The sequence below is a fragment of the Clostridium sp. YIM B02551 genome (assembly GCF_022324735.1).
GTDB lineage: Bacteria > Bacillota > Clostridia > Clostridiales > Clostridiaceae > Clostridium_T > Clostridium_T paridis.
The window spans coordinates 115,344-173,014 of the sequence record NZ_JAKGTF010000010.1; the positions used below are offsets into that span (position 1 = coordinate 115,344).

57 protein-coding genes (2 of these 57 cut by a window edge) are annotated in these 57,671 nt (G+C 30.2%); 22 read left to right on the forward strand and 35 right to left on the reverse strand.

Annotated features, from left to right (window positions below):
• The 3 genes from L1S47_RS13270 to L1S47_RS13280 all read right to left on the reverse strand — a co-directional run.
• On the reverse strand, positions 1 to 494 hold the 5' portion of the coding sequence (locus L1S47_RS13270) for a flavodoxin family protein (RefSeq protein WP_238884016.1). Its footprint begins 133 nt before the window's first position; 494 of the gene's 627 nt are visible here — the first part of the coding sequence; it begins with the start codon at positions 492 to 494; its stop codon lies off the left edge, out of view.
• Positions 495 to 613: 119 nt separating this feature from the next.
• Positions 614 to 2,062: an MDR family MFS transporter gene (locus L1S47_RS13275; protein ID WP_238884017.1), complete on the reverse strand. Its 1,449-nt coding sequence runs from the start codon at positions 2,060 to 2,062 to the stop codon at positions 614 to 616.
• A gap of 157 nt (positions 2,063 to 2,219) precedes the next feature.
• Positions 2,220 to 2,642 (reverse strand): pyridoxamine 5'-phosphate oxidase family protein, encoded by a 423-nt coding sequence (locus tag L1S47_RS13280; RefSeq protein WP_238884018.1) that lies wholly within the window; start codon positions 2,640 to 2,642, stop codon positions 2,220 to 2,222.
• Positions 2,643 to 2,762: 120 nt separating this feature from the next.
• Between L1S47_RS13280 and L1S47_RS13285 the strand changes: the two genes are divergently transcribed.
• Positions 2,763 to 3,698, forward strand: a complete 936-nt coding sequence (locus L1S47_RS13285) for a YafY family protein (RefSeq protein WP_238884019.1) — start codon at positions 2,763 to 2,765, stop codon at positions 3,696 to 3,698.
• Positions 3,699 to 3,791: 93 nt separating this feature from the next.
• Here the strand turns inward: L1S47_RS13285 and L1S47_RS13290 are convergent, their stop codons facing one another.
• The 6 genes from L1S47_RS13290 to L1S47_RS13315 form a co-directional block, all read right to left on the reverse strand.
• Positions 3,792 to 4,637, reverse strand: a complete 846-nt coding sequence (locus tag L1S47_RS13290; protein WP_238884020.1) for a (Fe-S)-binding protein — start codon at positions 4,635 to 4,637, stop codon at positions 3,792 to 3,794.
• A gap of 99 nt (positions 4,638 to 4,736) precedes the next feature.
• Positions 4,737 to 5,174 (reverse strand): MarR family winged helix-turn-helix transcriptional regulator, encoded by a 438-nt coding sequence (locus L1S47_RS13295; protein ID WP_238884021.1) that lies wholly within the window; start codon positions 5,172 to 5,174, stop codon positions 4,737 to 4,739.
• A 118-nt stretch (positions 5,175 to 5,292) separates the two neighbouring features.
• Positions 5,293 to 6,378 (reverse strand): hypothetical protein, encoded by a 1,086-nt coding sequence (locus tag L1S47_RS13300; protein WP_238884022.1) that lies wholly within the window; start codon positions 6,376 to 6,378, stop codon positions 5,293 to 5,295.
• 11 nt (positions 6,379 to 6,389) lie between these two features.
• Positions 6,390 to 7,532, reverse strand: a complete 1,143-nt coding sequence (locus L1S47_RS13305) for an SPFH domain-containing protein (protein WP_238884023.1) — start codon at positions 7,530 to 7,532, stop codon at positions 6,390 to 6,392.
• Between the two features lie 204 nt (positions 7,533 to 7,736).
• On the reverse strand, positions 7,737 to 10,685 hold the full coding sequence (locus L1S47_RS13310) for a DEAD/DEAH box helicase (RefSeq protein WP_238884024.1): 2,949 nt from the start codon (positions 10,683 to 10,685) through the stop codon (positions 7,737 to 7,739).
• Positions 10,686 to 10,732: 47 nt separating this feature from the next.
• On the reverse strand, positions 10,733 to 11,314 hold the full coding sequence (locus L1S47_RS13315) for a LysE family transporter (RefSeq protein ID WP_202768958.1): 582 nt from the start codon (positions 11,312 to 11,314) through the stop codon (positions 10,733 to 10,735).
• Between the two features lie 172 nt (positions 11,315 to 11,486).
• Between L1S47_RS13315 and L1S47_RS13320 the strand changes: the two genes are divergently transcribed.
• Entirely contained in the window at positions 11,487 to 12,371 is an 885-nt protein-coding gene (locus tag L1S47_RS13320; RefSeq protein WP_238884025.1) for a LysR family transcriptional regulator, read from the forward strand.
• Between the two features lie 58 nt (positions 12,372 to 12,429).
• Here the strand turns inward: L1S47_RS13320 and L1S47_RS13325 are convergent, their stop codons facing one another.
• The 5 genes from L1S47_RS13325 to L1S47_RS13345 all read right to left on the reverse strand — a co-directional run bounded on the left by L1S47_RS13325 (position 12,430) and on the right by L1S47_RS13345 (position 17,972).
• Positions 12,430 to 13,197 carry a class I SAM-dependent methyltransferase gene (locus L1S47_RS13325; protein WP_238884026.1) on the reverse strand — a complete coding sequence of 256 codons (768 nt, stop codon included), beginning with the start codon at positions 13,195 to 13,197 and terminating at the stop codon, positions 12,430 to 12,432.
• Between the two features lie 16 nt (positions 13,198 to 13,213).
• Positions 13,214 to 14,608, reverse strand: coding sequence for a L,D-transpeptidase family protein (locus L1S47_RS13330; RefSeq protein WP_238884027.1), 1,395 nt, complete (start codon positions 14,606 to 14,608; stop codon positions 13,214 to 13,216).
• A gap of 97 nt (positions 14,609 to 14,705) precedes the next feature.
• Positions 14,706 to 16,133 carry a HAMP domain-containing sensor histidine kinase gene (locus L1S47_RS13335; RefSeq protein WP_238884028.1) on the reverse strand — a complete coding sequence of 476 codons (1,428 nt, stop codon included), beginning with the start codon at positions 16,131 to 16,133 and terminating at the stop codon, positions 14,706 to 14,708.
• Between the two features lie 5 nt (positions 16,134 to 16,138).
• Positions 16,139 to 16,825 carry a response regulator transcription factor gene (locus tag L1S47_RS13340; protein WP_238884029.1) on the reverse strand — a complete coding sequence of 229 codons (687 nt, stop codon included), beginning with the start codon at positions 16,823 to 16,825 and terminating at the stop codon, positions 16,139 to 16,141.
• Positions 16,826 to 16,958: 133 nt separating this feature from the next.
• A complete protein-coding gene (locus tag L1S47_RS13345; protein ID WP_238884030.1) occupies positions 16,959 to 17,972 on the reverse strand; it encodes a tetratricopeptide repeat protein in 1,014 nt (337 codons plus the stop codon).
• 301 nt (positions 17,973 to 18,273) lie between these two features.
• On the opposite strand from L1S47_RS13345, the gene L1S47_RS13350 reads away from it, so the two are divergent.
• From L1S47_RS13350 to L1S47_RS13370, 5 genes are all read left to right on the forward strand, one after another.
• Positions 18,274 to 18,735, forward strand: a complete 462-nt coding sequence (locus L1S47_RS13350; RefSeq protein WP_238884031.1) for a MarR family winged helix-turn-helix transcriptional regulator — start codon at positions 18,274 to 18,276, stop codon at positions 18,733 to 18,735.
• Positions 18,736 to 18,756: 21 nt separating this feature from the next.
• Entirely contained in the window at positions 18,757 to 19,176 is a 420-nt protein-coding gene (locus L1S47_RS13355) for a pyridoxamine 5'-phosphate oxidase family protein (protein ID WP_238884032.1), read from the forward strand.
• Positions 19,177 to 19,255: 79 nt separating this feature from the next.
• On the forward strand, positions 19,256 to 19,945 hold the full coding sequence (locus tag L1S47_RS13360) for a TetR/AcrR family transcriptional regulator (protein WP_238884033.1): 690 nt from the start codon (positions 19,256 to 19,258) through the stop codon (positions 19,943 to 19,945).
• Between the two features lie 93 nt (positions 19,946 to 20,038).
• The gene (locus tag L1S47_RS13365) at positions 20,039 to 21,598 is read left to right on the forward strand and encodes a DHA2 family efflux MFS transporter permease subunit (RefSeq protein WP_238884034.1); all 1,560 of its coding nucleotides are present in this window, start codon (positions 20,039 to 20,041) and stop codon (positions 21,596 to 21,598) included.
• 23 nt (positions 21,599 to 21,621) lie between these two features.
• Complete coding sequence (locus L1S47_RS13370) at positions 21,622 to 22,854, forward strand: HlyD family secretion protein (RefSeq protein WP_202768947.1); 1,233 nt, start codon at positions 21,622 to 21,624, stop codon at positions 22,852 to 22,854.
• 75 nt (positions 22,855 to 22,929) lie between these two features.
• On the opposite strand, the gene L1S47_RS13375 is transcribed toward L1S47_RS13370, so the two are convergent.
• On the reverse strand, positions 22,930 to 23,538 hold the full coding sequence (locus L1S47_RS13375) for a cupin domain-containing protein (protein ID WP_238884035.1): 609 nt from the start codon (positions 23,536 to 23,538) through the stop codon (positions 22,930 to 22,932).
• Positions 23,539 to 23,655: 117 nt separating this feature from the next.
• On the reverse strand, positions 23,656 to 24,231 hold the full coding sequence (locus L1S47_RS13380; protein ID WP_238884036.1) for a TetR/AcrR family transcriptional regulator: 576 nt from the start codon (positions 24,229 to 24,231) through the stop codon (positions 23,656 to 23,658).
• A 177-nt stretch (positions 24,232 to 24,408) separates the two neighbouring features.
• Between L1S47_RS13380 and L1S47_RS13385 the strand changes: the two genes are divergently transcribed.
• Positions 24,409 to 25,593 (forward strand): MFS transporter, encoded by a 1,185-nt coding sequence (locus L1S47_RS13385; protein ID WP_238884037.1) that lies wholly within the window; start codon positions 24,409 to 24,411, stop codon positions 25,591 to 25,593.
• Positions 25,594 to 25,676: 83 nt separating this feature from the next.
• Here L1S47_RS13385 and L1S47_RS13390 read toward each other — a convergent pair whose 3' ends face one another.
• The 3 genes from L1S47_RS13390 to L1S47_RS13400 form a co-directional block, all read right to left on the reverse strand.
• A complete protein-coding gene (locus L1S47_RS13390) occupies positions 25,677 to 26,231 on the reverse strand; it encodes a GNAT family N-acetyltransferase (protein ID WP_238884038.1) in 555 nt (184 codons plus the stop codon).
• On the reverse strand, positions 26,232 to 27,683 hold the full coding sequence (locus L1S47_RS13395) for an MFS transporter (protein WP_373689082.1): 1,452 nt from the start codon (positions 27,681 to 27,683) through the stop codon (positions 26,232 to 26,234).
• A 99-nt stretch (positions 27,684 to 27,782) separates the two neighbouring features.
• Entirely contained in the window at positions 27,783 to 28,634 is an 852-nt protein-coding gene (locus tag L1S47_RS13400; RefSeq protein ID WP_238884039.1) for a LysR family transcriptional regulator, read from the reverse strand.
• A 154-nt stretch (positions 28,635 to 28,788) separates the two neighbouring features.
• On the opposite strand from L1S47_RS13400, the gene L1S47_RS13405 reads away from it, so the two are divergent.
• Complete coding sequence (locus tag L1S47_RS13405; RefSeq protein WP_238884040.1) at positions 28,789 to 29,328, forward strand: DUF4865 family protein; 540 nt, start codon at positions 28,789 to 28,791, stop codon at positions 29,326 to 29,328.
• A 217-nt stretch (positions 29,329 to 29,545) separates the two neighbouring features.
• On the opposite strand, the gene L1S47_RS13410 is transcribed toward L1S47_RS13405, so the two are convergent.
• Complete coding sequence (locus L1S47_RS13410) at positions 29,546 to 30,037, reverse strand: GNAT family N-acetyltransferase (protein ID WP_238884041.1); 492 nt, start codon at positions 30,035 to 30,037, stop codon at positions 29,546 to 29,548.
• A gap of 410 nt (positions 30,038 to 30,447) precedes the next feature.
• Here L1S47_RS13410 and L1S47_RS13415 point away from each other — a divergent pair, with 410 nt between their 5' ends.
• From L1S47_RS13415 to L1S47_RS13435, 5 genes are all read left to right on the forward strand, one after another.
• On the forward strand, positions 30,448 to 31,398 hold the full coding sequence (locus L1S47_RS13415; RefSeq protein WP_238884042.1) for a MoxR family ATPase: 951 nt from the start codon (positions 30,448 to 30,450) through the stop codon (positions 31,396 to 31,398).
• Positions 31,399 to 31,407: 9 nt separating this feature from the next.
• Positions 31,408 to 32,523, forward strand: coding sequence for a DUF58 domain-containing protein (locus L1S47_RS13420; RefSeq protein ID WP_238884043.1), 1,116 nt, complete (start codon positions 31,408 to 31,410; stop codon positions 32,521 to 32,523).
• The gene (locus L1S47_RS13425; protein ID WP_238884044.1) at positions 32,510 to 33,679 is read left to right on the forward strand and encodes a hypothetical protein; all 1,170 of its coding nucleotides are present in this window, start codon (positions 32,510 to 32,512) and stop codon (positions 33,677 to 33,679) included. The genes L1S47_RS13420 and L1S47_RS13425 overlap by 14 nt, the downstream gene beginning before the upstream one ends.
• A 447-nt stretch (positions 33,680 to 34,126) precedes the next feature.
• Positions 34,127 to 35,125 (forward strand): RICIN domain-containing protein, encoded by a 999-nt coding sequence (locus L1S47_RS13430; RefSeq protein WP_238884045.1) that lies wholly within the window; start codon positions 34,127 to 34,129, stop codon positions 35,123 to 35,125.
• 280 nt (positions 35,126 to 35,405) lie between these two features.
• Positions 35,406 to 35,600: an alpha/beta-type small acid-soluble spore protein gene (locus L1S47_RS13435; RefSeq protein ID WP_202768933.1), complete on the forward strand. Its 195-nt coding sequence runs from the start codon at positions 35,406 to 35,408 to the stop codon at positions 35,598 to 35,600.
• Positions 35,601 to 35,669: 69 nt separating this feature from the next.
• Here L1S47_RS13435 and L1S47_RS13440 read toward each other — a convergent pair whose 3' ends face one another.
• From L1S47_RS13440 to L1S47_RS13460, 5 genes are all read right to left on the reverse strand, one after another.
• Positions 35,670 to 36,392 carry a DUF2812 domain-containing protein gene (locus tag L1S47_RS13440; RefSeq protein WP_238884046.1) on the reverse strand — a complete coding sequence of 241 codons (723 nt, stop codon included), beginning with the start codon at positions 36,390 to 36,392 and terminating at the stop codon, positions 35,670 to 35,672.
• Positions 36,382 to 36,726, reverse strand: coding sequence for a PadR family transcriptional regulator (locus tag L1S47_RS13445; RefSeq protein ID WP_238884047.1), 345 nt, complete (start codon positions 36,724 to 36,726; stop codon positions 36,382 to 36,384). The genes L1S47_RS13440 and L1S47_RS13445 overlap by 11 nt, the downstream gene beginning before the upstream one ends.
• 188 nt (positions 36,727 to 36,914) lie before the next feature.
• Positions 36,915 to 37,898: a phosphotransferase family protein gene (locus tag L1S47_RS13450; RefSeq protein WP_238884048.1), complete on the reverse strand. Its 984-nt coding sequence runs from the start codon at positions 37,896 to 37,898 to the stop codon at positions 36,915 to 36,917.
• Between the two features lie 43 nt (positions 37,899 to 37,941).
• Positions 37,942 to 40,188: an RNA polymerase recycling motor HelD gene (gene helD, locus L1S47_RS13455; protein WP_238884049.1), complete on the reverse strand. Its 2,247-nt coding sequence runs from the start codon at positions 40,186 to 40,188 to the stop codon at positions 37,942 to 37,944.
• 265 nt (positions 40,189 to 40,453) lie between these two features.
• Positions 40,454 to 41,914, reverse strand: a complete 1,461-nt coding sequence (locus L1S47_RS13460; RefSeq protein WP_238884050.1) for an MDR family MFS transporter — start codon at positions 41,912 to 41,914, stop codon at positions 40,454 to 40,456.
• A gap of 111 nt (positions 41,915 to 42,025) precedes the next feature.
• On the opposite strand from L1S47_RS13460, the gene L1S47_RS13465 reads away from it, so the two are divergent.
• On the forward strand, positions 42,026 to 42,595 hold the full coding sequence (locus tag L1S47_RS13465) for a PadR family transcriptional regulator (RefSeq protein ID WP_238884051.1): 570 nt from the start codon (positions 42,026 to 42,028) through the stop codon (positions 42,593 to 42,595).
• Positions 42,596 to 42,659: 64 nt separating this feature from the next.
• On the opposite strand, the gene L1S47_RS13470 is transcribed toward L1S47_RS13465, so the two are convergent.
• Positions 42,660 to 43,274 (reverse strand): hypothetical protein, encoded by a 615-nt coding sequence (locus L1S47_RS13470; protein ID WP_238884052.1) that lies wholly within the window; start codon positions 43,272 to 43,274, stop codon positions 42,660 to 42,662.
• A gap of 200 nt (positions 43,275 to 43,474) precedes the next feature.
• On the opposite strand from L1S47_RS13470, the gene L1S47_RS13475 reads away from it, so the two are divergent.
• Positions 43,475 to 43,690, forward strand: coding sequence for a hypothetical protein (locus L1S47_RS13475; protein ID WP_238884053.1), 216 nt, complete (start codon positions 43,475 to 43,477; stop codon positions 43,688 to 43,690).
• Between the two features lie 51 nt (positions 43,691 to 43,741).
• On the opposite strand, the gene L1S47_RS13480 is transcribed toward L1S47_RS13475, so the two are convergent.
• From L1S47_RS13480 to L1S47_RS13510, 7 genes are all read right to left on the reverse strand, one after another.
• A complete protein-coding gene (locus L1S47_RS13480) occupies positions 43,742 to 44,092 on the reverse strand; it encodes a PqqD family protein (protein WP_238884054.1) in 351 nt (116 codons plus the stop codon).
• Complete coding sequence (locus L1S47_RS13485; RefSeq protein ID WP_238884055.1) at positions 44,082 to 46,001, reverse strand: OPT family oligopeptide transporter; 1,920 nt, start codon at positions 45,999 to 46,001, stop codon at positions 44,082 to 44,084. Before L1S47_RS13485 ends, L1S47_RS13480 begins: the two co-directional genes overlap by 11 nt.
• A gap of 194 nt (positions 46,002 to 46,195) precedes the next feature.
• Positions 46,196 to 47,419: an MFS transporter gene (locus L1S47_RS13490; protein ID WP_238884056.1), complete on the reverse strand. Its 1,224-nt coding sequence runs from the start codon at positions 47,417 to 47,419 to the stop codon at positions 46,196 to 46,198.
• Complete coding sequence (locus L1S47_RS13495) at positions 47,409 to 48,209, reverse strand: ABC transporter ATP-binding protein (RefSeq protein WP_238884057.1); 801 nt, start codon at positions 48,207 to 48,209, stop codon at positions 47,409 to 47,411. Before L1S47_RS13495 ends, L1S47_RS13490 begins: the two co-directional genes overlap by 11 nt.
• A complete protein-coding gene (locus tag L1S47_RS13500; protein WP_238884058.1) occupies positions 48,210 to 49,217 on the reverse strand; it encodes an iron ABC transporter permease in 1,008 nt (335 codons plus the stop codon).
• 1 nt (position 49,218) lies between these two features.
• Complete coding sequence (locus L1S47_RS13505; RefSeq protein ID WP_238884059.1) at positions 49,219 to 50,211, reverse strand: iron ABC transporter permease; 993 nt, start codon at positions 50,209 to 50,211, stop codon at positions 49,219 to 49,221.
• Complete coding sequence (locus L1S47_RS13510; RefSeq protein WP_238884060.1) at positions 50,201 to 51,148, reverse strand: iron-hydroxamate ABC transporter substrate-binding protein; 948 nt, start codon at positions 51,146 to 51,148, stop codon at positions 50,201 to 50,203. Before L1S47_RS13510 ends, L1S47_RS13505 begins: the two co-directional genes overlap by 11 nt.
• Before the next feature lie 183 nt (positions 51,149 to 51,331).
• Here L1S47_RS13510 and L1S47_RS13515 point away from each other — a divergent pair, with 183 nt between their 5' ends.
• On the forward strand, positions 51,332 to 52,333 hold the full coding sequence (locus L1S47_RS13515) for an AraC family transcriptional regulator (RefSeq protein ID WP_238884061.1): 1,002 nt from the start codon (positions 51,332 to 51,334) through the stop codon (positions 52,331 to 52,333).
• 39 nt (positions 52,334 to 52,372) lie between these two features.
• Here L1S47_RS13515 and L1S47_RS13520 read toward each other — a convergent pair whose 3' ends face one another.
• Complete coding sequence (locus L1S47_RS13520) at positions 52,373 to 53,158, reverse strand: HAD family hydrolase (RefSeq protein WP_238884062.1); 786 nt, start codon at positions 53,156 to 53,158, stop codon at positions 52,373 to 52,375.
• Positions 53,159 to 53,318: 160 nt separating this feature from the next.
• Here L1S47_RS13520 and L1S47_RS13525 point away from each other — a divergent pair, with 160 nt between their 5' ends.
• On the forward strand, positions 53,319 to 54,083 hold the full coding sequence (locus L1S47_RS13525) for a DeoR/GlpR family DNA-binding transcription regulator (protein ID WP_238884063.1): 765 nt from the start codon (positions 53,319 to 53,321) through the stop codon (positions 54,081 to 54,083).
• A gap of 65 nt (positions 54,084 to 54,148) precedes the next feature.
• Here L1S47_RS13525 and L1S47_RS13530 read toward each other — a convergent pair whose 3' ends face one another.
• On the reverse strand, positions 54,149 to 54,658 hold the full coding sequence (locus L1S47_RS13530; RefSeq protein WP_238884064.1) for a GNAT family N-acetyltransferase: 510 nt from the start codon (positions 54,656 to 54,658) through the stop codon (positions 54,149 to 54,151).
• A 204-nt stretch (positions 54,659 to 54,862) separates the two neighbouring features.
• Here L1S47_RS13530 and L1S47_RS13535 point away from each other — a divergent pair, with 204 nt between their 5' ends.
• The 4 genes from L1S47_RS13535 to L1S47_RS13550 all read left to right on the forward strand — a co-directional run.
• Positions 54,863 to 55,738: a PHP domain-containing protein gene (locus tag L1S47_RS13535; RefSeq protein ID WP_238884065.1), complete on the forward strand. Its 876-nt coding sequence runs from the start codon at positions 54,863 to 54,865 to the stop codon at positions 55,736 to 55,738.
• Positions 55,739 to 55,855: 117 nt separating this feature from the next.
• A complete protein-coding gene (locus tag L1S47_RS13540; protein ID WP_238884066.1) occupies positions 55,856 to 56,170 on the forward strand; it encodes a hypothetical protein in 315 nt (104 codons plus the stop codon).
• Positions 56,171 to 56,509: 339 nt separating this feature from the next.
• Positions 56,510 to 56,788 carry a CD3324 family protein gene (locus L1S47_RS13545; RefSeq protein WP_238884067.1) on the forward strand — a complete coding sequence of 93 codons (279 nt, stop codon included), beginning with the start codon at positions 56,510 to 56,512 and terminating at the stop codon, positions 56,786 to 56,788.
• A 287-nt stretch (positions 56,789 to 57,075) separates the two neighbouring features.
• Positions 57,076 to 57,671, forward strand: the 5' portion of a protein-coding gene (locus tag L1S47_RS13550; protein WP_238884068.1) for an FBP domain-containing protein. Its footprint extends 64 nt past the window's final position; the window shows 596 of its 660 coding nt (coding positions 1-596); its start codon is at positions 57,076 to 57,078; its stop codon lies off the right edge, out of view.

A 57,671-nucleotide genomic window follows, 5' to 3' on the forward strand; every position in this document is an offset into this window, starting at 1 on the left:
AAATCTTGAACCACTTCCTCTGGTGTATTTCCATGAACCATATTCCAATATTGAGAAGATACCACTGGCATATTAGATATAGTAAAATATTTATTTAATTGATCAAAAGCTGCAGTTGATCCTCCACGACGGCAACTTACAATCGCAGCTCCTGGCTTGTTTTCAAAGCAGTTTCCTGCATAAAACACTCTATCTAAGAATGATGTAATTAATCCTGATGGAGCTGCATAATGAACAGGTGATCCAAATATAAGTCCATCAGCTTCCTTAATCTTCTCTAACGCGATATTTACAGTGTCATCATTAAACACACATTTTCCATCACCATTTCTACGACATCCACCACATGCCATACAACCACGTATAGGTTGACTTCCTACATGGAAAATTTCTGTTTCTATATTTTCTTTTTCTAGTTCCTTTGCCACTTCACTTAACGCAGTATAAGTACAGCCTTTAGCTTTTGGACTTCCATTAATAAGTAATACCTTCATTTTATTCACCTCATATAATATAAATACACTCTATCCTTATTATAAATATGATTACTAGCTTAAAGAAAGTATGCACTTTTTTGTAACATAGTAACTAAATAGAAAGTAATAAAATATTCTTATACCTCTTTGACATCTTTAGGTATTATAGCTGTTAAAACTAATGATAATACACTTATTGCTATAAATATAACAAATAAAACATGTAGTGAACTACTCAAAGAAAGCTTTACTTGCTCCATAGTTACTGCACCATTAGTAGAAACTAGTTTATATAAGTTACTTGGATCTACTCCACTAATTCCACGATTAGTAAAGTACTTGACTATGTACAAGTTAAATATACTTCCAAATACACTTACACCTATTGTTTGTCCTATTGTTCTAAGCAATGAATTTGCAGCAGTCGCCGCACCTCTTTTATTATATTCCACTGATTCTTGTATAACTATAGTAAGTATAGTAAATGCTCCACCGAAACCAAAACCCATTATAGTTGCATATATCATTACCAATAATAGTGATGAATTAATACTTAGAGTAGGTAGTAATATTGTGCTAATTAATAATATTACATTAGATATAAATATTACTGCTTTTGCCCCATATTTTATTATTAATTTTCCTAGTACTACTGAAGCTATAAGCCAAGATACTGACATTGGTGCAAGTGATAAGCCTGATATTTTAGCATCAAATCCTAATATATTTTGAATATATATAGGCATATATACATTTGCTCCTATAAGTACTGCTGACGCTAGAAAGCTTATTAAATTCACTAATGTAGTTGTTTTTGTAAATATATCAAAAGGAATGATCGGTTCTTTTGCTTTTCTCTCAACCATATAAAATATCACTAAAAGTACAACCGTCAATATCATAGATATAATAATAAATATATTGTAATTAATGCTTACTTTTTCACCTGATAAGAAGATATTTAAAAATATAACCATTGCTAACGATAATGTAATGATTCCTGCAAAATCTATATTATGCTTTTTCTTTTCAAAGTTTTCTTTTAAATTCCTTTGAAGAAGTATTATTGATAATATACCAAAGGGTAGGTTTATAAAGAATATCCAATGCCAAGATAGAGTATCTATTAATACCCCTCCTAGGAAAGGGCCTAATAGACTCGCAATTCCCCATACAGTTCCAATACTTCCTTGAACCTTTGGCCTTTCTTCTAATGTAAATACATCTCCAACTATTGTATATGTTACTGTAAATATTGCTCCTGCTCCTAACCCCTGAATCGCACGAAATGCTATTAGCATATACATACTCTGAGATAATCCACACAATGAACTTCCAACTAAAAATATTATTATTCCAATTGTAAGCATATTTTTTCTTCCATATAAATCCGATAACTTACCGTATATCGGTGTAGAAATTGCAGATGTTAATAAATATACTGAAAAAACTAAACTAATAATTTCAAATCCTTGTAAGTCTTTTACTATAGTTGGAATAGCTGTGGTTACAACTGTTCCTTCTACTGCGCCTAAAAACATTGCTACCATTAATGCTATTACTATACTTCTCTTTTTCGAATTCATTTCTTAAATTCCTTCCTTATTATAATCCTTAGCTTTAAGTATAAATTATACCCTATAATTTAATACATAACAATTAACTCAACCTTCCCCTGAGTAAATCAATATGGGAAAGCTGAGTTTCTTATTAATTGAACTTAAAACCCTTATTATTAAAATACTATAATGTTACTTTACCAGTTTTATTTGGTCCTAATATGACATTTGCCTCATTAAATTTAATTTCATAAAAATCTAAAATATGTCCTGAATTTGAAATTAGCCCTTCTTGCTCTGGGAATTTTTTTATAATTATAGACTTTATTTTATCTATATCACCCTCACATTTACTTACTGCAGCATCTGCTACCCTTATTACCTCGCTTGTCCCATCTGGAATTGTAGTAAATGATACCTTGTTATTTTTCTCTAATTCAATAGTTTTTTGAGTTCCTTTGAAAGTTAGAAAATAAATGACTCCTTGATTTTGAGCATCATAACTATAAGATAAAATTCTAACATTAGGTAAATTGTCTTTTGAAGTTGCTAGAGCAATATTTTTACTTTCTTCCATCAGTCTATTAAATTCCTTTAAAAAATCCATTTTCATTCTCCTTTTGTATATAAATTTTCTACTCACTTATACTAACACATGAAACCATGACAACTATATGTCATGGTTATGTGCTATAATTAAAAAAAAATTATTTTTAAGGTGATGTAATTGAAAATAGACAGATTAATATCCATTGTTATGATTCTACTTGAACGCAAAAAAATTAGTGCCACAAAGCTAGCAGAAATGTTTGAAGTTACTCCAAGAACAATATATAGAGATATTGAAACCATAAATATGGCAGGTATCCCAATTGTCACTTATCCTGGAGTTAATGGTGGTATAGGGATTATGGAACAATATAAAATAGAGAAAAAGCTCTTTACCCTATCAGATATTCAAGCATTATTAATTGGACTTGGAAATATTCATTCATCTATTCAAAGTGAAGAAATCCTTAATACAATCGCAAAAGTAAAAGGATTAATTCCAGAAGAACAAATTGGTGATATTGAATTAAAATCAAATCAAATTAGTATTGATCATTCCCCTTGGTTTGGAAACAAAAAAGTTTCCTTAAATGTAGAAGAAATAAAAACAGCTCTAAGTGAGAATAAGTATGTATCCTTTGATTACTCAGATCAAGAAGGGAATAAGAGTCAAAGGAAAGTTGAACCTTATAGGCTGATTTTAAAAAATTCAAACTGGTACTTACAATGTTACTGCATCACTAGAGAAGATTTTCGTATATTTAGACTATCTCGTGTTTCATCACTACAAGTTCTTAATGAAACTTTTATACCAAGGGAATTTGATTATACACCTTTAGAGGTATCAAAAGATGTAGAGAAAATGTACATAACTATAAAGCTTCTTATTGATAAATCACTACGACACCTAATGATAGACTTTGCTGGTGAAGAAAACATAAAACCCTATAAGGATAATAAGTTCATAGTTTACTTGAAATTTATCGAAGACGATTATTGGTATAACATGCTGCTTAGAATGGGGGATAAATGTGAATGTTTAGAGCCTGAGCACGTACGTTTAGAGGTTATTAGAAGAATAAAAAATATGCTGAAAATTTATGAAACAAGTTGATACACCGATTTCTTAAGCACATAAAAACCTTGGGACATATGTAGTACTCCAAGGTTTTTAATTATATATTCATAATAACTGTACAATAATATTTTATTTAACTTTCATTGGATTTCTTCCTTCGCAAGGAACTCCAGTTTGACACAAGCCGCATCCAGACCCAAACTTTGGATCTCCACCATAAGATTCTGATAGCTTACTTGATTCTTCTCCATATACATGCATATAGCATTTTATCTTATCATGTCCATCTTTAGTAATTGCACCAACAGGACATCTTTTAATACATGCTCCACATATACCTTTACTGCATAAGAGGCAATTTTCAGTATGGCTCTTAGCTACTCTAACATCCGAAGTTAGTTTTAATTCTGTCACAACTGAAATTAACTTCACGGCTATTCCTTTTTCTGTGATAAATGCATCATTTATAGAAAATGTACCTAATCCAGCAACATATGCAATATGCCTTTCAGACCAATTTGAGGTTGGTCCTGAGCTATCCCTCTGTATTTTAAACCACTCTGACTTGTGTGGCGATATAGTCCTATACCCCATTTCGCCCAAATAATTTTCTAAATACTTAGCAAACCCATTAATAAACACTTCATCTCCAAATGTACGCGTTAATGCCCACTCCTTTGAACCAAATTCCTTTTGTGCTCTATTACTTTTCCTAATTTTCTCATTTATAGGAAGTACAATACTTATAACAGTTCCGCCCTTATAACTACCTTCTCCAAATGCTAATTCGAAGGCTTCCTTTGGCGTAAAGTGATGCTTTCCTATTATTTTTTTGTACTCATTAAATAATGGGTCATCGGCATTGGCAAATTTTATAATTGGTTCCTCATAATAAGTATCATTAATTTCTTCAAACCAATTTTCTTTACTTTCCCTAATGTATCTTTTAATTTCATTTTTAATTAGATTCTCCATATTAAATCCTCCATTATTTAATTACTTTTAAATATTCAATAACTACCTAATAACTAATACTTATCTTTTAGTGTATATACACTATACGCATTAAAAAAATTAAGGCACTAATGCCTCAATTTTAGAAAGCAATGTTGTAAAAGTATCTAAATTATCTTTTCCTAAATATTCTTCTAAGAAATTCTGCGCTTTTTTCCAATGCTCTTCAGCACTTTTATAAGTCTCAATTCCTTTTAAGGTTAGCTTAAGCTGCCTATTTCTAGACCCCTTTTTAGATATATCTTCAATAAGTCCACTTTGCTCTAAAGGTTTTAAATTTCTAACAAGCGTAGTCCGATCTAATCTAATTAATAATGCTAAATCACTAACACTTATTGGTCCTGATTGATTTATATGTTTAAGTAATGAATATTGCCCTATTTTTAAATTACTTGGAGCAAGAAATTCATCATAAACTTCAGTAACTGCTTGTGAAGCTCTTCTAATATTTAAGCAATTACAAGACGCTGAGGTTTTTTCATAAATATTTCTATCCATATTATCACCTTTTCTTTTCGTGTATTTACACTATTAAAATGATACCTCCATTCAGTCCTTTTGTCAATATATAAGAACAGGCTAATAAATAACCTGTTCTTATATTAAATGAATTATTCTACTTATAATGTCTTAAAATGAAATATCCGATTGCTATAAGGAAAGCCATTCCCAAAAGAAGCTTTATCAAGCTTGTAGGAGCATCTCCTTGTACTTCTCCAGTCTGTCCATTTATAATATACCTATACACCTTATTTTTATATGTATAGGAAGAAATCCAAACTGGAACTAGAATATGCTTAAACTTTATATCATTATAGCTTGTTGATATATTAATATCTCCTATCTTTTCGCCTTTATTATTCTCTTTTATGTATGACATTATATCTTCATCAACACCTTTTTTTGCATTTTCCCATCCTTCTTTTAGTCCAATACTATACTTCTCAGCTGCAAAACCAGAAAGAAATTTAGGGTCATATGCAACAAGCTCCTTTAAGTGGAAAGGTTCTAGTTCCTTCATGAGCTTCTCATCTATTTGTTTAGATGCGTTTATTAGGATATCATCATAATACTTAGAATATTTACCATTCTTAGTTTTCCATATCATCTTTTTTACTGTTCTTTTTTTAGTATTGCCATCAACCACATAATTCTCAGTAATATGCTGATTATTGCCTACTTCAATGGAGTAATCTGAAATAGTATCAACGTCATATGTCCAAAAAGGAATATATATCCCCGTCATCTTATCATTCTTATAGCTGGTTCTTAATGCTTCAGGAGCGTATGGTCTTTTCTTTATCCAATCAGAAAACATTTCATTTGCCTTTTTTTCTGAAATCTTAAAAGGAATTAGTGACTCAGGTGCTATTCCTATAGTTGCTTCATTTTTAACCGTATATGCTGAACCACAAAAAGAACATTTAGTTGCAACTTCTAGATTATTAAATACAACTTCACTGCCACAGCTTGTACATTGAACTACTTTGGTTTCAATTCCCCAATCTTTTGATGCCATATCTTCTGCTGTTTTAAAATCATATTCTTTAATATGCTTATCTTGGGGTAATACCTCTTGACTATTATTACAATATTCACATTTTAATGTTTGCGATTCTGGATCAAATTTCATGTTTGCTCCGCATCCCTGACAAACATAATTTTGAACTTCACTAATATTTTGACGTGAGTTATTTTCCATATCGTTTCCTCCTAATTAATCTTCTCTCCACATTCGGAACAAAATTTAACTCCTAAAGGTACCTTTTTGCCGCACTTACCACACACTGTTTCTCTCTTCTGCTGAGTGCCGCATATTGGGCAGAACTTCATACTTTCTTCTATTTCTGCGTTACATTTTAAACATTTAGCTTTGGGAGGCATTATAGATTTTCCACATTCTGTACAGAACCTTGAATCTATTGGAATCTTATGACCACAAGAGGGACATTGCATTACATTAACATTTGATTGCGTAGAATTTATTGCTTCGGGTTCTCTTTTTAATGATTCAGTCATAATTGCACCAAAGGCTGCCCCAGCACCTAATCCCATCCCCATATTTATGCCTCCTTGACCTGGATTCTGAGCAGCATCTTTAATTGCCTCAGCTGTCTGAAATTTAGTATATTTATTTAAGTCACCATAAATTCCCATGGTTGACTTCTTATCTATTGCCTTTTCCACCTCTTCTGGAACTGATATATTTTCAACATAAAAAGAACTCAGCTGAAGTCCCATAGCATTGAATGTAGTCTGCAACTTTTCAAGCGTCATTTTTCCTAACTCGTCATAGCTAGATGAAATATCTAAGATTGATATTTTAGATTCCCCTAAAATATCTGAAAAACCTGAAACAATAGAACGCCTCAGTTGTCCTACTATACTATCCGTTTCAAAAACTCCATTTGTCCCGAATATTTCCTTAAGAAAGGTCAATGCATCATTAACTCTAAATGTAAATGCCCCAAACGCTCTTATTCTAACAACCCCGAATTCAGAATCTCTAACAATTACAGGATTCGTTGTCCCCCACTTTTGATCAATAAATTGCTTTGTATTAATAAAATAAACTTCTGCCTTAAAAGGTGAATCAAATCCATATTTCCAAGACTTTAACAAAGTAAGCACAGGCAAATTTTGAGTCGTAAGTGTGTACCTTCCTGGTGCAAATACATCTGCTACTTTACCTTCATTTACAAAAATAGCTACTTGAGATTCTCTTACCGTAAGCTGTGCCCCCATCTTTATTTCATTGTTGGCAACTGGAAAACGATAAACCATCATATCACTACTATCATCAGTCCACTCAATGACTTCAATAAATTGATTCGTAAAAAGATCAAGTAATCCCATAAAACATTCTCCTTTAGTAGTATTTATATAATCCTATTGGTAATCTTATTTTATTTTACCAAAAATTTCTGATGAAATATATGGTTTTAGTTATATACTATTGTAATTATCTAAATTCTATTTTAAGTACAACTTATATTTGATTCTAAGTAATATATTAATCAAAAAAACCCTTGATATTCAATCAAGGGTTTATACTAAATATTAAAGATAATCTCTATCAAACAAATTTATTAAATCTTCTCTAGATAATGTTTCAATCAAACTACTATTTTTAAGCTCTCCTGTAAGAATACTATTAATAAGTTCTTTTTTATCTTCCTGAAGATGAATTATTTTTTCTTCTATAGTTCCTCTTGCAACCAGTTTAATTACCTCTACTGTATGAGTTTGACCTATTCTATGAGCTCTATCTGTAGCTTGATCTTGAACAGCTGGATTCCACCATGGGTCAAGGTGAATAACTAAGTTTGCAGCAGTCAAATTCAAACCAGTTCCTCCAGCCTTCAATGAGATTAAAAATACATTTTTATCTTCATTTTTGTTAAAATCTTGCACCATTTTTATTCTATCCTTTGGCTTTGTTTTCCCATCTAGGCGAAAATATTCTATTTTTTCTTTGCTTAGCTTCTCTTGAATTTTATCTAATGCAGAGGTAAATTGAGAAAATAGAAGAACTTTCCCACCTAATGCACTATGCTCTTTAACTAGTTTCATTGCAATATCTAACTTTCCACTTCCCCCACAGTAATCCTCTGATACAAGCGATGGATCTAAGCATATTTGTCTTAGTTTAGTTAAGTATGAAAGTATATGAAACCTATCATCACTACCATTTTTTATTTTTGATTTTATTGTTTTTATATAATTTCCATATATAGATTTTTGAGGAGCTGTCATTTCAACTAAGAACTTCTTTTCTATCTTATCTGGTAGCTCACTAACCACCTCTTTTTTAGTCCTTCTTAAGATAAATGGTTTAATTAACAACTTAAGCCACTCTAGATTTTCATCTCCACTTTGAACAAATCTTTTTTCAAACGTTTCTTTAGCATACAGATAACCTGGTAATATAAAATCAAATATAGACCAAAGCTCAGTTAAATTATTTTCAATAGGTGTTCCTGTTAATGCAAACTTTGTTTTAGCATTTATTTTTTTTATAGCCACAGTATTTTGAGTTAAAGAATTCTTTATGTTTTGTCCTTCATCTATGACGCAATAATCAAAAGTAATATCTTTATAATAACCTATGTCTCTTTTTAAAACTCCATAAGTTGTTAATATTACATCATATTCATTTATGCCTTCTATTCTTTCAAGTCTTTCTGCTCCATGTAATATTAGCACCTTTAAACTTGGAGCAAACTTATCAAGCTCGTCTTTCCAATTATAAAGTAATGATGTTGGGCATATAATTAAGGTACTTTTTCCTCTTTCAGATAACATGAACGCTATAGTTTGAACTGTTTTACCAAGTCCCATTTCATCTGCAAGTATTCCCCCAAACCCTATCTCGCTCAACATTTTAAGCCATTTAAAACCCTTAACTTGATATTCTCTAAGGCTTCCAATAAAACTATCAGGCACCTTTATATCTAACTTATTAAAATTAGTTAACTTATTTCCTATTTTATTTAACTCTATGGATTCTTTAATGTTTCCTAATACATTGCTTTTTATATTTTCATATAAATATAATGCTTTGCTTTTCTCTATCTTTACATTTCCATCTCCAATATTCTCACTTATATCTAATATTCCAAAAAGATTAAAAAAGTGCTTTATTCCCTCATCTTCAAAATCTAAAAATTCATTGCTCTTTGTTTTATAAAATTTAAGATTTCCTTTGTATGCCTCAAATACATCGTATAATTCATCTTTTCCAATATCCCCTATTCTATATGAAAAATCATAATATCCATCAGTTTCATATAAATCTGAAATAATAGAAGTTGAATTATAGAGTTTCATCTTCTTAAGACCCTCTCCTAAAATTACCTTTCCTAAGGAATGTAGGCTATTTTCTTTTCTTTTTAATATATTAAATAGTTCTTCATCTCCTCCAATAAACATAAATCTATTAGAATGTTTTATAAAACTATTTTTCTCGATTTTCATTAAGAGTTTATCTTCTTTGTTATAATCTCTTATAAACGCATCCTCATTCTTGCTTTCATTTAGAATATTTATTTTTTTGTTACCATAAATTAAAAACACATCGCAATATATTTTATTGTTTTCCAGATAAACGTTAAATTCTGGAATAGCTACATTCGTTGCAAAATTTCTTAAGCCTTCTGATATATTCATTTCTTTTGTAATTCTACTTAGTATGGAAATTAGCTTATTATAGTTATTTATATCTTTCTTATAAGTAACCTTTCCATATAGCTTAAGTTTTTCATGAATAATTGGATAATTCTCGATTTGATTTTTAGATGGCAAGTAAATCTCATTTTTAAAATAATAGACATCATTATTTGAGTTTAGAGAAATAGGAAGTTGCTTGTGCGTTGTTAGTATAATATGATTATTATCCTCTTTTAAGTTAAAGGTTATCGGTAAATCTTTATGGAAAATTGGAACTAAAAATTCTATATAATCATACTTAAATTTAATTTTTTTATTTTCTATCCCCTCTAAGAATGCTCTTAGTTCATTCGGCTTAAGTTTAATTCTCTCACTGCTTGATGATTTTTGTCCTTGATAATATATAGAATCTTTTTCTACTATTCTAGTGAGTCTTGCCGTGCTTACTTTTTCTGACTTTTTAACTTCCTTTACTTCTATCTCTTTTTTATTTTGACTTTCTACCTTCTTATCCTTTAATATTAGGCTTAAAAATTTATAACTTGTGGCGGTTAAATGACTACACATAAATGTATATCCACTTGAAGCAAATTCTTTGAACTCATCACAAGAGCATACAACTCCATCTAATCTTTTCTTCTGTAGATTGATTTTAATATGGGTATCATATTCTTTTGGTTTATTTTCATCTCTAACTTTGCCATAGATATGATATATATTATCTATATTCTTGCTTTTGAAATAAGTAATCATTCCCTTGCTTAAGGCATTTTCCCCTTCTATTTTCATAGCATTCGAAGCAGACTTCAATAATATAGACTTCAATTCAACTAACTTCAAGTTATCACTCCCTTCCACTCATAGATTGTATTATAGCATAGGAATTTCTATATAACTAAAGTAATTGCACTATATACTAAAAGTAATGCCATTATAGTATTAATAATTCCATTATATCTTTCAAAAAACTTCTGGAATACAGCCCCAAACATAGCCCAGGTAAAAACCCCTGTGCATCCAAAGATTGTAATTAAAATAGTAAATACTCCTATTGAAAGAAATGAATTATAATAAGGTGTAACAAAAGTAGAAATTGCTGTTATTCCATATAATATAATTTTTACATTCACAAATTGTAGAATAAAGCCTGTGATAAAATTATCTACTTTTTCTTTACCTTCAACCTTTTCTTGAGGTTTGCTTTTTATTACGTGCCATGCAAGCCATAAAATATAAGCCACTCCTATATATGTCATTATAGGTTTTATTTTTGGAATAATATTAACAAGTACGACGCTAAAAAAGCTACATAATATCATGACTGAAAAGAATCCTGCAAATATCCCTCGAATCAAGCCCTGACTTTTTTTCAAACCATGCTTACCGGCATTAGACATAGCTAAAATATTATTAGGCCCTGGTGTAAATGCTGTTAAAAGTGTAAATGATAAAAATGCTATATAGTTCATAATAATCCCCCTAAATATACTTAAATAGAAAGTGTCTATAGTGACTTACTCATTCACTATACTTTCCGTAAATCAATACTATCAAAGGGCCATATATTTGTAAAATTGATATTTCCGAATTGACAATTCATTTTTACAAATATATTATAAATATATCTTAAGGGGGAGTTAAATGGATATTAGACATTTTAAAACATTTAAAAGCATTGTTGAAGAAGGCAGTTTCTCAAAGGCTGCAGAAAAAATAGGATACACTCAGTCTACTGTTACTTCACAAATTCAGCAACTTGAACAAGCACTTTCAATTAAAATCTTTGAAAAAATCGGGCGTAATATGGTATTGACTCCTCTAGGAAGAGAGTTGATTCCCTACACAAATGAGTTACTTGATACTATAAAGAAAATTGAAAGCATTGGAAAGCATAATGATATTAAAGGCGAATTACGAATAGGAATTGCTGAATCATTAATATCATATAAATTACAAAATGTACTTAAATTATTTAAAGAGCACGCTCCAAGCGTAAATCTGTTTATTATTTCTGAAAACTGTTTTGTTATAAATGATATGCTATTAAAAGGTGAGATCGATATTGGCTTATTATATAATGTTGGAAATCCACAAGATAGCTTGACTTCAGTAGATTTAGCTGATTATACTTTAGCTTTAGTTTGTTCTCCTTTATTTGAAAAGGACGCGGTTGATTTTTGCAAATCGAATCAAAAAATAAGTACAAGCCTTGTTATAAATGAAACTAATTGTATTTACAGAAGAATGCTCGAGAGGTATTTTCGTGAGAATAATATATTCCTAGATAATACTATAGAATTATGGAGCATTGAAACAATAAAAAAATCTGTTGCTAGCAATTTAGGAATATCTTATTTGCCTCGTTTCGTAGTTGAAGAAGAACTTGAAAATAATAAATTAAATGAGCTTAAAATAGGATGCTCTGATGCCAAAATCACTGCTATATATTCCTATCATAAAAACAAATGGATTAGTCCTGCTATGTCTTTATTTATGCAGCTAGTACGAGAGGATTTTAAAATATAATAAGTATAAATGGTCAGGAAACTCTTAAATTCTCCTGACCATTTATATTCTTATATATTTATTTTCTTGCCATATATAACTCTATAGTATCATGAATATGAAAAATATCTCCATAGCCAATAATAGCTTGTTCAATCTCACTTTCAAATAATTGCTTTGTATGTTCTGGCATAGCCCTATGATCTGAATAGGTATTTAGTAAAGAAATGTACTCACTGGCAGAAAATTTTCGATTCCCATTATATAACTTCATTTCTAAATCTTTAAATCCATAGGATTTTATAGTTTCTGATATCCTTTTATAACGCTCACTAGATGGTTCTACTATTCTCATATTTGATGGCCTGTATTTTTGATATATACCTTGAATCTTTTGGTGCAGCAAATCATCCTCTTTAGCTGCAAAAGGTTTATTCCAGAAAAGAGCTATTACTCCATTATCCTTTAATAATCTATGAACCTTTGGATAACCTATATCCTCTGGAATCCAATGAAAGGCTGTGGCGGAATAAATTATATCAATGCTATTATCTTCACATTCAAAATCCTCAAAAGAAACATTACATACTTTAAAATTTTTATATTCCGTAAACTTTTCTCTAGAATATTCTGCTAGGTTTTCTCCTAATTCAACTGCAGTTACAATGCATCCAGTTTCAAGAAAAGGAGTTGTTGCTTGTCCTGTTCCTATTCCAACCTCTATTGCCTTTTTATCTTTTTTAAGCTCAGAATATTGAATAATATCATTGAATAGTTCTCTACAGTATGTTGGTCTCATCTTATCATAATTCTCTGCATCTTCATTAAACGCAAAACGTAAATCCATATTATACCTTCTTCCTCTACTCTTCATAACAAATAACAGGCGTTCCCTCTTCGATATTTTCGAAAATTGTTTTGGCTAAATATAATGGAGCATTTACACATCCATGAGTTCCATTACTCTTATATATCTCTCCTCCAAAAGAATACCTCCAACTTGCATCATGTATTCCTATATTTCCGTTAAAAGGCATCCAATAGGTCACATCTGCTTCATAATTTTCACCTCTTAACGTTGATCCTTTTTGTTTATAATTAAGCATATATGTCCCAAGCTTAGTAGAATTTCCTCTATTCGGGTTTCCTGTTACTACATCCCCTTGGGTTATAAGCTTTCCATCTTTATAAAACCATAAATGTTGTCTTGTTATATCAATTTCTACATAAGTTCTTCCTATATCATCATCATCCCTATATAAAGCCCTTTGAGTATATATAGGCTCCTTTTCTGATACTTCACCAATCTTTATATTTTCCAATAATGCCTTTGCTTCTTCTGTACTATTAAGCTTCCATCCATAAAAACCACCTTTAACCTCTACCATTTTACCTATAGATGATTTAAACTTTCTCGTTATACCCACTGTATCATATTTACTTCCTAACCCTTGTAAATATTCTTTAACTGCATTTTCGCTTATTACTACTTCCAAATTCTCATCGATACTTAACCACTTACTTATTGTCTCTCCATCTAATACTTCACTTTTACTCCCAAATTTATAAGTAACTTTTGTTGTTACATATTTATCGAGTAAATTTTTAGTTTCAGTAGTCTTGGCAGATTTTAAAGTGTACTTTGGATTTTCATAGCATTGATTGTTATTTAAGTCTAATTTAGTGTCTCCTTGTAGTATACTATTTTCTATGGCTTTATTTAAGTTTTCTTTAAGCACCTTATTACCATATACCTCTTCAATCACTTCATATGAACCCTTTGAATATTTAAAACTTACATTTTTAGGTTCAATAATATCTTTCTTTAAGCAACCTAATTCATTTATCTTATTCCCCAAATTAGCTTTATTGTAGGAATATAAATCATTTACATAATACTTTTGCTTTTTTAATATTGCTATTATCCATTTAACTGACTTTTGCTTTTCATAAACTTCAGAGATACTAGTATGTTCATTATATTTCATATCTATATCTTGTCCTATTATTTCTTCTGTTACTCCATTTCTTTCACTTAACTGTAACTTATAACCCTTAACGTGACTTTCAAATATACCATCTACATCTTTATGTGACTTTAAGGAAACATCTACTCCATTTATTACTGTATTAAAAAAGAAATGCTTTGTAAAATATAATGAAACACTCAAATATATTAGTACAATTGAAGCTACTACGATAATAATATTTCCTATAGTTTTATTCCATAAAACCTCTTTAATATTGCTGTTTTTCATATAGATCAATAACCCTTCATAAAAAATACTGACATATTATTCTTCCTAATAATATGTCAGTATTTTTATTTTTAGTATATAAATCTATTGCATATCTTTATTTAAGTTTCAAAGAAATTTTCACTTTGATTAAATCACTATTTTCTATAATTATTTCACCTTCATGCTCTTTAATTATTTCATTACATAAATATAATCCTAATCCTCTACTATCTACAGTAGTCTTAGTAGTAGATTTTACAAAAGGTTCAAATATATTATTAAATATTTCATCTGGAATAGGCTTGCTGCTATTTATAACTTCAATAAAATATCTATCTTCCACAATATATGACTTAACGTATATTTCATCTCCACCATATGAGTACTTTATAGCATTATCAATTATATTAATTATTACTTGCCTAATTTTATCCTCTTGTGCTTTAACAATTCCGCATCCTATATTTTGAATTATCCTTAAGGAGTATTTTTCTGCTTTTATGCTCATATCATTACAACTTTGAGTAATAAGCTTTCCCATATCTACTTCCTTAAAATCTTCTTTTATAACATATAATCCTTTAGATACTTCTATAAGTTCTAAAACTAATTTATGAAGCCTTTCGCTTTCTGAATAGATCCGCTCAATAGCTCTTTTGTCAAATTCTTTATCCTCAACCATGCCTGTTAGTAATAATTCAGCATATCCTGATACGGCTGTTAATGGTGTCTTTAACTCATGTGTCACACTATTAAAAAAATCTCTTCTACCCCTTTCAAGTCTATAAACTTTTTCTTCTTCTGATTTAATAGTTTCTATTTGCTCTCTTATTCTATCTCTCATCTTTATAAATTCTCTTGCGAGTATTGCAACTTCATCTTTTCCATGCTCATCAATTGAAATACTATATTCCCCATCACCTAACTTTATTATTGCATCTGTTAATTTACTAATTGGTTTAGTTATCTTATTAGTCATAAGAAATAAAAACATAAAAATACATATAAATATTCCAACTTCTATAATATTTATAATATTTATTGTATTTCTATAGGTTGCATATTCTGCATCATAATCCTTTACTATACTTGTAAAGCCTAAATAATTATTCTCAATATATATAGGATATGTTAAAACTGCAGTTACTCCAGTATTTCTATATTTAAGATCTACTACTGCCTTACCTTGCAAAACCATATCACTACTTTTCTTCACTATATCTCTAAATTCTTCTTCTATATCTCCTTCAACTATCTTATTATTTACATCAGTTATATCGCACTGACATTGATAATTAAGAGAAATATATTTTACTATATAATTTCCTTCTTCAACTAACGCTTCTTTTTTATCCTTCGAATTATTGGCTACAAGCTTATATTTAATATATTCACTTGTACTATTCATTACTTGCTTTAGAGAATTGTTTATCCCCTTCTCCATATTAGAATTTAAAACATTTGTTATGGCAACATTCATCACAATTAACGAAATTATTAGTATAAATACTAATCCAGCTATAAATTTATATCTTATCTTCATATAAGTTACCTCATGACGTACCCTACACCGAAAACTGTGTCTATTATAGATGTTGCCCCATTTTCATTATCTAACTTACTTCTTAATCTTCTTACATGAACATCAACTGTTCTAAGTTCTCCGTCATAGTCAAAACCCCATACCTTATCTAAGATATCTTCTCTTGAAAAAACCTTTTTTCTATTCTTAATAAAAAACTCAAGCAATTCATATTCCTTAGGTTTAAGCTTAACTTCCTCATTGTTTTTATATACAATCCTGCCCTCTAGATTCACTTTAACATTTTTATTTAATTCAATATAAGTTTCAGCGGTCTTCTCCTTATATTTACTTACTCTTCTCATTGCAACCTTTACTCTAGTTAATACCTCTTTTATATGAAACGGTTTAGTAATATAATCATCTGCACCTAATTCTAGCCCCAAAACCTTGTCCACAATATCATTTCGTGCAGTTAACATAATTATAGGAATAGAGTATTTACTATTTATCTGCCTGCATAATTCAAAACCACTTTCATCAGGTAAGTTTATATCTAGTAGCACCAAGTCTGGCTTGAAAAAACTCAAGGTGTCTTTTGCATCTTTTGATAAGTATACTCCTCTAACTATATAACCATCTGCCCTCAATGCAGATACTAAAATATCATTTATAGATACTTCATCTTCAACTACTAATACCTTAAATTCCATTAAAAAGTCTCCTTACTATTTATATTTGAAATATTATTGAATCTCCATTAGGCCATTACTAGTTCTCCCACTTCTAGTAATAACCTAACAATAATCATTAGTAAGTGTGTTTAATTTTGATTTTTAATAACTGTTACGGAAGATATTGTTCTTCTATCTTTACTACTACATTATTTTCTAGATATACGTAGCATAAAGTTCCGGGAATTACAACTGCTACTGAATCATGTTCTACGATAGATTTTAATTTTTCATAACTTGCTTTGTACTGTTTCATAGAATTGTTATTATCACCAACTCTGTGTCCACAAACAGTTATCTCTGCATTTGGAGATATTTCATAAGTCTTTATACTCTTATTTTTATTTCTAATATAAACACCATCAAGAAGCCTTCCATCTGGAGGCAGCTCAACCCCATCTTCCTTTGCTGCATTTTCTGCTGTATAATCTTTACCATCCTTATCTAAGAAAAACTGTACTTCATCATAATCTAAATATCTTTTACCATTTTTCTCATATACTTTACTAATCCAACCAATGATTTTTACTTTTTGAATCTTCATTACATTTAGTGTTAACTCAATAGTTCTGTCGTATTGCTCTACTTTTCCAATATACTTTTGGCTACCTATCTTACTTGTATCAACATTATTACTAGTCCAAGTAACGTCCACTTCTTTTTCTTCATTATTTATCTTTACTTTAACTTTACTTGGCAAGGTATATTTATTATTTTCATAAACATTTGCAGATAATTTTGTAACTTCAAATTTTGATTTTATATCATTTAATATTTGAGTCATATTTTCAATATCCACATCATTATTTATAGCAAGCTTTACAATATAATAAGCATCATCTAATCTTTGTTTTTCCATATACTTATTTTTTATTTCTATATAGGCTCCTTTATTAGCCTTATCCATTGAAAGTGCTTTCTCAAAACTAGTTTTAGCATCATCATATTTGCCGGCATTTAAATAATCTGTTCCATCAGAAATACATTTCTTTATTTCTTCTTCTTGCATAACCGCTTCTTGCTTAACATCATCTGAAAGTATATTTGTTTTTTCTTTATTTCCGCAACCTGAAATAGTAAATAGTAATACTAGTGATAATAAAAATAATACTCCTTTTTTTCTCATGATTTCTCACTCCTATATTTAATATACCTAAATACTAACACCCCACTTTTACCAAAATTAACAGACTTGTTTCCAGGTTGTTTCCACACAAAAAATTTTTTAAACTTATTTTCAATCTTTAAATATTTGTCTTATAACTATACTTATATTTTAAGCAATCATTAACCCAAATATATACTATTATGTATTTAACTATAAATATAGTATATTTTTTTCACAAAATTGTTTACATTAATTGTATATACAACTATAATATGATTACAAATAGTTGTATATACAATTAATTTTCAAGGAGAATATTATGATAACCAAAAAGCAAGGTGGGTTTTTAATCTCTAAAATACATCAATTATCTGGGCGTATTTTTACCAAGAAACTTAAGAACTATGATTTTTATGATATAAACTCAGCTCAAGGAAGAATTATATTTGTGTTATGGCAAAATGATGGGATATCAATTCAAGAATTAGCAAAAAAAACTGCACTAGAAAAATCGACTCTTACAAGAATGCTCGAAAGGCTTGAGGGTTCAGGATATATTAATCGTATTCCTTCAAAAGATGACCGTCGCAAGATTATAGTGACGCTTACCAATAAAAATGAAAAGCTTAAAGATTATTATGAACAAGTTTCTAATGAAATGTTGAACCTATTTTATAAAGGCTTCACAGAGCAAGACATAGATATCTTTGAAGCTTATCTTACTAAAATCTATTCCAATCTTTTAAACTTTGAAGAAAGTTTAAGCAAAATAAAAAAATAAATATATAAGGGGGAACTCAAATTGAGTAATGAAGAGATTATAAAAAAATCAATTGAACTAATGGATAGCTGTAATATAGCTATGGTTGGATCAAATGGTGATGATGGATTCCCAAACATCAAGGCCATGATAAAAATAGAAACTGAAGGACTCAGCAAAATCTGGTTTAGTACAAACACCTCTAATAAAAGAGTTGCACAATTTAGAAAAGATCCGAAAGCATGCGTTTATTTTACCGATCTTGAAAAATGGACAGGCTTAATGCTAGTAGGAAACATTGAAGTACTTGAAGACCCCAAGATAAAGGAAAGATTCTGGTCTGATGGCTGTGAAGTATATTACCCTCTCGGAGTAACAGATCCTGATTATTGCATTTTATGTTTTACTGCTAAATGGGGAAACTATTATAAATCTTTAATCAACACTACATTCGAATTATAACTTACTAAAAGCTTGCTAAGTGTATAGCAAGCTTTTTATTTTTGTTTGTTTTAGAAACACTTTGTTCATATGCACCGAATTGAATTTATTTTTTATGTATGATATACTAACTGGACAGTTAGTATTATTGATGAGAGGCCGTGTTAATTTGGATAAAAACAAAGTTCAGGATACAAAACAAAAGCTAATAGATGCAGCTATTGAAGTTTTTTCTGAAAAAGGTTTTGACGGCGCCAGAGTAGACGAAATTGCAGCTAGAGCTAATATAAATAAGGCTATGCTTTATTATTATTTTAATAGCAAAGAAAAACTTTTTGAAGAACTAATTAAGCAATATAAAGAGGATGTAAAAAATTTAAAAAATAGCTTACTTAAAGACATTGACCTAGATAATGACAAAGATATAGATAAGCTATTTGCGGGAATGTATGATTTTATGTATGAAAAGAAGGATATCCTAAGAATTATTATGATAGAATCTCTTAAATCTACTTCTCAAGATGTTACAATATTTAGTTCTCTTCTCCCTTCCGTAGATCTTAAGTTGTCAAACTTAAAAGACAAAGGAGTAGAGGTTGAAGATACAACAAGTGTTATGATTAATTCTTTTTTCTATATGCTTTTACCTGCAGCTGGATTTATTATTTTAGGCGATAGATGGATGGATTTTTATGGCTTTGATAAAAAGGAAGCTAAAAAGAAATTCTTAGAAAGCTATAAGGAAATAAGAAAAAACTTTATTCACAAAAAAGTTAATAAGGAAAAATAGCAGATATATTTTTATATTTGCTATAATTTTTAATTTTTTGTTAACTAAATAGTTAGTTAACACATTTTATATTTTTTAGAAAGGAAGTGTAATATGGATAAACATGATGAACGCTACATGTGGCTATGTCTTTCAGTTATAGTTGTAGGAACCTTTATGGCAATTCTTGATTCAAGTATAGTAAATGTTGCTATTCCAAAGATGATGACTATTTTTGGTGCAGCTGAAAATCAAATTGAATGGGTACTAACAGGCTATATGTTAACTATGAGTATAGTAATACCTCTTACGGGTTATTTAACTGATAGATTTGGTGGAAAGAATATTTATATTTTTGCGTTAATTATCTTTACAATAGGTTCTGCACTTTGTGGATTGGCTACTAGTACAAATACTATGGTAGCTTCTAGAGTTGTGCAAGCGATTGGGGGCGGCATGATTATGCCTGTAGGTATGACTATGCTACTTCAAACTGTACCCCTTGAAAAGCGTGGATTAGCCTTAGGGGTCTGGGGAATTGCTGCTATGGCTGCTCCCGCAATTGGACCTACACTAAGTGGATACATAGTTCAATATATGAATTGGAGATTGATATTTACAATTAACATCCCTGTAGGAATCATCGGTGTCACTTTAGCAGTTTTTCTTCTAAGGAACTCTCCAAAAAATTATGATAAAAGATTTGATTTTGGCGGAGCTATTACATCTGCGACCTGTTTATATACGTTGCTACTAGGTCTAGCAAAAGTTTCTGATAAAGGTTGGACATCTGCTTATACAATTGTGTTATTTACCATATCTTTCGTGTCCTTAATCGCCTTTATTTTTATAGAATTAAATCATTCTGAACCGTTATTAGACCTTAGGGTAACTAAAAATTTCCCATTCACCCTAAGTTTAATAATAAGTACCGTAACTACTATAGCTATGTTTGGGGCAATATTCTTAATGCCTATTTATATGCAGAACTTAAGAGGGTATTCTGCAATGCAAAGTGGAATGATGATGCTTCCTCAAGCCATAGTTACGGGAATAATGATGCCAATAAGCGGAAAACTCTTTGACCGTTATGGAGCAAAGTGGCTTACTATTATTGGACTTATCATAGTATCAGGTTGTACTTATATGCTAAGCAAATTAACCTTAGATACTCCCTATAGTACTGTTACATTAATAATGGCTGTAAGAGGCTTTGGTAACGGGCTTGCTATGATGCCAATGCAGACTGAAGGTATGAACTCAGTTCCTCAGGAACTAACTGCAAGAGCTACTGCATTGAATACAACTATTAGACAAGTTGCTGGATCTCTTGGTATAGCTATATTAACCACAATTCTTCAAAGCAGACAAGCTTTCCATACAGTAATATTTGGGCAATCAATAAATACTAATTCTCCTACACTTGCAAAAGCTCAAGCCTTACTACAAGGAGCTGCTACTGTAAAGGGAATGAATCCCTCAGAGGGAAAAAGCTTATTGTTTTTACAAGTATACGGGCAGGTTGCAAAATCTGCAACAGTAGTAGCAATGAATGATACCTTTATTGTTGCGACCGGAATATGCGTCGCAGGTGTAATAATATCATTTTTTATAAAGAAAAAATCATCGAATCAAAATAGTAATGAAATTGAATCAGTAAATATGGAATCATAATTACAATATTAAGGAGGATATATATGGATAAATCATTAAAGACAACTACTTCAAAAAAAAGTAAAGGGAAATTAATAATTGCAATAGTTGCAGTATTAGTAATTGCTTTAGGTGGTTTTGGTATTAAGTATTATATAGAGCAAAAAAGTTATGTAAGTACAGATGATGCTAAAATAACTGGAGATATTTTAAATGCCAGCTCAAAAATACCTGGCAAAGTTGTAAAAATTAATGTTCATGAAGGTGACACCGTAAAAAAAGGTCAAGTATTATTCACTCTAGAAACTGAACAACTTCAATATCAATTAAACCAAGCTCAAGCAGCTTTAGATGTAGCTAAAGCTCAACTATCAAAAGTTGAAGGTGGTGCTAGAGCTGAAGAAGTTGCTGGTGCTCAAGCCCTTGTAGATCAAGCTAGTGCTTCCCTAGGAGGAGCTGATACAACAAAGTCAAACCTTCAAAATACCTTAAATGACGTCCAATCTCAATACAACAGTTTAATAGCCCAAATGAGTAGTTTCAAGAACCCTGATACAGGAGATTTTGATGCTAATTATGCTATAAAACAATTAGATACTGCAAGAGCAAAAGGCTTGCTTACAGAAGCAGAGTATACTGTAAAAGCCCAAGCTGTTGAACAATTATTCCAAGGTAAACTACAATATGAAAATCAAATAAATCAATTAAAAGGACAAATTAAAACTGTTGATTCTCAAATTGATACTGCAAAAGCTGGCTTAGATGGAGCAAAAAGTAAGTTAAACTTAACAAATGCCGGAGCTTCTGATAAGGATGTTGCAATAGTTGAAGCTCAAGTTAGTGCTGCACAAGCTTCTTATGATCTTGCTAAATTAAACTTCAGCAATTCAGAAATAAAAGCTCCTGCTGATGGAACTGTTGTTCAATTAAATATACATGAAGGTGATATGATAGCTGCTGGTCAAGCCGCTGTTTCTGTAGTAGATTTAAGTAAACTTCAAGTAACAGCTAATATCTTAGAAGGTGACTTAGAACACATAAGCCCAAGCGAAAAGGTTACTATGACTATTGATTCTTTCCCTGGTGCTACTTTTACTGGTACAGTTAAGGAAAGTGCTTTAGCAACCTCTTCAGTTTTCAGCTTATTTAGCACTGAAAATGCATCAGGTAACTTTACTAAGGTAAGTCAAAGAGTGCCTGTTAAAATAACTTTAGATTCAACTGACAAGACATTAATTCCTGGAATGTCTGTAGAAGTTAAAGTAAAGATTAAATAGTAATAAACAATGCCTGATTAAATGGAGATTCCCACTTAGTCAGGCATTATTTGTTTTAATTTATTTTATACTGTTCTATTCAGCTGCTTGTGCATCTGCTTTAGTCTGATGAACTGTACCATGTGGATGTTGAGGTGGTGCATAGATAGAATATACCTTTAATGGCCTATTTCCAGTATTGATAACATTATGCCATGTACCTGCAGGTATCATAATTGCAAATTCATCATAAACTTTCGCTTGAAAATCCAATCTATCCTTATCCTTTCCCATTTTAACGAGTCCTTCACCATCTTCAAGACGAATAAACTGATCAACCTCTGGATGAATTTCTAAACCTATATCATCTCCAACGTCTATACTCATTAAGGTAACTTGTAGATGTTCTCCTGTCCATAATGCTGTACGAAAAGTATTGTTTTGTTTTGTAACATCATTAATGTTAACAACAAAGGGTTGTGGACCATAATCCTTAAGTTGAATTGGATTACTTTCCATTACTGGTTCTGGGAAGAAGAATCTTGAATCATACTCTGCTGCATCGACATAAAGATCTTTTGGATAATTCATATCATATGCTGGTGGATTAAAAAAATAAGGATTTGGATAGTTGCTATAGTATGGGCTATACATTGGTGGAGCTATGAAATAAGGGTTTGGATATCCCCTATAAGTACTATACATCTTATTTCTCCCTTATAAAGTCTTGCTGAATTATAATATGTTCTATATTTAGGAATTGTGATTATATATCATATCCATGATATTTCCTAAGATATTTTGATTTTATTATATTAAACCTTATAATTTAATTCCTTCAAATGCATAACCTATAAGCCTTTTTATAAAGGTCTCATCAATTTCTGCTCCTGTTATTAATAATCTATAAAATATTGGGCCCCAAATTAAGTCTATAATTGACTCTAAGTCCAAGTCTTTTTTTATTTCTCCTCTCAAAATACCACGTTCTAAAATCTGTCTTGAAATATTTCGTCTTGGAATAAAATATGCTTCCCGATAAATATCAGCTAATTTAGGATCGTATTGTCCTTCTGCTATTATTTCTGTAATTACATTTCCTTTTCTAGTAGTTAAAAACTTTACAAAATTATCTACTTGAATGAGCATATCCTCAAGGGTTGACCCCGTATTAGGTATTGGAAGCTCAACATTGGTAGCATTTAAAAAACCATCCATAACAACTGCTGCCTTATTGGGCCACCATTTATAAATAGTAGCTTTACTCACTTTAGCTCTTTCTGCGATTTTTTCCACAGTTACTGTTCCAAATCCAGTCTCAATTAATAAATCATATGCTGCATTAAGAATGTCCGATTTTGTTTTTTCACTTCTTGGGCGGCCTAACTTTTTCTCCATATAAATACCTCCATAATAATCCCTAAAGAAAATATATACATAATAAACTATACGTATATTATAATATATATTTTTTCAATTTCAATAAAAACACCTCTTTACAATACTAAACGTATAGTATATTATATATTTATAAACTATGCGTTCAGTATTATTAATTTAAAGGAGTCGATTTATATGGAAAATCTAAATTTTGAATTTTCAAAAACTAAACCTATATTAACTAATTTATTAATTATGGTTATGGCTATAGCCTGTGGACTTACTGTTGCAAACTTATATTATATACAACCCTTACTAGCTGATATAGCTAAGACCTTTAATGTAAGTGAAGTTAGCGTAGGTTCTGCAGCAATGTTAACTCAAATAGGCTACGCAGTTGGAATGATATTTATATTACCCCTTGGAGATATAAAAGAAAGACGTGGATTAATTACATTAATGCTTTTATTTTCAGTCCTAGCTCTTACCTGTATGTTTTTCTCTCAAAATATATCAATGCTAATGATCTCATCTTTTGCAGTTGGATTTACTTCTATTATTCCTCAACTTATTATTCCCTTGGCAGCTCAATTATCTAATCCAGAAGAAAGAGGGAAAATAATAGGAACAGTCATGAGTGGTTTATTAATTGGAATTTTAGTATCTCGTACCTTTAGTGGTATTTTAGGTGGTTATTATGGCTGGAGAATAGTATACATTATTGCAGCAGTTATGATGATTATTTTAATGATTGCTTTAAATAAACTAATACCTATATGTAATCCTGTTTCTAATGTTAAATATACTGAATTATTAAAATCTATGGTTAGATTAATTAAAACTGAATCTACTTTAAGAGAAGCATCTATTAATGGAGCTATGATGTTTGCAGCTTTTAGTGCATTTTGGACATCTCTTACATTTCTACTTGAAAGTTCCCATTATAATATGGGGCCTCAGGCAGCTGGTTTATTTGGTTTAGTTGGAATCAGTGGTGCTTTAGCTGCTCCTTTAGTGGGAAGATTGGCTGATAAGAAAGGTCCCAGATTTGTTATAGGTATTTGTATATCCATAGTTATACTATCTTACTTACTATTTCTTTTACTTGGCTTTAAAGTATTTGGATTGATCTTAGGTGTTATTTTGCTTGACTTAGGAGTTCAATCTTGTAATGTTTCCAATCAAACAAGAGTGCATTCTTTAAATGAAGAAATGCGTAATAGAATTAACACAGTATATATGGTGAGTTTTTTTCTCGGCGGCGCATTTGGTTCTTTCCTAGGCTCTTATAGCTATGCTCACTTTGGTTGGTATGGGGTTTGTGCCTTTGGAATAGCAACTCAACTGGTAGCAATAGTTGTCCATAAAACTGCCAAATAATTCGATAAATATATATGTGTTAGCAAATCAAGGTTCTATAAAGTGGACTAAACTACTTCTATAAGAAAATAAGGACTTACTAATTAGTAAGTCCTAAATTCCTCCATTAATATTGAGTATACTTTTGCATCTCTTGGCTGCCCTTTAATAATCACTTCTTTTCTTAATGTTCCTTCATATGTCATTCCTAACTTTTTTAATACTTTCTCAGATGCTATATTATTTGCCTCACACTTTCCTTCAATACGAATAAATTCCATTCTATCAAAGCCAAACTTAATTACCTCATTTAATGCCTCTGATGCAATTCCCTTTCCCCAATATTGACTGCTTATAACTGCCCCAATAGAAGCAGCTTTATCTAACTTAAAGTAACAACTAACTGTTCCGATTATCCTATTATTAACCTTATCAATAACTGACCAGACTATGGATTTTCCCTCATTCATTCCTTTAATCAAGTTTTTCAAATGATTATAAGTTACATTTTTATCTTCATGCTTTTCTCTTGGTACGTAGTAAGTAGTTTCTTCATCCGAAAAGACCTCAAATAATTCATCAGCATCTGTTATAGCCAACACTCTAATAATCAACCTATCCGTTTCAAACCTCGGACAATTATCTTCGTTAATATGCAATTATTTTTCCTCCGCATTTAAATTTATACCAACATCAGTATCTTTATCTTTTTTAGATAATCTATAAAAAGTTAATATTGCTCCAACAAGACTTATTACTCCTGCTGTTATATATACAATCCTCATTCCATATATAAATGCATCATTTCTTCCTGCTACATAATCAGTAACACGATATCCAATCTTAGAACTCATCATACTATATAAAAGTGTTGTTGCTAAGGCTATTCCACATACCATGCCTAGATTTCTTACAAGTGCGTTTACACTTCCTGCTATTCCGAGCTTATTTTTTGGTACGGTTGACATTATCAAAGAATTATTAGGTGATTGAAATAAGCCCATACCAATAGACATTGCTCCAATAAACATCACCATAATTAGCAAAGTTGATTTTTCATTTAATGATGACATTAGTAATAATCCTACACTTATTAATACCAACCCTATAAAAGTTAATTTTTCTGATCCAATGTTATCTGATAGCTGCCCACTAACTGGTGCTGCAACTGCTAAAATTAAAGGATAAACCATAAGTATTAATCCGGTATGTTCTGGCGTATAATTCATTACATCTTGAAGGTAAAATGGCAAAATAATATTATTGCAGAATATCGCTACAAAGGTTATGAATCCACAAAATATACTTAAGGAAAATAATTTATTACTAAATATACTTAACTGTAAAAGCGGATTCTTTTTTCTCTTCTCAACAAATATAAATGCTATAAATGAAATAATTGCTACTGCGAAGCTCACTAAAATTATTGGGTTTGTAAAGCCACGGCTTAATCCTTCTTCTAATGCTCCAAAAAGCGGCACTATAGTAAGCATAAATAATATAGCTCCTATATTATCAATCTTTCCCTGTGCAGTTTTGTGATTCTTTGGTAATAGCTTGAAAGCATAAAATAATGCAATTATTCCTATTGGTACATTTATTAAGAATATAAATTCCCAACTTGCTGTACCCACTATAATTCCACCTAATCCTGGACCTATTAATGATCCTAAGGCTACAGAAGTTCCTAAAAAGCCAAGTGCTTTTCCTCTTTCATTCCCGGGAAATACTTCTGTGATAATACCTTGATTATTTGCCATAGTTCCTGCTGCTCCTATAGCTTGCACAATTCTTGCTATAATTAATACTGGAAAAGACTTTGTTATTCCACATAGCAGAGATCCCAGGGTAAATAACCCCAAACCAAATTTGAACATTTTTGCTTTTCCAAACATATCTCCTAATCTTCCAAAAATTAATACTGTCCCTGCTATTGCTATTAAATAACTTGTTGCTACTAATTGAATACTGGATGTTGTTACATTCAATTCTTTAGCCATTTTAGGCAAAGCAACATTTACAATACTTCCATCCAATGCCGACATTAATGTGGACATTAATACTACAATTAGTATCGACCATCTACTTCTATCATTATTTGCTTTTTCCACTTAATTTCCTCCTATACATTAGCTCTAACTTAAATAAAAGCCTATAGTAATAGTCTTTACCTACAAAGGCATTACTCCTCTTCCTTTAATCTTTTACTTCTATCTAAAATCTTCTTTAAATAACACCTTAATAAAATCATTAACTGGATGATTTTTTCTTAAATCTTTACGTTTGATAAAATATATTACAACCTTGTTAAACTCATTAGTTAATCCATGGATTTTTATCTTATCATTTCCCTTTATTAAGTTTTTGGGCAATAGAGATATCCCCATATCATCTTCAACAAACTTTATAATTGCTTCAAGAGAATCAACCTCAATAATTCTTTGAATTCCTTTATTAATATTAACCCATTTTTCTAAAATAGACCGATAAGGACAATCAATATTACTATTAATAATAATAGGCTTTTCTAATAAGCCTTCTGTTGCTTTATTTTCAACTGAAGATATAATCGCGATATCTTCTACAAAAGTAAATGCTTCATTAATACTTTCATGTTTGGGCTTAACATTTGTAAATGCACCATCAAGTTCTCCTCTGATAATTTGCTCTTCTAAATTTATTTGCTTATCAGTTTTTAGAGATAAAATTACATCAGGATAGTCTTCAGAATATTTTTTTAACCATTTAGGAGCTATTGAAGCTGCTATTACTTGTGTCGCCCCTATTTTTAAATAATTATTACTACTATTTTCTTTAAATTCAGATTTAGCTTCATCAATTAATCGTATAATTTGTTCAGCATACTCAAGTAGCCTTTTCCCATCATCAGTTAATGAAATACCTTTATTATGTCTTATTAGTAATTCAGTCTCTAATTCTTTTTCAAGTGCTTTTATTCGCAAAGTTACATTTGATTGAACATATCCCATCTTTATGGCTGCCTTAGAAATAGACTTTTCATAAGCTACAATTTTAAATATTTTTAAATCGTTAATTTCCATCTTTAATTACCCTCTTTACTTAACAATAAGTATATTATTCTTGGTATTACTTAAAATGATATTTGTCATGATTTATAACTATTATACACAAAGTTTAAATAGAAATATAATGAAACTAAAGGTACCTTCATGAAATATAAAAGGAGAGGATAAAATGATAGCAACACAATATAAAATCACTTTACCAAGTGATTATGATATGAATATAATCAAAGAACGAGTGAGAACTAACGGCTTTAAAACTGATGGTTTTGATGGTTTGAGATTTAAATTATATCTAATTACAGAGAAAGATGAAAATAATAACCTTCAAAATAGTTATTCACCTTTATATCTTTGGAAGGATAGTAATGGGTTAAATAAATTTTTATTTAATGGATTTTATGATAATATACTAGCTTCTTTTGGATGGCAGCAAGTAAATATAGGAATTCCCTTAATTGATAAACTCTCAAGTAAAATTTCAGATATTAAATATCTATTTGAAATCACAGGAAATATTGAACCACAATTTAGTTTAAATAACTATAAAGAAAAATTTGAAAAGGAACTCCCATCAATTGAAGATACAGAATATATTGTTATATATAATCCGGATAAATGGAAATATAGTGCTTTTTACTTTATTGATGATTTAAATAAAATAGAAACAGAAAAAGGGACTATTTATAATATACTTCATATATCTCAATAAATACTCAAACTAATAAAGCACCAACGCAGACATTATATACAGCTCCTTTATTCATATAATATAAATTGGACTTACCTTATGACGGCAAGTCCAATCTTATTTCTAAATAATATATAATTAATTATAGTTTTTCATATAATTTCATGCAAATAGGTGATTTTTAATCATCTAAAAATAAGGAATTATGATTATACCCTTTATAGTATTAGGCTTAACTCTACACACCAAGTCTATAATTGTCAATATCCCTATACTCTCCAAACTTCATTCCCACTTCTTTAATCGTTCCACAAAATTCAAATCCAAACTTTTCATGTAACTTTTGGCTAGCTTCATTTCCTGATGTAATAACAGAAACTACCGTATGTGTCCTTTCATCTTTCTTAGCTTCCTCCAAAATAAACTCCATAAGAGCAGCTGCAATTCCCCTTTTCCTATAATCTGCCCCTATATATATTGAAAGCTCTACAGTTGACTTAAATGCTTCCTTCTCACGATATGACGACAATGATGCATATCCGGCAACACAATTGTCCACTTCTGCAACATATAAAGGATGATTTCCTACATTATGCGCATAAAACCATTCTTTCCATTCCTCCAAGGTTTTCATCTCTAAATCCAAAGTAGCTACTCCATTCTTTACTTCATAATTGTATATCTCTAAAAGTTCATCCAAATCCTTAATTTCAGCTTTTCTTATTATCATTAATAGTAACTCCTTTTCTTTTAAAACTTCTGATTTTATGCTTATTAAGTTCCTATTTATAGAATAAGTATTACCTTCTATCCTTAAGAACCCCTATAAACTATCTTAGAACATAAAATATCATAAAAATTATACCATATAATTAATATACTTTATTCTATATTTATGTCAGTTTACCCTATACTTTTTTATTCCTTCCTCTTTATACTACTAGTAGCCATATTCTTAAGTAAAGATATTGTGAAAGAAGAAATAAATTTCATCTATTGATAAATAGTGGAAAAAATATTAAAATTAAGAAAATCAATTTATGCTCTCTTCAAAAATATGTAGTTATTTAATACATATGTTGAGTCACTCTAATAAAAAGTATTATTAATTAAAATTTAATTTATATTGGGGGAATTTTAATGGAAGTTGTAAAGTTTAAAGAATTTAGAGACAAGGTTTATCAAAATGTCTCAAAAGTTATTATCGGTAAAGAAGACATAATAGACAAAGTACTTTGTGCCTTTATTTGTAATGGACATGTACTAATGGAAGATGTTCCTGGCCTAGGTAAAACAAAATTAAGTAAATCTCTTGCTAAAACCTTAGACTGTACTTTTAAAAGAATTCAGTTTACTCCTGATCTTTTACCTTCGGATTTAACGGGAATTTATTTTTTCAATCAAAAATTAGGAGACTTTGAATTTAGAAAAGGTCCTCTTCTAAGTGAATTTGTCCTTGCTGATGAAATAAACAGGGCAACTCCAAGAACTCAAGCTGCCTTACTAGAATGTATGGAAGAAAAACAACTTACTGTGGAAGGAAATACTATAAAATTAGAACCTCCTTTCTTTGTAATGGCAACTCAAAATCCAGTAGAACAATTTGGAACCTTTCCATTACCAGAGGCTCAATTGGACAGGTTTTTTATGAGACTTTCAATGGGATACCCTGAATTTTCTGAAGAAGAAAGTATGATGGATAGATTTATGTTTAACGATCCCTTGGATGAACTTTCAGCTGTAGTAACAAAGAGCGAGATTAAATATGTTCAAGAGCATTATAAAGAGGTTCACATAAGCAAAGAGATAAAAGACTATATATTAACTATTGTTCGTGAAACTAGAAATAATAATAATGTTTCTTTGGGTTGCTCCCCTAGAGCTTCTTTAAACTTAATGAAGGGTTGCCAAGCATATGCAAGTATTAATCTAAGAGATTATGTAATTCCTGAAGATGTGAAAAAGCTAGCTATACCTATTCTTAGCCATAGACTAGTTCTTAAAAATCAAATAGGTTCCCAATCTGAAAAATCTGAAGAAGTTATTAAAGAAATTCTAAAATCTGTTGATGCACCACTTGAAAAAATATAGAGGTGCATTATGTTAGGTTATTTTGCATTCTCCTTTCTAATAATAATTCTATTAGCTTTGGGAGAATTTACACGGAGAAATGGTTTTAGAAATCTTAAAGTCAAGAGAACCATAAAAAGTAATAATGTTCAAATAGGCGAAGAAATTTTTGTAACTACAACTATAGAAAATAAAAAATGGCTCCCAATTTCATTTCTTAATCTTAAGCAAGATATACCAAGGGGGCTTAACTCTGAACTTCATAAAAATGAAGTAAGCTTATTTTTATCTATAAAGTGGTATGAGAGAATTAAAAGTACCTTTAAGCTTAAAGGAGAAAAAAGAGGAGTTTATCTTTTAAAAACTATGAAATTATCTTTAGGCGACTTGTTTGGCTTTAGTTCTGAAGTAATTCAGATAGATGATTATAATGAAATCATTGTATATCCACGAATTAAAAGCATAGATTCCTTTAACTTAGTTAGCAATAATATCCAAGGCGATAACATAATAAAGAGGTGGATTTATAAAGATCCTATCTTTACTCGTGGCATTAGGGAATATAATGTTGAGGATAGAATGAAGGATATTCACTGGCCTTCAAGCTTAAAAGCCAATAAGCTAATGGTTAAGGAATATGATTATTCATCTGATAGAGAACTTATTATAATTCTAAACACCCAGTGCGGTGCACCATACTTTAGTGTAATTAACTCAAATGTTATTGAGTATGGTATTGAGCTTTCAATCTCATTAATTAATAGTTCAATTAATATGGGTATACCAACTGGTTTCTGGACAAATGCACATATTTTGGGTTTTAGAAAAGACTTGAAAAATAAAGTAGAACCGTTTTTAAATTCCTTTAATGAAATCTTAGAACTTTGTGGAAGGATGTCCTCTGCCTCCCCTAGAGAAGACTTTGCTTCATTTCTTTCTAGCAACTTAATGCACTTTAGAAAAAATGCTGTTTATACAGTAATCTCTTGTTTCTTGGATGATGAGAGCATTTATATGCTCAACAAACTTAAAAATGCTGGAATGTATATTAAAATAATCGATATAAGCCCCAATGCTTCTTTACCTGAAGTAAATGGCATTGAAAAAATTATATTAACTGGAGGTAATGCTAATGAGTTCAATTAGAAAAATACAAATATTATATACTCTTAGCCTTACACTTTTTATAGATATAGTTTGGAGTTTTATTACAAGACTAATATTGGGACAGGAATATGACTTAAAACTTTTTATAATACTACTGGTTTCAGCCTTTAGTATCGAATTCATTAAAGAAAAACTTAGCAGCAAATATTTAATCATAGCTATACCTACAGTTATTTCTTTATTTTTAAGTTCTGGTTCTTTGTATAATATTATAGTTGTAGCATTCTTATCCTATATAATTTATGAAACCAAAGAAATAACTTATGATTTTTTTAATATAGAGAGCAAAGTTAAATATAGTATCGGTCTTTTATTTGTTCTAGGTTTACTTGATTCAGGGAGAAATATTAGACTATATATTATTTTTATCATAGTTTCTATATTGCTACAAAGGGAAAGTCGAGCATTTTCTTATAACATGAAAAATTCAACTTATGGCAATTTAATTATAGCCATAACTTCAGTACTCCTTACTATAGATAAAGTATTTTTGCTAGTTTTAGGCACTTTAAAAACAATAATGAATTTATTATGGTTACCTATAAGCTATATTCTATTGGCTTTCGCCTATGTTTTATCCCATGTATTTTCTTTTGCTATTAAAGCAATAGAAAACATGACTTCTAATAAAGTTCATGAGCAAGTAACGGTTGATAATAATTCTTCTGATAGTACTTTAGTACAAATAGACCAAATAGCCCACTTCCCGCCTATAATAAAAATAGTAGTTGAAATTGCTGTAATTATCTTCATTTTATTTATGGTTTATAAACTATATAATACAAAAAAGGTATCTAAAAGAGATATGGATAATTTTATTGAAATTGAAACTGAAAAGATATCTGGAGCTAAAATTAGAAAAAGAGTGAAATATAATTATGGTAAAAATCTTAAGGGAAAAATGCTGTATTTGTTTTTAAAATTTGAAGTTTTAACTAAAAGTAAAGGAATATATAAAAGCTTCATGACTGCGAAAGAACTTGGTAATAGTACTAAGCGTTCAATAGACAACTCTAGAGAGATCGATATATTAATTAATAACTACAATGAAGTGAAATTTTCAAATCATATTCCCACTAATAGACAATATGAGGATATAAAAGAAAGTTATAAAACAATAAAAAAAGAATTGTAAACTTAAAGGCCCATACTAATTGCAATGTATGGGCCTAATATTTTTTTATTAACTCTTATATATATTATCTAATATTAAAATGCATTATAAAAAATAAGTGCAATATGTACTTATCAGTCTAATTGACACCAATCTCCCATATGTTATAATTTAGTATATAAGTAATATTATGTAAACTATAATAAGGTTTTATCTAGAAGGGAGGTTTGTATAAAATAAATTAAACACTAATTTCTTATCTTATTTATCGCTCTTAAATCTACTATAATTCTTTTTATAAAATTACGATTTTAATCTATAAGTGTTAATCAAGTCTTTATAACAGTAACTGTCCTTATATAAAAATATTCTGCAAAAATTCTTTATGGCTTAAATTTCAAAAATAAAACTCGCAATGTGATACAAAACACCTCATATTTATAAAAAATATATAAGGATGTGTTAAAAATGAGTAAAAAACTATCTTTAACAAAAGCTTTGGTATTTGCATCAATGCTAGCGACATCAATTATTGTAGCCCACCCATTAAAAACATCAGCAGCTGTTGTTTCTGGACAAACTTATAAACTTATTAATGTTGGAAGTGGAAAAGCTCTCGATGTTTATGCTGCCGGAACTACAAACTATACTAATGTTGATATTTATACTGATAACGGTACTGGCGCTCAACAATGGAGAATTGTACAAAACAGTGATGGCACTTACAAACTAATTAACGTAAATAGTAATAAGGCCCTCGATGTTTACGCTGCTGGAAATGCTGATTATACTAATGTTGATATTTATGACGATAATAATACTGGTGCTCAAAAGTGGAACATCATCCAAAATAGTGATGGCTCTTACAAACTTATCAACACTAATAGCTGGAAAGCTCTAGACGTGTATGCTGATGGAAATGCTGATTACACTAATGTTGATATTTATACTGACAACGGAACTGCTGCTCAAAAGTGGAATATAGTCCCTGTTAATGGTGGATCTAATCCTTCAGTAAATAAGCCTTCTGAAGTTCCAAGTGATATATGGACATACGCTATTAATGCTGATAAAAAGTATACTAATGATGGAGATTTTGCTCTATTATTATGTGCTGTAATGAAGAAAGAAAGCTATTTTGGAGCAGGCTTAGGTGGAAGTCCATCTTCTGGTGATGGATTAATGCAAGTAGAGCCAAATACCCGAAATGCTTATGCAGCTAAGTTCCAAGCAAAATATGGGTACGCTTATAATCACGGCAGCTACCAAGATCAAGTATACTTGGGTGCTCTTATATTAAATGAAAACATTGTACAATTTGGCAGTGTATATAATGGTCTATTACATTATAATGGAGGACCTAACTGGTATCCAGGTGCTACAGATTCATACGGACGTGTAATAGAAGCTGATAAATATGCAAATGAAGTTTATGGAACCTATAGATCCTATGGTGGAAAACGATAACTCTTTAGCATATAGGATTGTCTTCTATAAAAATTGCTCTTTATGAATAAGAATTTATAAAGTTTTTTGCGGACAGTTACTATTATAAATATAAAAAAAAGCCGATTTCAGTCTATTACTGAGTCGGCTTTTTAAAAAAATAATTTTATGTGAAAACTAACCTCACTTGGACATACATAGCAACTTTCCCATTGTTTTTATAGCGTAAAAAATCATAAACTACATATAACTATAATTGCAAACAATTATTAAGTAATAACTTATGAAGGAGGAATTTACTATGGCAAGTAGAGGTAACAGAGTCTTAGTACCACAAGCAAAGGAAGGTTTATCTAGATTCAAAATGGAATCTGCTAGTGAAGTAGGAGTTACTCTAAATCAAGGTTACAATGGAGATTTAACTTCTAGAGAAGCTGGCTCAGTAGGCGGACAAATGGTTAAAAAAATGGTTGAAGCTTACGAAAAAAATCTATAATTAATAAATAGGAGCGTTTAAAACGCTCCTTAATCTTTGCTTAAATAAACTTTAATATGCTTATAGCTATTAAGATTTCTTATATTTCTTATAGTGATTTAAACTCATATAAATATATAAAATTCCTACAGCTACAGAAAGTACTCCAAGATATTTTTTATCAATAAGATCTAATATTCCTAGCGCTAAAAATGCAATACCTATAAATATATATAACTTCCATAATGCTTTATTATTAATTGCCTCACTTTTATCCCCGCCATCCTTTTCTATTTGCTTAATTCTAGAGTTATATGCTACATAAGGCATAAAGTTAAAAGTAAAAATAACTATATCAATAAATAGCAAGCATAGAATAGGCAAAAATATGGGTCTCATAGCTATAAAAGAAAAAATTAATAATCCTATTAATAAAATTCCTACTATAGAAGAATAAAGTGATGCTTTTCCTGTTCGAAATCTTATATCTTCATATTTATCAATCTGTGTTTCTCTGTCGCTATAAATTGGTTTAGTTCCTGCTTCTGCTGAGAAAATATGCATTTGTTTTCCTAAAGAAATAACATGTTTCCATCCAGCTTCTTTAAATATATCAAAATACTCTTCATTTGCCTCCCTTTGATAGTCTAAACTATATACAATATTTTGAGGTCTATCTTTCTTTAGTTTATAAAAAAATCCTCCTACTATGCTTTCAAGTATCCATCCTTGACTTGCATATTTACTTAATCTTTTCATATCTCCTTCTTCATTAAACGCAAACCCTTCAATTATTACATATTTACTTTTCATGATTATCCTCCTTACTAATTAAAAAATTTTCAGCGAATTTAATCATTTGTTTTTTACGCTCAATTTCATTTATGAGCATATCTCGTCCTTTATCTGTTATTTTATATACTTTTTTATTCTCATCTGTTTCTAAACTTAACTCTACTAATTCTGCTGCTAATAACTTTTTAAGCGTTGTATAAAGTGATGCTGGGCCGATAACAACTTCATTATTAGTAAATTTCTCAATTTCCTTCATAATAAGGTACCCATGTTTTTCTTCAATAACACTAGATAAAATATAAAAAGCTGAATCTGTAAGTTCACCAATATCAATTGAATCTTTTCTCGGCATAAAATTCACCTTCCTATTCTACATATATCATTAAATGATATATCATTAAATATACTATATCATTTAATGATATAGTAGTCAAATATATTTGACGCTCTTCTTTTTTTTTGCTTAAGTTCAAATTAATACAATAAATAAACACGGAAAATTTTATTCTTTTCCGTGTCTTTCTCTTCATTACCTGTAAATTAATTATAATCAGCTACAATTTTTAATGATTCTTCGAATCTTTTTGTTTTTACATCAAGCATAAATTGATCCATGTGTGCTAAAGCATACTTCAATTTTGCTTCATCATCTGCTAAATTGATTTTTCCTCCCCATATATTGTCATGAATTTCTCTGAAATCTTGTCTCTTAGTATTAATATCAATTGGTCTTCCTTTACATCCAATCTGCATAAAAAGAGTAAAATAAAATATATGCATCATTTGACTCATTAGAAAAAATCGTGCACGCCTGTATTCATTCATTTCTTCCCCAAAATAAATACTTAGAAAATCTATTTCATCTTGGTCATTTCTTATCACAAAATTTCCAACAACAGCTAAATCTACGTATCGATCATTTAAAAAAGCTGCTTCCCAATCTACGAGCCAAGCTTTCTCTCCATCATAAAGAATATTTTCTGGCTTTAAATCATTATGACAAGAAACAAAATCATCATCATTACTTGGATAAACATTCTTAATTCGCTTATACTGCTCAAAAATCTCTTTGGTAATATTTTCAGAAATTATCTTTGCATCTTGAAATCTCTGAACAAAGCCATCCATAGAGTGAATATAGTTTATTGTCTTTGGAAATGGTGACAAAGAATGAAGCTTATTAAGTACCTCAGGTAAAAAAGTCTTTGCTTCATCTAAGGAAAATGGCTGTATTTTTACAAAATCTGTTATAGAAATTCTGTCTTGTACGTTTAAGTATTTTATATTTGGTGCTAGACCTGCATCAGTGGCGGATTTCATACAAGTAAATTGATGAGTTGGATCTCCCATTGCATCATCTCTGGTTATTATGCGAAGTAAATATGATTTGCCTTTAACAACAATTCTAAAAACAAGTGCAGATGATAGCCCTGCAGTCATCTCCTCGATATCTTCGAATTCGTTCACTCCAAAGGTTTCTTGTAGTGCATTTTTAACAGCAATTAGTTTATTTTCTGGAATCATATAATATCCTCCTTAAATTAAATATAATTTTACATACCTAAACCTAAACTGATTCATTTAGCAATGGTGTGCATTTACCTGAATAGTAAATGCATAAAACATGTAGAGCCCTAGTGCATGCTGTATAAAGTAACAACCTTTCCTCTTCTGAACTATAATTTTCATCTCCAGCATTATAAATAAGTGCTGCGTCAAACTCTAACCCTTTTGCAAGATAAGCTGGGATTACGAGAGTATCACTTACATATTCATCATCATCTTTCAATATAACCTTCACATTTATCTTATCTTTTAAAAAACTGTATACCTCTTCTGCTTCTTTTGCCGTCCTTGTTATAATTCCAATGGATTTATATCCCTTATTCTTATACGTTTTTATATCATAAAGAAGTTTTTCTCTTATCTTTGCTTCATTAGTGAACCCAAGGATTAAAGGTTTTTCTCCACTTCTTTCTACACATTCATCATCAATTTCCTTATTAAGTAGTCGTCTTGCAAATTTGGTAATTTCCATAGTTGATCTATAACTCTTAGTTAGGTTTATTATACAAGTGTTATCTTTCGGAAATATTCTTGAAATATTATTATAATCTCCAACATTCATAAATGGATTAATAGACTGATTTAAATCACCTAATATAGTCATATTTGCATGATTAAAAAGCTGATAGAGAATTTCATATTGAAGTGGAGTGTAGTCCTGAGCCTCATCAATTATTACATATTTGATTTCTGAGGTTCTTGGTAGATCTCCCAGTACGCCTTTTAAATATAAAAGTGGTGTCTGATCTTCATAATTAAGTTTTCCAGCTCTCAAATTTTCTAAAGAATATCTTTTAATCTCTTTTATTTTCTTCTTATCATATTGCGAATTTAAATTATTAGCGAAGGTCCCTAGGCTATCAAAAAAGCCTTTATAAATTTCAGCTAAATCAAATCTTGTCATCATATTTATTTCATCATATAAACTCTTCGTTTCACTCTTAGCAATAGCTAAACCACGCTCCATAATTTCTATTTTATCTATATAGTTACCTGAGTCTTTAAGTTCACTTGACACTTCTTCTACTCTTTGTTTCTCATAAGGTTCTATTAGAAATAAGATTCTTTCTTTTATCTTTTGAAGTCTCCTTTTTAGTGGAAGCTTAATATAATCTTTAAAAAATAATTCTTGTAATTCCTCCGAAGAAATTATTAACCTATCACCCCAAATGATATCTTTAAAATTTCTATCCATTTTATCAATATAGTCTGCATATTGCTTTAAAGTATCCACAAATTCTAATGAAGATTTATATTTTATGTTGGTGATTCTTTCTTCATAGCCTGCTTCCTTCTTTGCCCCCAAGATATATTCCATCATTTCGCAGTAATCTTCCTTCTTAAAGCCATTTCCTAAGACATTATGCATATATTCTTTAAATGTTGTTTGGCACATATTATCTTCTCCAAGGTCAGGCAATACATTAGATATATAGTCATTAAAAATTTCATTAGGTGAGAATATTATTATATTTTGTGGAGTAATTCTATCTCTATGTTTATAAAGTAAATAGGCAATTCTATGAAGTGCAACAGATGTTTTTCCGCTTCCTGCTGGCCCCTGAACTATCAAATTTTTGTACTCTTCATTACGTATGACTTTATTTTGTTCTCTTTGAATAGTTGTTACTATAGTCTTCATCTTACTATCAGTATTTTTACTCAGCATACCTTGAAGTATCTCATCATCTATTGTCAGATTGCTATCGAACATATACTCGATTTTACCGTTATTAATCTTATACTGTCTCTTTAGTTTAAGTTCACCATTTACAGTTCCTTCAGGACATTCATATTTTGCTTTTCCGATTTCATAATCATAAAATATACTAGAAATAGGAGCTCTCCAATCGTATACTAGGAAATCATAGTCATCATTAATAAGATTTGAAACTCCAATATAATATTTTTCAGCTTTTTCTTCTCCTATTTCGGCAAAGTCAATTCTTCCGAAATAAGGCGATAAAATCATTCTCTCATATTTTTCTTGAATCTTTTTAGTAAACTCATGAGTTCTCTTCTGTTTCTTCATTGTTCCAATGAACTCCATAAATTCTACAACTTGTTCTAATCCATTTGAAATCGAAATTGAACCTACATCTTGCCATAGTTGCCTTTGTGTTTCAATAGCTTCCTTTCTAAATTTCTCTTTAAAATCATTGTTTTCTCTTAATTGCTTCTGAGCCTCATTAAGTACTTTTTGTAGCCATTGATCTTCAAGATTCCATTCAAAATCATTTCTGTTCATAATATTGCCCCCTTAAAAAATAATTTAAAAAATTTATTATCAAATCTATTGACATTGCTTTTTTTGAGTTGTATAATATAGTTAGGGAGTTATATTCAACTCAAAAAAGTGGCACTATATCTAGTGTAGCACTTTAATTTTGTTACGTCAATAGCAAAACATTTGTTATCTAACAAGTGTTTTTTTATTTTAAAACTTAAAAAATTCTATAAAGTAAAAAGCTCTTACCAACTTTCTAGGTAAGAGCTTTTGTTTTCATATCATATTACGCTACACTTTCTTCTATATCTTCAATAATAACTTTAGACTCGCTTTCCTTTTTTAAATAGAAACTTATAGGAATGGCTATCAAAATTATAACTGTAGATATTTTATAAATATCATTTACTGCCAATGTAAAGGACTTAAGTTGTAACAATTTATCGCCTGGATTTAATACAGCAATACTCTTCGCATGAAAAGCCGTTCTTACTGTAAGTAATGAAGTAAATATTCCTATAGATAAAGATGCCAACCCTTGCCTTATCCAATTGTTAACAGAAGATGCATCACCACTCACCTCACGAGGCACTGCTGACATACCTGAATTTGTTGATGGCATTGTAGATAATGAAATCCCTATATTTCTTACTATCATCCAAAATACTATATATGAAGAAGCTGTATTCATCGTTAAATGTGCCATTTCCCACGAACCTAAAGCAATCAAGGAAATTCCTGTGAATATTAGTATACGTGGTCCAACATAATTATATAATTTACCTACTAAAGGCATTATTAACGCCATAACTAACGAAGCCGGAAGCAAAATAAGTCCTGCTTGTAATGCTGTTTCATGCTGTACATTTTGAAGAAATAAAGGTGTTAGTAATGATCCTGCATAAAGTGCTATTGTTATTATACAACTTACAATAACACTCATTGTATATCTTGTATACTTAAACACTCTAATATTAAGTATAGGAAACTTAAAGTGTAGCTCTCTCCATATAAACACTGCCAAAATTACCATACCTATTAACATAAGTGAAATTGTCTTAGGGGAACTCCATCCCCATGTAGAGCTTTCGCTGAAGGCTATTAAAAGCATTAAGCTTGAGAAAATACTTGTTGCAAAACCAATAGCATCAAACCTTTTAGCTTTATCCATCTTATAATATGGTACAAAAAACTTAATCATTATTGCAGAAATAATCCCTATAGGAATATTTATAACAAATATAGCTCTCCAGCTAAAGGTTTCAATTAACCACCCACTTAGTGTCGGCCCAAAAGCTGGAGCAAGATAAGCTGCCAAGCTCCATAAGCTTACTGCAAAAGCTTGCTTTTCCTTTGGTATGCTTTGATAAATTATAGTCATTGCAGTAGGTGCAATAAGACCACTAAAACATCCTTGTAAAATTCTAAAAGCAATAAGTGATGTACTCCCCCATGCAAATGCGCAAAAGGCAGATGCTATAGTATATCCAATAATAGCGTATAAATAAACTTTCTTATTACTAAACTTTTGACCTAAATAACCTGTAAGTGGAGCAACTGTACCCATAGCTAACATGAAACCAGTTAATGTCCACTTAGCTGTATTTAAATCTGTATTAAAATCCTGCATAAAGGCTGTAAGCGCAATATTAACTGCACTTGTTCCTAAAGTTGCTAAAAAAGCTGCAAGAAAGATTCCTGATAACATTGACCCATTTGATTTAGTATTTTTTTGAATAATTTTCATTAAGTCCTCCAATGAAACATCTATTGCTTATATGTCAATTTGTACATATAATAATATATAATATTAATTTTTTACCTATATGTCAATGTGTACATAATGGAGGGATATCTTATGAATACCTTATCATATGGTCTTTTAGGCTTATTAATCAATGAATCTCTTTCTGGATATGATTTAACTAACCGGGCTAATATTTTTTGGCACACTACTCATAGTAGAATCTATCCACTGCTCGGGAAACTTGAGCAAGAAGGTTACGTGACCTTTTCATTAATTAGACAATCAGATAAGCCAGATAAAAAAATATATTCACTTACAGAAAAAGGCCTTAATGCTGTAGAATTATGGCTCAAATCTCCTACTGACGCGCCAGTTACTAAAGATGAGTTTTTCTTTAAGGTATATTGTATGCATGTTTTAGATTCATCCGGAATCGATAAACTTCTTACCGAAAGAGAGGATATGTATAGAAGTAGAATCAAATACTGCACAGAACGTATTGAACATCTTAGAGAATTTTACAGTGGTAAGTTATTAACTACAAACACTACCGGGTTTGGCAGATATATCACTCTTAAAAAGGCTATCTCAGATGCAGAAAACGGTCTTCGCTGGTGCACCTGGGTGCGTGAACTATATGAAAATAGTAGTGAAATAAATATTTTTGAATATGACTTATAAATATAATAAACAAGAAGGAAAATGTATTCACTTATTAGAGTGCATTTTCCTTCTTGTTTATTACTTATCCGTGAAAGTATCCAGTCCTTGCGTTTACACCAACATACGGTACTTCTTTTCCATCTTTCATTATATACGCTTGATAAACGTCACCATCACCTTGTAACTTCTCTATTCTAACAACTTTTTCTCCATAGGTATCATATAAATCTTTTTTAAACATCTCTTGCCAATCATTTTGAATAGGTGCATTTAGTGTTACATATGCTGCAAAGCTTTCTACATCGCCCTTCTTGCCTCCATTATTTAGATAATTCTTATATAAAGTTCCGAAATCAACCTTATTTAAAAAAGCCTTACTCCAGTGCATTTTTTGATATTCTGGCTTATTTCCTTGATCACCGTTAATATAATCCTTAACCTTTTTAGTTATATCTTGTATTTCTTGATCAGATGCTGATGCCTTTTGTGTAGCTGTCTGACTTGATTTATTATTATTATTATTTTCTGTTGTACTTTTACCTGCATTAGAATCTTCCGAAGTTGTACTAGTACTATTCTTATTGTTCTCGTTAGAAGCAGAATCTGACTTATCAGCTGTCTTTGAACATCCAACAAAAAGTAATGATAAAACTAGGGCTGTTACTACAATTGTTTTTTTATTAATCATAGCTTTCATAATTACTCTCCTTATTTTTATATCCTTTTCATTACTACCATTATAATACTTTTAACCCAGTATGTGAAATATCTCTAATGTTTTATAATTCTAACTCAGCTTTATATTAAACTTATCTTTTCCACCTAAAATTAAAAAGAAGTTATAAATTATAGGATTTGTAGAATTATAACTTTATAACTATGGAAAGGAGTTGCCACATGGAAAAAGACAATATAATGGCTAACAACCTAATAGATACCCTTGAAACAAAAGGTGAGATAACTATCACTGATGGAGTAAAGGAATTGTTCATTGAAGCTGTAGATAACAAAGAGGGGTATTCATATGTTAGCAATACAAATGAGGAATTTGGAAGTAGTAGAGAAGCTGTTGAATGGGCAATAAAAAAAGCAAATAACACTACTATAAAATAATAATCCTAATGAAAAGAGCATTTTCCCAACCTAGGAAAATGCTCTTTTGTATTAATAATTTACTTTTTCTATATAGTGGCAATTAACGTCTATATGATTTAGGAACAATAATAGTCTTTCATAAAGAGGGTGAACACTTTCACCATACTTTGCTTCTAGACTTTCTCCTATATCTTTCACTGTTTTATTGCCATCTATCTGTAAGAATATCCAACTTCCATATTCATCTAAAGAGATTTTTTTATACTCTGGAATCCTGAATTTAAGCTTTCTAAAGAACCTTTGGACCTTATGATCTTGTTTCATAAGTATAGTCACAATGTTTTCTTCATCTACCTCATATTCTAAGTTGTCAGATATCTTATATATTATATTTAAAACATCTTCGTTATTATTCAGCATCTTTTACCTTAGTTCTTAATATAGGAATTATAGTAGCTATTACTAGTACTACTAATATTACATATGCCATTCCGTTAGTAGCAGCAAACCCACTTGGGCCACTTCCTGTTACAACTCCTGTCACTTGGAATATTATTCCTATAAGTCCTAATATAGAAGCTCCAGCAACAAGTCCTGAAGATAAACTAATACCATTAGAGACTTTAGCTTCTTTTTCTTTATCAGATTTAGAAGTTTTTTCTACAAATAAACGAACTAATGCTCCTATTAATATTATAGTAGTTGTAGATATTGGTAAATAGAATCCTATTGCAACTGCCATTATAGGAAGGTTTAATAAGAATAGTACTATTCCCATTACAACACCTACAATTATCATAACCCAAGGTAATTTACCAGACATAATACCAGCAGTTAATGTAGACATTAAGTTTGCTTGAGGTAATGCAAATGGAACATTATCACCTGTCATTTGAAGTTGATTTGAAAGCAATAATATAGTTCCAACAACTACTGCAACACCAAGTACTCCAGCTATTGCAAAGTACTTATCCATTTCATTTTTGTCACCACCAACTACAAAAGTAACCTTTTGTGACTGTGAGTAACCTCCTGCTACAGAAATAGCAGTTACAATAAATGTACCAAATAAAAGTAATGCTTTATTACTTTCAGGGTTTTTCCATCCCATTGCAACGAATAATGATGTCACAATAACTATAGAAGCTATAGTCATACCTGATACAGGAAGGTTTGAAGTTCCTATAGTACCAGTTAAACGACCAGAAACTATTACAAATAGTAGGGATAAGAATAGTGATAAAATAGCACCAAGTATTGCCATTGTTACATTTCCATTAGAAGCTATGAAACCAGCTACAAAACCAAATACTATACCAACAAGTAATATTATTACTCCAAATGAAGAGTTTTTACCATTATTTGAAGACTTAGCACTAAGAGTTTCTCTTATAGATGATATTATAGTTGGAATAAGCTTTATAGCTCCAATTAAACCACCAGAAAGCATCATACCTGCTCCGATATATTTAACATAACTTCCAGCTATATGCTTAACTTGCATAGCGTTTATAGCAACATCTGAGTTATTCCATACAGTTGCTCCATCTTTTCCAAGTCCTGCAAAGTAACCTATTAGAGGCATAATACCAAAGTTAGATAATATTGATCCTGCAAACATTGTTACAGAAACCTCCATTCCAACTATGAATCCTATACCTAATAACATTGGGTTAACTTCAACTTCAAGTTTCCACTTGTAAAAAGTTTCATTTACATAGCTTATAACGTTATTTACTAGATTCATAAATGCACTAGTTATAACAGTTATAATACCACCTATTCCAAAACCAATTCCCATGAACTTCATGGATTCTCCAGCACCTTCTGAAGCAACTAGTGTTTCAGATATAGCCATTGATTCTGGATACATTAGTTTACCATGTTCTTCAACTATTAAATAATTGTAAACAAGGGAAGCGATTCCAATTCCGAATAAAACTCCAGCTGCTCCAACGCCAAAGCCTTCTATGAAAGTAACCTTAGAACCTATTAAAAGAACTGCAGGTAATACGAATATTACACCACTTGCAACAGATTCTCCGCCACTTGCCATACCTTGCACTAAGTTCTTAGCAAGTATGCCTTTTTTCTTAGCAAATGCAGCTATAAATCCAGAACCAATTATAGACCCTGGTATACCAGCGGCAACTGTAAGTCCTGATTTCATACCTGAATAAGCTGTTGATGCTGCAAATAAAGCAGCCAAAATAATACCGATTATTAATACGACAACGTTTCCACCAGATTTTGATCCGCTAGAAACATAAGGAACATAGTTCTTACCAGCTACACCACCGTATGCATCTTTTGATAACTTATTACTCATAAGATGTACCTCCTTTAAAATTTCACAACCATAATTATATCATGATTTTTATATAATACTATCTTTTTCAACCTTTTACTACACAAATATTTATGCTTTTTTTAATATTTTAATTAAAAAATTAAAATACTATTTATTTTTTAATACATTTTATACCATTTTATCAATAAACTGAGATAAAGTATGCGGATATGTTATTCTATATTACTAGCATTCCATTTTATATACTTTACTACTCCTATACTAAATATAAAAGTTATTATTAATATGTTAGAAATACCTAAATTAATATCTATCAACTGTCCATATATTACTTGTCCTGGGGCAACGCTTGCTGTAGCAACTGCTGTTGAAAATGCACTTACTTTTCCTAGCATATCTTCTCTTACTTCTTGTTGTATATAAGTTAATGAAATAATATTTGATAATGATAATGATAACATTATTCCAAGCCCCCCTATAGAATAAAGCCCTAAGGTTATTAGTTTATTATCTGTATTTAATCCTGATGCTATTCCCATAGTTATCATAGCTATTATCATTGGATACATTGTTCTATGTATCCTCTTCATTTTAAACGATCTAGGTCTGAAGGTAATTAACATACCTCCTATTATCATTCCTAGAACAAATATCGCTTCTATATAACCATAGATACTTGAAGGCATGTTTAATTTTACATTAATAAAATATGGAGACACAACACTTAAAACTGGAACTACAAAAATATTAGTAAGGGCATAAGAAAATATAGCTCCTAATACAACTTTCTTTTTTTCTTTTAAATATATGAAACTTTTTTTCATTTCCTTAATAGATTCAAAAAGAGGATTCTTAAACTTTTGTTTTATTTCCAGATTCGGAATATCTAAAAATAATTCTATAATAGCTGATATTAAGAAGCTAACTGCATTTAATATTACAACTATTTTTATCCCTATAAAGCTATATAATAGTCCTGCTGCTATAGGTGCAGCTAAATTAACTACATACCCAACCTGTTGAATTACTCCATTGGCTGATGCTAACTGTTCCTTTTCTACAATTTGAGGAATACACGCTGTGACAGAAGGACTGTATAAAGTATAGATAATAGATAGCATAAACATTACGACAGCTACTATTATTGTGTTATCTTTCCCACTTATTAGTATCAATGAATATATGCTCATTAAGGCCGCACTAAAGAAATCAAGACAAACCATTATCTTTTTCCTATTTACTGTATCTGCTAGTAATCCTGCAATAGGTGCAAACAATATATATGGAATAGTTGATATTGCTAATATCCCTGAGAAAATTGCAGCACTTCCCGTTAAATTTAAAATATATAAGGACATACAAAATCTTTGAATAGCATTGCCAAACAAAGAAATTATCTGTCCAATAACCACTATAATAAAATTTTTATTTTTCATTTTGTCCTCGTATAAGTTCATAGTCTACACAAATAGGATATCTTCCATCCTCGCTTAATTGTAACGTAACATCTATTCCATAGATTTCTTTTAAATTATCTTTTGTTATTACTTCCTTAGGAATACCTTCACAAATAATCTTACCTTTCTTAAGTCCAATAATATTACTTGCAAATCTGCAGGCATTATTTAATTCATGCAGTACTATAACGACTGTAATATTCTTTTTTCTATTTAATCTTTCTAATACTTCAAGCACCTCTAATTGATAAGACATATCTAAATAAGTTGTTGGCTCATCTAACATAATTATGTCTGTTTCTTGAGCTAAGGTCATGGCTATCCATGCTCTTTGTCTTTGACCACCAGACAAATTTTCTACTTGCCTATCGGCAAAATCCTTAAGCCCAGTTTCTTCAATTGCCCAATTTATAATTTCTTTATCATGGCTAGTAAGACCACCTATCATTTTTTGATGTGGAAATCTTCCATATGTAACTAGCTCCTTAACAGTAATTCCATTTGGACAGACTGGTCCTTGAGGTAAAAAGGCAACTTGAGTTGCTATATGTTTTTCTTTCTGACTTTTTATATTCTTATCATTTATAAAAATATCACCATTTTTAGGCTTTATTACTCTTGCTATAGTCTTTAAAAGAGTTGACTTACCACATCCATTGGAGCCTATTATAATACTTATTTCTCCCTTTGGAATTGAAAGATTCATGTTATCTATTATTAAATTATTTTCATAGGCTACAGATAAATTCTTTACGCTTATAGCTTCCATCTATTTCTCCTTCATCATCAAATAAATAAAATATGGTACTCCGAGTATTGAGATTGTAATACCCACCGGTATTTCAATAGGGGAAAATAAATTTCTTGAAACTGCATCAGCAAATAAAATTATTATTACACTTATAAGGGCAGATACAATCAAAAAATTTTTATGGTATGGTCCAACTAATTTTCTAGCAATATGTGGACATATTAACCCTATAAACCCTACATTTCCTGCAAAGGCAGTAGCTCCACCTGCAAGTATAACTGCATAAGTTAAAAACTTCTTTCTTTCCTTGTTTAAGTTTAGTCCTAGAGAAATTCCATGCTCATCAGATAAATTAAGAACATCCAATCTCTTATAATTTAATACTACTAGACTAAACATAAATAATACCAATGGCATTATTATCTTTACATAGCTCCAACCGGAACCCCAAAGGCTTCCAGATATCCATATCAATACTCTATTGTAATCGCCAACTCCACCTTTAAAAGTAAAGAAGGTAATAAAAGCATTTAATCCTGCGTTTATTCCAAGGCCTATAAGCAGTAATCTTCGTGGCCTAATTTTACTTCTCCCAGATAAGAAATAAATTGCTATCGCTGCAATCCCAGCACCTAATATAGCCATAAAAGGAAGCACATAAACAGATAAAGTACCAAGTTCACTATAATAATCTACAGTTTTTAATGAGATAAAAATAACAGCTACCACTGCTGCACCTGCATTAATTCCTATTATTGAAGAATCAGCCAGCTCATTTTTCGTTATGGTTTGAAGCAATGCTCCTGCGGTTGCAAATGCTACGCCAACTGAAATCCCAACAAGCATTCTTGGAAGTCTAATATTTATTAGAGCAGTCTTTTGTAGCTTTGTCCCTTGTCCAAGTAAAGTTTTTATAATATCTGAAGGTCCAATTTTATAACTACCCCATCCTAAATAAAAGATAAACGCTAACAGAGCTAGACTTAATAATACTAGTGCAGTTATTTTAAAACTTCTTTTCTTCATATTAGCCTTTCTCCTTTCTTGCTACAGCTACAAAGAATGGGACACCTATTAAAGCAGTAAATATTCCTATTGGGGTTTCATAGGGATTATTTATCATTCTTGCAGCAATATCAGAATAAGTTAGAAGTACTGCTCCTAATAAAAAAGATGCAGGTATTATCTTTCTATAATCTTCTCCTAATACTTTTCTAACAATTTGAGGAATTATAAGACCAACAAAACCAATGTTTTTACCTACTGCTACTGCTGCAGCACACATTGGTATCATAATTAGCAAAGTTATAAGTCTTATTCTTTCAGGATTTTCCCCTAAGCTTATAGCCACATCATCCCCTAAACTTAGTACATTTATTTTCTTTGAAAGCAAGCTTGCTATTATTAAACCTATTATCCCAACTACTGAAACCAAAATAAAATCTTCCCAAGTTGCACTCCTAAAGCCCCCTGCCACCCAGAATGCAATGAACTGAGATTTATTTGACAAAAGTCCAGCGATAGTTGTTAGTGAAATAAAAAAAGTACTCATAGCAGTTCCTGCTAATAATATTTTTGTAATTGAGCTATTATTTGCTTTCCGCGACATAAAACCTATTACTATAACCCCGCTAAAAACCGCTCCAATTAATGAAGCTATCATAACATTTGTAGTATTTATTGAAATTCCGATAGCATAAAAGATAGCAACAACTAAAGTTGCGCCTTGACTTACTCCAAGAAGTGAAGGTTCTGCAATTGGATTCCTTGTAACTCCTTGAATCATCGCTCCCGTTACTCCTAAAATTCCCCCAGTTAAAAGTACACAGAGAGCCCTAGGTATACGAACATCTCTAATTAATACTAGCTCCAGCTTTTCACTATAGTTAAAAATACTGTGCCATATTTCAGAAATACCAATATGGGTAGCTCCTAGGCTTATAGCTAGGAACAACCCAATTATTAGAACAAAAATACTACAAACTATAAAAGTTATTGTATTTTTATTACTATTTTGCATTCAATTTCTCCACAATTTCATTTAAAAGTTTTTCTCTACCAATAGGACTATAGCCTTGATTAAAGTAAGGTGATGCAGTTAACTTAGTTATCTTACCTTCTTTTACTGCAGGCAAGCTATTCCATATTGCATTTCCTTCAAGAGTTTTCAAGTCATCAGCAGTTGCTAGAACAAATATATGATCCGCTTTTATTTTTGCTAACCCTTCATAAGTTACAACTGGTAGACTTATGTCCTTTTGTTCTGGCATACCTTCTGGCTTCTTTAACATCATATCCTCATATAAAACACTTCCGAATCCAGCTCCATCAAATACATAGAATTGACCACCACTAGCTAAGAATGATAAGTAAGATGTATCTTTTCCTTGTGCTTCTTTAACTTTTTCCCCTGCTTCTTTAGCCTTCTTATCATAGTTTTCTAACCATGTATTTGCTGCATCTTCTTTATTGAAAACTTTCGAGAATGCTTTTACGTCATCTTTCCAGTTTAAAGCTTCTAATTTAATCATAACTGTTGGTGCTATTTCTTTTAATTGATCATACATTTTTTCTTGTACAGTTGAAATTATAATTAAGTCTGGTTTTAAATTCATTATGGCTTCAACATCCATAGTATCTTGCATGCTATATCCTACTATGGTTGCACCTTTTAATGTATCTTCTAGATATGTAGGGAATTTTTTATAATCATAGGCATCACTGTTAGCAGTTCCTACTACTTTATATCCCAAAATAGATAAAATATCACTATTACCACTTAAGTCTACTATTCTTTCAGGTTTTGCAGGTATTTCTACCTCTCCTTTTACATCAGTTACTTTAACTGTCTTCGCTTCTTCTTTTACAGTGGATGAATTTGTATTTGAACAACCAACGAATAACATAGCTGTCATACAACCTAATAAAAGTTTTTTTAGTAATGAAGTTTTTCTCATTTTATATCTCCTTTTTATATCTTATATGATATTTATTCTCAACTATCGTAAGTGTACATGATATTCATTCTCATTTCAATAGTGACACCATATTTAATTATTTTTACATCTAATATAATTATTTTCTTGTGTATCTATCTATTATTTAATATAATCTTATTATTCTATATAGGGGGTATTCTTATGGTTGTAAGGTCCAGTGAGGAGTTTAAATCAGTTGTTTTAAAAAAGTTAAATTTTGGTAGTTTTGAAGATGAAAATTATACTTTATATACAAATAAAAATAGACCTGAGCTTGGTTACTTCATTAGCTATTCAAGAAAAGATTATTATGATTTAGGTATTGCAGACTATACTATACCTGAGAATTTTTCTTTGCATTTTGATAATCCCGAGCTTTTAATGCGCTTTGGACTTGTTTATAAAGGTATTACAGAATTTAAACTTGAGAATAACCCAATTTCTTCTTTTACCCCTTCCTATTTCTTCGTTGTTGAGAAAGATTTAAAAGGACATCAAACATGGAAAAAAGGGCAACATTATCACGGAATCGAAATAACTATACGCGAAAAATATTTTACAGATATAATTAAGCCTAATTTCCCAAACATAATGGATCTACAGGCTTTTATTACAAATTATACTTATACTTATCTTCCTATGGAAATAGTGAGAATTATTCATCAGTTACAAAGTTTGGTTAATGAAAATTCTTTAAATTCAATTTACTTAGAGTCTAAAATTTTGGAGTGCATTGCGATTCTAAATAATGAGATTACCAAATCTTCCGAAAATGCCTTTACTAATCAAATTAACTATGGAAATATTTATATTGGTAATGACAGAATAATAAAATTAACTTCTTCAGATATTAGAGCTATTCAAAAAGCTCATGATATTTTATCAGAAAACTACAGCAATCCTCCTAGTATAGAAACCCTAAGTAAGATTGTGTATTTAAATGAACAAAAACTAAAGGCAGGATTTTCAAAGCATTATCATATGTCAATTGGTGAATATACAAATCATATTAGAATGACCATTGCTGCGAATCTTCTATCTACAACAGATTTAAGCATTGAAAATATTGCGAACAAAGTAGGTTATAACTACTCCGCAAATTTTTCTAAAATGTTTAAAAAAACATATGGAAAGACTCCTTTAAAGTTTAGAAAAACAAAATAAATAGCCATCAATCATAGTTGATGGCTATTTATTGAATTGCTATAAAATAAATTTTTCTATTTCTAATGCTACTCCATCATTTTGTACTGTATCGGTAACTTTTTTTGCATAACCCTTTACGTAATCATCAGCATTTCCCATAGCTATTCCGCAGCCAACTGTAGATAACATTTCTATATCATTTTTCCCATCACCAAAGGCATAACTATTCTCTATAGGAATATTTAAATACTCTAATACCTTTAGAATTCCTGATGCTTTTGAATTAGTTTTAGAATATAACTCGAAAGAACCTTCTTCTAAGTTATGCATATAGTCAAAACTATCCTTGCCTAAGGTTAAACAATAATCTATGCTTTCTTGATCCTTGCATAACATTTCAATTTTATAGGTGTCTACTTCATCAAGAACATAATTTCCTTCTAAATATTTTTTAGAAATTTTATAAGAATCGTAAAATGAATGCAGCTTTCTATGTGTATTTTTAATATAAGAATATTCTTCACCCTGCAATATATATTCAATATTAAGCTCTTCAAATTTACCTACTATTTCTTTTACGGTTTCTTTTTTAATAGCTTCTTTATATATACACTTATCAGCAAGTTTTACATATGATCCATTTGTGAGCACAAAACCATTAAATCCAAAGTTTAGTAATGCTTCATTTAGAAAAGCATATGGTCTACCTGTAGCCAGGAAAACATAATCTCCTCTTTCTTGAAGCTTACGTATAGCCTTTTTTACTCTAGGAGTAATATCAGTTAATCCATTTAAACAATCAATTAGAGTTCCATCAATATCAAAAAATACTGCTTTTTTCATACTTCTTCTTATCCTCCTAACAGCTTATTCTCATTCATTGTTACTTGTTACTATTTACTATCATTCTATTTTAATTATTCCTACTTGTCAATTAATTTAATTGCATTATCCTTTTATAATTGTTAAAATAGAAACAAATGAGAACAAATTGGAGGAAATTATGTTTATTGTAGAAAGACATAAACACATCTTAGATCTATTAGAAAGAGATGGAAAGGTATTAGTAAAAGATTTAAGTATTCTGTTTGGCGTAAGTGAAAGTATGATTAGAAAAGATCTCCAAGTTCTAGAGAAAAACAACTTACTTCAACGTACTTATGGCGGCGCTATTAACATAAAAAGAACTATAGTAAATGGTGAAAGCTTCTTTAAAAGAGTTGAAAAGAATACTGATTTAAAAGAGGTAATTGCACAAAAAGCATATGAGTTAATAAAAGAAGGCGATACGATTTTTCTAGATGCATCAAGTATATCCTATTTTCTTGCAAAGCTAATTACACAAAATAATAAGAGTATTACATTGATTACTAATATGGTTGAGATATCATCGATGATAAAGTTAGATTCTAAAATACATGTTATTTTTATAGGTGGAGATTACGATCCCCTTGTTGGTGGTAATATTGGTTCTCATTCAAATGAACAAATAAAACTTTACCGTTGTAATAAAGCATTTATAGGTTGTAGTGGAATAGATTTAAGAGATGGAAGTATTAGTACTGGTGAATCTGAAGATGCTGGAACTAAGAAAGTAATAATGAAAATATCTAAAGAGTTATTTCTATTAGCACCAAATGAACGATTTAATTTAGATGGAATATATACCTTTTCCAATATATCTGACTTTCATAGTATAATTACAGAATCTGAGCCAAACGATGCAATAATGACTTTACTTAAACAGTACGACATTAACTTAATATAAATGTATACATAAGAAAACCTACATAGATTTAATTGTTCTAAATCCTTGTAGGTTTTTTATTGTCTCTATAATAATAGGCTTTTCTCAAAAGCTATTCTTTTACTCCCATCCTCTAAGTAAATTATTCCACAATACTTAAAGGAATTTTTCCTAAGTAGCTTTTGCATTGATAAATTCTCTTCATGTGTATCTACTTTGATACTGTAAACACCTTTATTTAAACAAATCTCTTCTACATTTCTAATAATCTCTGATGATAACCCCAATCCTTTATACTTGCTGTGAACTGCTATCCTATGAATAACTGCAAATTCATTATTACTAACCCATTGCCCCTCATATATAGTGTCATAAGTTTTTTCACCATCAAAAGAAATTGCTGCTGTTGCTACAATATTATTATCTTTTAATAATACATAGCTATGCTCATTCGTAATATCATTGTTTATTGTTTCTACACTCGGATAATTATTCTGCCATTGATCTATCCCTTGCTCTTTAAAGTAGGCTTGTGCCTGACTTATTATATTCATTATTTCTTTCATATCTGCTTTAATTGTTTTCCTAAAAATCATTATTTATAAGCCCCCCATTAAATGTTAGATCTATAATTTTTATATTTAGCCCCATATACTTATAGATATGTTCACTTGAAAGTTCAACTAATAATATATCTTAATCAAATTGAAACCTCAACTTATTTCTTTAATTATTGATTTAACTATATAAAGTTAGTTAAAATATATAGTATATTATTGGAAACAAGGAGTTGTATAACTATGATTGATTTACATATACACACTACTACATCAGACGGTTCTGATGAGCCTAAAGATATTCTGATTAAAGCACAAAAGTTAGGTCTAAAATACATCTCTATTACGGATCATGATTCAATTGGCGCCTATACAAAATTGAAGGATATTAATATTCATGACTACTATGATGGTAAGCTTATCCCAGGTTGTGAATTTTCTGCAGTACATAATGGAAAACCAATTGAAATATTAGGGTATGGTATAGATTTTGAAGTGATAAATTCAAGCGGAATTGTATCTGATGAAAATTTTTACGCAAGAGAAAATTCTTATCTAAATAAAATGAAAGAGATATGCCGAAACCTTAATATTAAATATAGTGAGGATTTATCAATTAAAGGAAAGTATTTTGCAACCCAGATGCTTCACGCAGATATAAGGAAATATCCTGAAAATGAAAAACACTTTCATAAGGATATATGGGAAAATCTTAATGCATTTTACAGAACTTGTGTAAATAATCCTGATAGTCCATTCTTTCTAGACCAAATGAAAGATTATCTGACTGTAAATGAAGCTGCAGACCTTATTAAAAAAGCAGGAGGGAAATCATTCCTTGCCCACTTATATGGATATTTTGTTGAAGACCATGTAGAGTTCTTAAATTCTATAGTGTCATTAAATGCTCTTGATGGCATAGAATGTTACCATTCTCTTCATTCAATAGAAAGAACAAGGTATCTGCTTAATTATTGTAGAGAGCATAATATATATTCATCAGGTGGTAGTGATTATCATGGAAAACTTAAACCTAATGTTAAAATGGGAGAAAGCATAGCTGATACAAATATCCCTTATGATATATTGGCTCCATGGCTTCCAAGTAATGTACTATAACATTTTTGTAATGAATATTGATAAAAACTCTCATTTACTTATTTAAATATTAATGTATAATTTAAATGTAAATAAACAAGCTAAACTGTAAGTTTTGTTTTGAAAGGAGATAATTTTATGTCAACATATATGATTACATATTTTTTAAGTGATACTTGCGGATGTGGTCACGACCATGATCACGAACATGACCATGAACATGAGCATATTGAATCAAGCGAAGATAATATAATTGCAAAGATAAAATCTGTAGGTGCTTGGGCTCACTTTATGCCTGAAGCATTCCTTGTTAAAAGTGCTTTATCTGCTCAAGAAATATTAGAGGAACTTAATGTAGTTGCAAATGCAGGAGATATATTGTTTGTAACGAAAACAGATGCTGACTCCTGTGCATGTCAAAACCAAGCTGTTATTGACTGGATAGCAAAGTAATTAGATACTTTAAAATTAGAAAAGCAATTTGGCTTACCATACCAGATTGCTTTTCTAATTTCTTTTTTTTATCATTCAACTATTCCCATTATATCTTTAAATCAAACATGATATAATAAGCGTAATCGTAATGTATTGGGGGGTGTTTTTTATGAAGGTCAGTGATACATTCAGCTTTAAATCAGTTTGCTCCTTGCAGGGACTACAAAGTCAGCTATGCTTTGTTTGGAGCCTAAGCTGTTAAATTAGCTGAAACGCGTACATGTTTTAGGTTCTGTAACACATAGCTTTTTTGTATTCTTTGCTTTAATACTTTAATAAAAGTGGAGGAGTAAGGAAATGAAATATGCAAAAGCACAAGATGTGTTACCAATAGAAATTATTGAAATAATACAGAAATATGTAGATGGAAAATATCTTTATGTACCCAGAAAAGATGAAAATCATAAGTCTTGGGGAGAAAAGAGTGGAATAAAGAATGATCTTAAGGTAAGAAATAATGAGATTTATAAAAAATATGTTGGTGGGTCTACTATTAAGGAACTCACTCAAGAGTATTACCTGTCAGAGAAAAGTATAAGAAGAATAATAAAACAAGAGAAGCATATATGCTCATAATCAATACAGAACTATTTATTAGATTGAAGGCTTATTTAAACTCATGTTATGATTTCATTGTGGAAATCCAATGAAAGTTATAATTTGTAATTTAAAACAAGATTCAATAGGAAATGATTATGAATATATAGTGTGTTTTAGATTAAGATGATTATTGTTGCTTTCAATTGGAGTAATAATGATCATCTTTTATTTTGTAGATTAGGAATAATGAAACTGGTAGTAAAGTCATTTTTACTTACGTTAACAATGAAAATAAGAATATTTAGAATAGAGGTGCTGAATTTATGAATACTTTTATAAAAAAACATGAATTTAATTATATAAGAAAGCTTTTACTTGACTTAAAAAATGCTTTTATAGGATGCGTAGATAAAGATATTATTGAAGCTTCTAAGGCAAATACACAAGATAAGATATTAAATATTTTTCAGGACTTATCCGAGGAAGAAAAAGGGATACTTGATATTAGTAAACTAACTAAAATACATCACTTTGATAGCTATATAGAAGAACTTAATGAATATGTTTATGGAATACCAAACATTACAAATGCACAGCTTAGTAGATTGTTTAAAAAGGAAAAGAAGTTTAAATTACCAACCCAAGAAGATCAAGCTTCAAAAAATGTATATTTAGGCTGGATTGATAACTCAATTAGAAAATTATTTGTAGCTTACAATATGAATGGCAATCTTATCGGTATGGCATGTAGGATTTCAAACCCTGATGCAAATAACTCTCATAGATGTGTTCTATGCAACCGCGTCGGCAAGGAAAATGAAGTAGCTTTCGTTTCTCCTATCTGTAAGACAACTAGTACTGCAGAAGGTGCATATAGATCAATTGGCTTTGATTTATGCTTAGATAGCAAAGAGTGTAA

Excerpts from the sequence above, each read along its gene's own strand:
- L1S47_RS13365 (WP_238884034.1), top strand. The coding sequence starts at position 20,039 with ATGGATAAACATGATGAACGCTACATGTGGCTATGTCTTTCAGTTATA.
- L1S47_RS13535 (WP_238884065.1), top strand. The coding sequence starts at position 54,863 with ATGATTGATTTACATATACACACTACTACATCAGACGGTTCTGATGAG.
- L1S47_RS13380 (WP_238884036.1), bottom strand. The coding sequence starts at position 24,231 with ATGGAGAAAAAGTTAGGCCGCCCAAGAAGTGAAAAAACAAAATCGGAC.
- L1S47_RS13500 (WP_238884058.1), bottom strand. The coding sequence starts at position 49,217 with ATGAAGAAAAGAAGTTTTAAAATAACTGCACTAGTATTATTAAGTCTA.
- L1S47_RS13280 (WP_238884018.1), bottom strand. The coding sequence starts at position 2,642 with ATGGATTTTTTAAAGGAATTTAATAGACTGATGGAAGAAAGTAAAAAT.
- L1S47_RS13505 (WP_238884059.1), bottom strand. The coding sequence starts at position 50,211 with ATGCAAAATAGTAATAAAAATACAATAACTTTTATAGTTTGTAGTATT.
- L1S47_RS13440 (WP_238884046.1), bottom strand. The coding sequence starts at position 36,392 with ATGAAAAGTAAATATGTAATAATTGAAGGGTTTGCGTTTAATGAAGAA.
- L1S47_RS13315 (WP_202768958.1), bottom strand. The coding sequence starts at position 11,314 with ATGAACTATATAGCATTTTTATCATTTACACTTTTAACAGCATTTACA.
- L1S47_RS13375 (WP_238884035.1), bottom strand. The coding sequence starts at position 23,538 with ATGTATAGTACTTATAGGGGATATCCAAACCCTTATTTCATAGCTCCA.
- L1S47_RS13370 (WP_202768947.1), top strand. The coding sequence starts at position 21,622 with ATGGATAAATCATTAAAGACAACTACTTCAAAAAAAAGTAAAGGGAAA.
- L1S47_RS13430 (WP_238884045.1), top strand. The coding sequence starts at position 34,127 with ATGAGTAAAAAACTATCTTTAACAAAAGCTTTGGTATTTGCATCAATG.
- L1S47_RS13425 (WP_238884044.1), top strand. The coding sequence starts at position 32,510 with ATGAGTTCAATTAGAAAAATACAAATATTATATACTCTTAGCCTTACA.
- L1S47_RS13445 (WP_238884047.1), bottom strand. The coding sequence starts at position 36,726 with ATGCCGAGAAAAGATTCAATTGATATTGGTGAACTTACAGATTCAGCT.
- L1S47_RS13410 (WP_238884041.1), bottom strand. The coding sequence starts at position 30,037 with ATGATAATAAGAAAAGCTGAAATTAAGGATTTGGATGAACTTTTAGAG.
- helD (WP_238884049.1), bottom strand. The coding sequence starts at position 40,188 with ATGAACAGAAATGATTTTGAATGGAATCTTGAAGATCAATGGCTACAA.
- L1S47_RS13420 (WP_238884043.1), top strand. The coding sequence starts at position 31,408 with ATGTTAGGTTATTTTGCATTCTCCTTTCTAATAATAATTCTATTAGCT.
- L1S47_RS13345 (WP_238884030.1), bottom strand. The coding sequence starts at position 17,972 with ATGAGAAAAAAAGGAGTATTATTTTTATTATCACTAGTATTACTATTT.
- L1S47_RS13385 (WP_238884037.1), top strand. The coding sequence starts at position 24,409 with ATGGAAAATCTAAATTTTGAATTTTCAAAAACTAAACCTATATTAACT.
- L1S47_RS13530 (WP_238884064.1), bottom strand. The coding sequence starts at position 54,658 with ATGATTTTTAGGAAAACAATTAAAGCAGATATGAAAGAAATAATGAAT.
- L1S47_RS13480 (WP_238884054.1), bottom strand. The coding sequence starts at position 44,092 with ATGCTGAATAATAACGAAGATGTTTTAAATATAATATATAAGATATCT.
- L1S47_RS13525 (WP_238884063.1), top strand. The coding sequence starts at position 53,319 with ATGTTTATTGTAGAAAGACATAAACACATCTTAGATCTATTAGAAAGA.
- L1S47_RS13515 (WP_238884061.1), top strand. The coding sequence starts at position 51,332 with ATGGTTGTAAGGTCCAGTGAGGAGTTTAAATCAGTTGTTTTAAAAAAG.
- L1S47_RS13290 (WP_238884020.1), bottom strand. The coding sequence starts at position 4,637 with ATGGAGAATCTAATTAAAAATGAAATTAAAAGATACATTAGGGAAAGT.
- L1S47_RS13520 (WP_238884062.1), bottom strand. The coding sequence starts at position 53,158 with ATGAAAAAAGCAGTATTTTTTGATATTGATGGAACTCTAATTGATTGT.
- L1S47_RS13510 (WP_238884060.1), bottom strand. The coding sequence starts at position 51,148 with ATGAGAAAAACTTCATTACTAAAAAAACTTTTATTAGGTTGTATGACA.
- L1S47_RS13400 (WP_238884039.1), bottom strand. The coding sequence starts at position 28,634 with ATGGAAATTAACGATTTAAAAATATTTAAAATTGTAGCTTATGAAAAG.
- L1S47_RS13435 (WP_202768933.1), top strand. The coding sequence starts at position 35,406 with ATGGCAAGTAGAGGTAACAGAGTCTTAGTACCACAAGCAAAGGAAGGT.
- L1S47_RS13335 (WP_238884028.1), bottom strand. The coding sequence starts at position 16,133 with ATGAAGATAAGATATAAATTTATAGCTGGATTAGTATTTATACTAATA.
- L1S47_RS13490 (WP_238884056.1), bottom strand. The coding sequence starts at position 47,419 with ATGAAAAATAAAAATTTTATTATAGTGGTTATTGGACAGATAATTTCT.
- L1S47_RS13465 (WP_238884051.1), top strand. The coding sequence starts at position 42,026 with ATGAATACCTTATCATATGGTCTTTTAGGCTTATTAATCAATGAATCT.
- L1S47_RS13305 (WP_238884023.1), bottom strand. The coding sequence starts at position 7,532 with ATGGGATTACTTGATCTTTTTACGAATCAATTTATTGAAGTCATTGAG.
- L1S47_RS13450 (WP_238884048.1), bottom strand. The coding sequence starts at position 37,898 with ATGATTCCAGAAAATAAACTAATTGCTGTTAAAAATGCACTACAAGAA.
- L1S47_RS13405 (WP_238884040.1), top strand. The coding sequence starts at position 28,789 with ATGATAGCAACACAATATAAAATCACTTTACCAAGTGATTATGATATG.
- L1S47_RS13540 (WP_238884066.1), top strand. The coding sequence starts at position 55,856 with ATGTCAACATATATGATTACATATTTTTTAAGTGATACTTGCGGATGT.
- L1S47_RS13485 (WP_238884055.1), bottom strand. The coding sequence starts at position 46,001 with ATGAGTAATAAGTTATCAAAAGATGCATACGGTGGTGTAGCTGGTAAG.
- L1S47_RS13495 (WP_238884057.1), bottom strand. The coding sequence starts at position 48,209 with ATGGAAGCTATAAGCGTAAAGAATTTATCTGTAGCCTATGAAAATAAT.
- L1S47_RS13300 (WP_238884022.1), bottom strand. The coding sequence starts at position 6,378 with ATGGAAAATAACTCACGTCAAAATATTAGTGAAGTTCAAAATTATGTT.
- L1S47_RS13475 (WP_238884053.1), top strand. The coding sequence starts at position 43,475 with ATGGAAAAAGACAATATAATGGCTAACAACCTAATAGATACCCTTGAA.
- L1S47_RS13325 (WP_238884026.1), bottom strand. The coding sequence starts at position 13,197 with ATGGATTTACGTTTTGCGTTTAATGAAGATGCAGAGAATTATGATAAG.
- L1S47_RS13460 (WP_238884050.1), bottom strand. The coding sequence starts at position 41,914 with ATGAAAATTATTCAAAAAAATACTAAATCAAATGGGTCAATGTTATCA.
- L1S47_RS13340 (WP_238884029.1), bottom strand. The coding sequence starts at position 16,825 with ATGGAATTTAAGGTATTAGTAGTTGAAGATGAAGTATCTATAAATGAT.
- L1S47_RS13545 (WP_238884067.1), top strand. The coding sequence starts at position 56,510 with ATGAAATATGCAAAAGCACAAGATGTGTTACCAATAGAAATTATTGAA.
- L1S47_RS13320 (WP_238884025.1), top strand. The coding sequence starts at position 11,487 with ATGGATATTAGACATTTTAAAACATTTAAAAGCATTGTTGAAGAAGGC.
- L1S47_RS13330 (WP_238884027.1), bottom strand. The coding sequence starts at position 14,608 with ATGAAAAACAGCAATATTAAAGAGGTTTTATGGAATAAAACTATAGGA.
- L1S47_RS13295 (WP_238884021.1), bottom strand. The coding sequence starts at position 5,174 with ATGGATAGAAATATTTATGAAAAAACCTCAGCGTCTTGTAATTGCTTA.
- L1S47_RS13470 (WP_238884052.1), bottom strand. The coding sequence starts at position 43,274 with ATGAAAGCTATGATTAATAAAAAAACAATTGTAGTAACAGCCCTAGTT.
- L1S47_RS13275 (WP_238884017.1), bottom strand. The coding sequence starts at position 2,062 with ATGAATTCGAAAAAGAGAAGTATAGTAATAGCATTAATGGTAGCAATG.
- L1S47_RS13415 (WP_238884042.1), top strand. The coding sequence starts at position 30,448 with ATGGAAGTTGTAAAGTTTAAAGAATTTAGAGACAAGGTTTATCAAAAT.
- L1S47_RS13350 (WP_238884031.1), top strand. The coding sequence starts at position 18,274 with ATGATAACCAAAAAGCAAGGTGGGTTTTTAATCTCTAAAATACATCAA.